The 57,671-nt window shown below is 43.6% G+C and carries 61 protein-coding genes (2 of these 61 cut by a window edge); 14 read left to right on the forward strand and 47 right to left on the reverse strand.

The annotated features are described in order from the left end of the window. From DXB58_RS09685 to DXB58_RS09710, 6 genes are all read right to left on the reverse strand, one after another. Nucleotides 1-2,041, reverse strand: the start of a protein-coding gene (locus DXB58_RS09685) for an N-6 DNA methylase (protein WP_004291462.1). The gene continues 3,776 nt to the left of window position 1, outside the view; the window shows 2,041 of its 5,817 coding nt (coding positions 1-2,041); its start codon is at nt 2,039-2,041; its stop codon lies beyond the left edge, outside the window. Further along, nucleotides 2,031-2,483 carry a DUF1896 domain-containing protein gene (locus DXB58_RS09690; RefSeq protein ID WP_004304266.1) on the reverse strand — a complete coding sequence of 151 codons (453 nt, stop codon included), beginning with the start codon at nt 2,481-2,483 and terminating at the stop codon, nt 2,031-2,033. Before DXB58_RS09690 ends, DXB58_RS09685 begins: the two co-directional genes overlap by 11 nt. A 162-nt stretch (nt 2,484-2,645) precedes the next feature. Next, nucleotides 2,646-4,733: a type IA DNA topoisomerase gene (gene topB / locus DXB58_RS09695; RefSeq protein WP_004291456.1), complete on the reverse strand. Its 2,088-nt coding sequence runs from the start codon at nt 4,731-4,733 to the stop codon at nt 2,646-2,648. A 60-nt stretch (nt 4,734-4,793) separates the two neighbouring features. Continuing rightward, entirely contained in the window at nt 4,794-6,365 is a 1,572-nt protein-coding gene (locus DXB58_RS09700) for a DUF3945 domain-containing protein (protein WP_004291455.1), read from the reverse strand. 20 nt (nt 6,366-6,385) lie between these two features. Then, complete coding sequence (locus DXB58_RS09705) at nt 6,386-6,736, reverse strand: helix-turn-helix domain-containing protein (protein WP_004291454.1); 351 nt, start codon at nt 6,734-6,736, stop codon at nt 6,386-6,388. A 3-nt stretch (nt 6,737-6,739) separates the two neighbouring features. After that, on the reverse strand, nt 6,740-7,102 hold the full coding sequence (locus DXB58_RS09710) for a helix-turn-helix domain-containing protein (RefSeq protein ID WP_004304264.1): 363 nt from the start codon (nt 7,100-7,102) through the stop codon (nt 6,740-6,742). A gap of 201 nt (nt 7,103-7,303) precedes the next feature. On the opposite strand from DXB58_RS09710, the gene DXB58_RS09720 reads away from it, so the two are divergent. After that, on the forward strand, nt 7,304-7,603 hold the full coding sequence (locus tag DXB58_RS09720) for a helix-turn-helix domain-containing protein (RefSeq protein ID WP_004291426.1): 300 nt from the start codon (nt 7,304-7,306) through the stop codon (nt 7,601-7,603). Nucleotides 7,604-7,634: 31 nt separating this feature from the next. Continuing rightward, nucleotides 7,635-7,940 carry a helix-turn-helix domain-containing protein gene (locus DXB58_RS09725; RefSeq protein WP_004291424.1) on the forward strand — a complete coding sequence of 102 codons (306 nt, stop codon included), beginning with the start codon at nt 7,635-7,637 and terminating at the stop codon, nt 7,938-7,940. Nucleotides 7,941-8,017: 77 nt separating this feature from the next. On the opposite strand, the gene DXB58_RS09730 is transcribed toward DXB58_RS09725, so the two are convergent. Then, nucleotides 8,018-8,380, reverse strand: coding sequence for a hypothetical protein (locus DXB58_RS09730; protein ID WP_004291423.1), 363 nt, complete (start codon nt 8,378-8,380; stop codon nt 8,018-8,020). 11 nt (nt 8,381-8,391) lie between these two features. Beyond that, nucleotides 8,392-9,627, reverse strand: a complete 1,236-nt coding sequence (locus DXB58_RS09735) for a site-specific integrase (protein WP_004291422.1) — start codon at nt 9,625-9,627, stop codon at nt 8,392-8,394. 352 nt (nt 9,628-9,979) lie between these two features. On the opposite strand from DXB58_RS09735, the gene DXB58_RS09745 reads away from it, so the two are divergent. The 4 genes from DXB58_RS09745 (at nt 9,980) to DXB58_RS09760 (ending at nt 14,545) form a co-directional block, all read left to right on the forward strand. Continuing rightward, entirely contained in the window at nt 9,980-11,620 is a 1,641-nt protein-coding gene (locus DXB58_RS09745) for a B12-binding domain-containing radical SAM protein (RefSeq protein ID WP_122136659.1), read from the forward strand. Nucleotides 11,621-11,731: 111 nt separating this feature from the next. After that, the gene (locus tag DXB58_RS09750) at nt 11,732-12,355 is read left to right on the forward strand and encodes a DUF4858 domain-containing protein (RefSeq protein ID WP_122136660.1); all 624 of its coding nucleotides are present in this window, start codon (nt 11,732-11,734) and stop codon (nt 12,353-12,355) included. Between the two features lie 100 nt (nt 12,356-12,455). Continuing rightward, a complete protein-coding gene (map, locus tag DXB58_RS09755; protein ID WP_004295607.1) occupies nt 12,456-13,310 on the forward strand; it encodes a type I methionyl aminopeptidase in 855 nt (284 codons plus the stop codon). After that, nucleotides 13,310-14,545, forward strand: a complete 1,236-nt coding sequence (locus tag DXB58_RS09760; RefSeq protein WP_122136661.1) for a DNA recombination protein RmuC — start codon at nt 13,310-13,312, stop codon at nt 14,543-14,545. Before map ends, DXB58_RS09760 begins: the two co-directional genes overlap by 1 nt. A 154-nt stretch (nt 14,546-14,699) precedes the next feature. Here the strand turns inward: DXB58_RS09760 and DXB58_RS09765 are convergent, their stop codons facing one another. From DXB58_RS09765 to DXB58_RS09780, 4 genes are all read right to left on the reverse strand, one after another. Beyond that, nucleotides 14,700-15,878: a hypothetical protein gene (locus DXB58_RS09765; RefSeq protein WP_008648161.1), complete on the reverse strand. Its 1,179-nt coding sequence runs from the start codon at nt 15,876-15,878 to the stop codon at nt 14,700-14,702. A gap of 139 nt (nt 15,879-16,017) precedes the next feature. Beyond that, complete coding sequence (gene lepA / locus DXB58_RS09770) at nt 16,018-17,799, reverse strand: translation elongation factor 4 (RefSeq protein WP_004325757.1); 1,782 nt, start codon at nt 17,797-17,799, stop codon at nt 16,018-16,020. 128 nt (nt 17,800-17,927) lie between these two features. Next, nucleotides 17,928-18,128, reverse strand: a complete 201-nt coding sequence (locus tag DXB58_RS09775) for a winged helix-turn-helix domain-containing protein (protein WP_120069922.1) — start codon at nt 18,126-18,128, stop codon at nt 17,928-17,930. A 153-nt stretch (nt 18,129-18,281) separates the two neighbouring features. Further along, nucleotides 18,282-18,740 carry a C-GCAxxG-C-C family protein gene (locus DXB58_RS09780; protein ID WP_004295601.1) on the reverse strand — a complete coding sequence of 153 codons (459 nt, stop codon included), beginning with the start codon at nt 18,738-18,740 and terminating at the stop codon, nt 18,282-18,284. A gap of 92 nt (nt 18,741-18,832) precedes the next feature. Between DXB58_RS09780 and DXB58_RS09785 the strand changes: the two genes are divergently transcribed. Next, nucleotides 18,833-19,099, forward strand: a complete 267-nt coding sequence (locus tag DXB58_RS09785) for a hypothetical protein (protein ID WP_004295600.1) — start codon at nt 18,833-18,835, stop codon at nt 19,097-19,099. Nucleotides 19,100-19,110: 11 nt separating this feature from the next. Further along, nucleotides 19,111-19,518 carry a secondary thiamine-phosphate synthase enzyme YjbQ gene (locus tag DXB58_RS09790; protein WP_004303566.1) on the forward strand — a complete coding sequence of 136 codons (408 nt, stop codon included), beginning with the start codon at nt 19,111-19,113 and terminating at the stop codon, nt 19,516-19,518. Here the strand turns inward: DXB58_RS09790 and DXB58_RS09795 are convergent. The 6 genes from DXB58_RS09795 to dnaB form a co-directional block, all read right to left on the reverse strand. Continuing rightward, nucleotides 19,513-20,274, reverse strand: a complete 762-nt coding sequence (locus DXB58_RS09795; RefSeq protein WP_004303567.1) for an exodeoxyribonuclease III — start codon at nt 20,272-20,274, stop codon at nt 19,513-19,515. The two genes, DXB58_RS09790 and DXB58_RS09795, sit on opposite strands and share 6 nt — an antisense overlap. A 29-nt stretch (nt 20,275-20,303) precedes the next feature. Beyond that, nucleotides 20,304-21,557 (reverse strand): Nramp family divalent metal transporter, encoded by a 1,254-nt coding sequence (locus tag DXB58_RS09800; protein ID WP_004295597.1) that lies wholly within the window; start codon nt 21,555-21,557, stop codon nt 20,304-20,306. 199 nt (nt 21,558-21,756) lie between these two features. Then, the gene (locus DXB58_RS09805; protein ID WP_004295596.1) at nt 21,757-22,002 is read right to left on the reverse strand and encodes a TIGR03905 family TSCPD domain-containing protein; all 246 of its coding nucleotides are present in this window, start codon (nt 22,000-22,002) and stop codon (nt 21,757-21,759) included. Nucleotides 22,003-22,011: 9 nt separating this feature from the next. Further along, the gene (locus DXB58_RS09810) at nt 22,012-22,752 is read right to left on the reverse strand and encodes a YebC/PmpR family DNA-binding transcriptional regulator (RefSeq protein ID WP_004317957.1); all 741 of its coding nucleotides are present in this window, start codon (nt 22,750-22,752) and stop codon (nt 22,012-22,014) included. Nucleotides 22,753-22,783: 31 nt separating this feature from the next. Continuing rightward, nucleotides 22,784-25,246 (reverse strand): phenylalanine--tRNA ligase subunit beta, encoded by a 2,463-nt coding sequence (pheT, locus tag DXB58_RS09815; RefSeq protein WP_118029673.1) that lies wholly within the window; start codon nt 25,244-25,246, stop codon nt 22,784-22,786. A 178-nt stretch (nt 25,247-25,424) separates the two neighbouring features. Next, a complete protein-coding gene (dnaB, locus tag DXB58_RS09820; RefSeq protein ID WP_004295592.1) occupies nt 25,425-26,984 on the reverse strand; it encodes a replicative DNA helicase in 1,560 nt (519 codons plus the stop codon). Nucleotides 26,985-27,222: 238 nt separating this feature from the next. On the opposite strand from dnaB, the gene ispE reads away from it, so the two are divergent. After that, nucleotides 27,223-28,053: a 4-(cytidine 5'-diphospho)-2-C-methyl-D-erythritol kinase gene (gene ispE / locus DXB58_RS09825; RefSeq protein WP_004317955.1), complete on the forward strand. Its 831-nt coding sequence runs from the start codon at nt 27,223-27,225 to the stop codon at nt 28,051-28,053. 32 nt (nt 28,054-28,085) lie between these two features. Here the strand turns inward: ispE and DXB58_RS09830 are convergent, their stop codons facing one another. The 11 genes from DXB58_RS09830 to DXB58_RS27920 form a co-directional block, all read right to left on the reverse strand. Beyond that, nucleotides 28,086-28,448, reverse strand: coding sequence for a type II toxin-antitoxin system HigA family antitoxin (locus tag DXB58_RS09830; RefSeq protein WP_122136662.1), 363 nt, complete (start codon nt 28,446-28,448; stop codon nt 28,086-28,088). A 10-nt stretch (nt 28,449-28,458) separates the two neighbouring features. Beyond that, the gene (locus tag DXB58_RS09835; protein WP_122136663.1) at nt 28,459-28,758 is read right to left on the reverse strand and encodes a type II toxin-antitoxin system HigB family toxin; all 300 of its coding nucleotides are present in this window, start codon (nt 28,756-28,758) and stop codon (nt 28,459-28,461) included. A gap of 323 nt (nt 28,759-29,081) precedes the next feature. Next, on the reverse strand, nt 29,082-30,116 hold the full coding sequence (galE, locus tag DXB58_RS09840) for a UDP-glucose 4-epimerase GalE (RefSeq protein WP_004295588.1): 1,035 nt from the start codon (nt 30,114-30,116) through the stop codon (nt 29,082-29,084). 224 nt (nt 30,117-30,340) lie between these two features. After that, the gene (gene rsxA, locus DXB58_RS09845) at nt 30,341-30,913 is read right to left on the reverse strand and encodes an electron transport complex subunit RsxA (RefSeq protein ID WP_004295587.1); all 573 of its coding nucleotides are present in this window, start codon (nt 30,911-30,913) and stop codon (nt 30,341-30,343) included. Nucleotides 30,914-30,935: 22 nt separating this feature from the next. Further along, the gene (gene rsxE, locus DXB58_RS09850; protein ID WP_004295586.1) at nt 30,936-31,520 is read right to left on the reverse strand and encodes an electron transport complex subunit RsxE; all 585 of its coding nucleotides are present in this window, start codon (nt 31,518-31,520) and stop codon (nt 30,936-30,938) included. Between the two features lie 14 nt (nt 31,521-31,534). After that, on the reverse strand, nt 31,535-32,281 hold the full coding sequence (locus DXB58_RS09855; protein ID WP_004309218.1) for an RnfABCDGE type electron transport complex subunit G: 747 nt from the start codon (nt 32,279-32,281) through the stop codon (nt 31,535-31,537). Next, the gene (locus DXB58_RS09860; RefSeq protein ID WP_122136664.1) at nt 32,278-33,270 is read right to left on the reverse strand and encodes an RnfABCDGE type electron transport complex subunit D; all 993 of its coding nucleotides are present in this window, start codon (nt 33,268-33,270) and stop codon (nt 32,278-32,280) included. The genes DXB58_RS09855 and DXB58_RS09860 overlap by 4 nt, the downstream gene beginning before the upstream one ends. Before the next feature lie 5 nt (nt 33,271-33,275). Next, the gene (gene rsxC, locus DXB58_RS09865) at nt 33,276-34,613 is read right to left on the reverse strand and encodes an electron transport complex subunit RsxC (RefSeq protein ID WP_004295583.1); all 1,338 of its coding nucleotides are present in this window, start codon (nt 34,611-34,613) and stop codon (nt 33,276-33,278) included. 24 nt (nt 34,614-34,637) lie between these two features. Then, nucleotides 34,638-35,591, reverse strand: coding sequence for a Fe-S cluster domain-containing protein (locus tag DXB58_RS09870; RefSeq protein ID WP_004295582.1), 954 nt, complete (start codon nt 35,589-35,591; stop codon nt 34,638-34,640). A 7-nt stretch (nt 35,592-35,598) separates the two neighbouring features. Continuing rightward, entirely contained in the window at nt 35,599-36,024 is a 426-nt protein-coding gene (locus tag DXB58_RS09875; protein ID WP_004295581.1) for a SoxR reducing system RseC family protein, read from the reverse strand. A gap of 371 nt (nt 36,025-36,395) precedes the next feature. Next, the gene (locus DXB58_RS27920) at nt 36,396-36,536 is read right to left on the reverse strand and encodes a hypothetical protein (RefSeq protein ID WP_004295577.1); all 141 of its coding nucleotides are present in this window, start codon (nt 36,534-36,536) and stop codon (nt 36,396-36,398) included. A gap of 170 nt (nt 36,537-36,706) precedes the next feature. Between DXB58_RS27920 and DXB58_RS09880 the strand changes: the two genes are divergently transcribed. Continuing rightward, on the forward strand, nt 36,707-37,330 hold the full coding sequence (locus DXB58_RS09880; protein WP_004303574.1) for a BT4734/BF3469 family protein: 624 nt from the start codon (nt 36,707-36,709) through the stop codon (nt 37,328-37,330). A gap of 38 nt (nt 37,331-37,368) precedes the next feature. Beyond that, nucleotides 37,369-39,210, forward strand: a complete 1,842-nt coding sequence (locus tag DXB58_RS09885; protein WP_122136665.1) for a DUF3987 domain-containing protein — start codon at nt 37,369-37,371, stop codon at nt 39,208-39,210. Between the two features lie 181 nt (nt 39,211-39,391). Here the strand turns inward: DXB58_RS09885 and DXB58_RS09890 are convergent, their stop codons facing one another. After that, nucleotides 39,392-39,610 carry a DUF4248 domain-containing protein gene (locus DXB58_RS09890; RefSeq protein WP_004295574.1) on the reverse strand — a complete coding sequence of 73 codons (219 nt, stop codon included), beginning with the start codon at nt 39,608-39,610 and terminating at the stop codon, nt 39,392-39,394. Between the two features lie 219 nt (nt 39,611-39,829). Here DXB58_RS09890 and DXB58_RS09895 point away from each other — a divergent pair, with 219 nt between their 5' ends. The 3 genes from DXB58_RS09895 to DXB58_RS09900 all read left to right on the forward strand — a co-directional run bounded on the left by DXB58_RS09895 (nt 39,830) and on the right by DXB58_RS09900 (nt 41,046). Further along, nucleotides 39,830-40,318, forward strand: a complete 489-nt coding sequence (locus tag DXB58_RS09895; RefSeq protein WP_004303576.1) for a DNA-binding protein — start codon at nt 39,830-39,832, stop codon at nt 40,316-40,318. Nucleotides 40,319-40,505: 187 nt separating this feature from the next. After that, a complete protein-coding gene (locus DXB58_RS27700; RefSeq protein ID WP_004317947.1) occupies nt 40,506-40,613 on the forward strand; it encodes a smalltalk protein in 108 nt (35 codons plus the stop codon). Nucleotides 40,614-40,617: 4 nt separating this feature from the next. Further along, nucleotides 40,618-41,046 (forward strand): N-acetylmuramoyl-L-alanine amidase, encoded by a 429-nt coding sequence (locus tag DXB58_RS09900; RefSeq protein ID WP_122136666.1) that lies wholly within the window; start codon nt 40,618-40,620, stop codon nt 41,044-41,046. A 284-nt stretch (nt 41,047-41,330) separates the two neighbouring features. Here the strand turns inward: DXB58_RS09900 and DXB58_RS09905 are convergent, their stop codons facing one another. From DXB58_RS09905 to DXB58_RS09985, 17 genes are all read right to left on the reverse strand, one after another. Next, nucleotides 41,331-41,768, reverse strand: a complete 438-nt coding sequence (locus DXB58_RS09905; protein WP_122136693.1) for a WbuC family cupin fold metalloprotein — start codon at nt 41,766-41,768, stop codon at nt 41,331-41,333. 100 nt (nt 41,769-41,868) lie between these two features. Further along, complete coding sequence (locus DXB58_RS09910) at nt 41,869-42,546, reverse strand: PIG-L deacetylase family protein (protein WP_118023961.1); 678 nt, start codon at nt 42,544-42,546, stop codon at nt 41,869-41,871. Nucleotides 42,547-42,632: 86 nt separating this feature from the next. Further along, nucleotides 42,633-43,295, reverse strand: a complete 663-nt coding sequence (locus tag DXB58_RS09915; protein ID WP_118029674.1) for a sugar transferase — start codon at nt 43,293-43,295, stop codon at nt 42,633-42,635. A 60-nt stretch (nt 43,296-43,355) separates the two neighbouring features. Continuing rightward, nucleotides 43,356-44,231, reverse strand: a complete 876-nt coding sequence (locus DXB58_RS09920) for an NAD-dependent epimerase/dehydratase family protein (protein WP_118029675.1) — start codon at nt 44,229-44,231, stop codon at nt 43,356-43,358. Nucleotides 44,232-44,235: 4 nt separating this feature from the next. Continuing rightward, the gene (locus DXB58_RS09925) at nt 44,236-44,844 is read right to left on the reverse strand and encodes a DapH/DapD/GlmU-related protein (RefSeq protein WP_118029676.1); all 609 of its coding nucleotides are present in this window, start codon (nt 44,842-44,844) and stop codon (nt 44,236-44,238) included. 10 nt (nt 44,845-44,854) lie between these two features. Continuing rightward, on the reverse strand, nt 44,855-46,030 hold the full coding sequence (locus tag DXB58_RS09930) for a glycosyltransferase family 4 protein (RefSeq protein ID WP_233527270.1): 1,176 nt from the start codon (nt 46,028-46,030) through the stop codon (nt 44,855-44,857). Nucleotides 46,031-46,091: 61 nt separating this feature from the next. Beyond that, nucleotides 46,092-47,072 (reverse strand): hypothetical protein, encoded by a 981-nt coding sequence (locus DXB58_RS09935; protein ID WP_118029678.1) that lies wholly within the window; start codon nt 47,070-47,072, stop codon nt 46,092-46,094. 454 nt (nt 47,073-47,526) lie between these two features. Next, nucleotides 47,527-48,333: a glycosyltransferase family 2 protein gene (locus DXB58_RS09940; protein WP_118029679.1), complete on the reverse strand. Its 807-nt coding sequence runs from the start codon at nt 48,331-48,333 to the stop codon at nt 47,527-47,529. Then, a complete protein-coding gene (locus DXB58_RS09945) occupies nt 48,330-49,001 on the reverse strand; it encodes a DUF1919 domain-containing protein (protein ID WP_118029680.1) in 672 nt (223 codons plus the stop codon). Before DXB58_RS09945 ends, DXB58_RS09940 begins: the two co-directional genes overlap by 4 nt. 6 nt (nt 49,002-49,007) lie before the next feature. Continuing rightward, nucleotides 49,008-50,189, reverse strand: a complete 1,182-nt coding sequence (locus DXB58_RS09950) for a glycosyltransferase family 4 protein (protein WP_118029681.1) — start codon at nt 50,187-50,189, stop codon at nt 49,008-49,010. A gap of 5 nt (nt 50,190-50,194) precedes the next feature. Continuing rightward, nucleotides 50,195-51,280 (reverse strand): acyltransferase, encoded by a 1,086-nt coding sequence (locus DXB58_RS09955; protein WP_122136667.1) that lies wholly within the window; start codon nt 51,278-51,280, stop codon nt 50,195-50,197. After that, complete coding sequence (locus tag DXB58_RS09960) at nt 51,280-52,401, reverse strand: EpsG family protein (RefSeq protein WP_118029683.1); 1,122 nt, start codon at nt 52,399-52,401, stop codon at nt 51,280-51,282. Before DXB58_RS09960 ends, DXB58_RS09955 begins: the two co-directional genes overlap by 1 nt. After that, a complete protein-coding gene (locus DXB58_RS09965) occupies nt 52,398-53,519 on the reverse strand; it encodes a glycosyltransferase (protein ID WP_118029684.1) in 1,122 nt (373 codons plus the stop codon). The genes DXB58_RS09960 and DXB58_RS09965 overlap by 4 nt, the downstream gene beginning before the upstream one ends. Before the next feature lie 4 nt (nt 53,520-53,523). Continuing rightward, on the reverse strand, nt 53,524-54,648 hold the full coding sequence (gene glf, locus DXB58_RS09970) for a UDP-galactopyranose mutase (RefSeq protein WP_122136668.1): 1,125 nt from the start codon (nt 54,646-54,648) through the stop codon (nt 53,524-53,526). Nucleotides 54,649-54,679: 31 nt separating this feature from the next. Continuing rightward, nucleotides 54,680-56,131 carry a flippase gene (locus tag DXB58_RS09975; protein ID WP_118029686.1) on the reverse strand — a complete coding sequence of 484 codons (1,452 nt, stop codon included), beginning with the start codon at nt 56,129-56,131 and terminating at the stop codon, nt 54,680-54,682. Between the two features lie 268 nt (nt 56,132-56,399). Then, nucleotides 56,400-57,587 carry a non-hydrolyzing UDP-N-acetylglucosamine 2-epimerase gene (gene wecB / locus DXB58_RS09980; RefSeq protein WP_118029687.1) on the reverse strand — a complete coding sequence of 396 codons (1,188 nt, stop codon included), beginning with the start codon at nt 57,585-57,587 and terminating at the stop codon, nt 56,400-56,402. 1 nt (nt 57,588) lies between these two features. After that, on the reverse strand, nt 57,589-57,671 hold the final stretch of the coding sequence (locus tag DXB58_RS09985; RefSeq protein ID WP_118029688.1) for an NAD-dependent epimerase/dehydratase family protein. 1,123 nt of this gene lie beyond the right edge of the window; only the last 83 of its 1,206 coding nucleotides appear in the window; the start codon falls outside the window, past its right edge; the stop codon is at nt 57,589-57,591.

The following is a 57,671-nucleotide window of genomic DNA, read 5'->3' on the forward strand; positions in this document are numbered from 1 at the left end:
CGTCACGCAGCGACACATACAACAACGCCTTTTCCTTCTGGTATCCTTTCAGGTCGAGCGGCTGGAATGTCGCCCCGTATGGCGTGATGTCTTTCAGGTAGCCGATGTTATGACGCCCCCGGTCAGCCACCAGCGACCCTTCGCGCAGGTGCATCTCCGGCGTGCGGTGGTAGGCACGCGGAGAAAGGTCCACGACTTCCTCCTTCGGCTTTTCCGCTTCGATGTCGGGGAAAAGGAAAGTCCCCACCGCTTCCGATGGGGTATCTGTAACGGCAGGTGCGGCGACTGCCTCCGGCTGTGTTTCCTCCTGTCGTGGCTGCTCACGGGAAGTTTCCGGCACGGCTTTCACTTCCGTCTTTTCCGCCACTTGTTTCTCGTTATGCTGCCTTGCCAGTTCCCGAAGTTCTTTCCTACGCTCCGGCGTCAAACCCATCATCATTTCATAGAAACCGTTGATGGGAGGATTGGTATCCCAGTCCAGTGTGGCATAGATGTCGTCCGGGTCGGCAGGCTTGGCGGTGTTCTCCGCTTTCACCTCCTTATTCTCCATTGCGGGTTTTGCAGTTGGAGCTGTCGGTGTAACCGTGACTTTCGGTTTGGGCGGAGTGGACTTTGCCGTAACTGCCTTTTTCACCGTCTTTTTCTTTTTGGAGGTTTTCGGTTGGCTGACCTCTTCCGTCATCCCCCAGAGGTCAAGCAGGGTGAGCTGCACGCCTGCGGAATATTGCGGGCGCGGTTCTATCTCCGGCTTTTCATCTGCGGGTTGCGGCTTTTCTGTCGGAGTTTCCACCGTCTGCGCCGAGGATACTGTTTCCAATTTTATGGCAGGACGCTCTACTTTATTTTGAACGGCAACTTTTTCTTCCGTTCCTGCCTGCCGGATTGAACCCGAATACAAGCGCATGGCAAGCCTGTAATGGAAATCCTCGTCGAGCATACGGCGCAAATCCCCGGCGATGCCTGCTGCCTTGCCCTCGTGCAGATAAACCATAGCGGGCTTCCCGTAGGGGTCTGTGTCAAGTTTCGCCATCGTATGCACGATGCGTTCCGGGTGGTGGATGAAATAGGCGTTGTCGGTCAGGGCGGTTTTCGTGTCCGTCTGTATCACGGTCATCAGCCGCTCGTCCTGCGACATTTCCTTCTTGCTGAGGTTCTTTTGCAGGACAATCAGGTCACTGCCCACCTCCGTGCCCGCGTTGTCCGTGAACAGGTTGTTGGGCAGGCGTATCGCGGATACCAGATTGGCCTGACTGAACAGCTCGTTACGCACGGAGGTCTTGGTGCTATTCAATACCCCTTGCGAGGTGATGAACGCCACGATACCGCCGTCACGCACGGCATCCAGTCCTTTGAGAAAGAAATAGTTGTGGATGGTTTTCTGGGCGGAGCGTCTGCCGAAAGAGTCGCTCCGCTGAAACTCCGCGTCGAACACGGCAATGTCACCGAACGGAATGTTGGACACCGCCAAGTCGAAATAATTGTTGAACGGTCTTTCGATTTTCTCAAAACCGCAGGTGCGCATTTTCTGGTCGGGATAGAGATGCCTCAAGATTGTACCCGTGAGCAGATCCTTCTCGAAAGCCATCACATCCGCATTGGGGCTGTGCCGCAGCATGGAATCCACGAACACGCCGACACCTGCCGACGGTTCGAGCATACGGGCGGGGCGGACGCTGTAATCTGCCAGCACGTCCGCGATGGTGTCGGTTATCTCTTTGGGGGTGTAGAAAGCGGTCAGCACGGACGCTTTCAGCGAATCCACAAACCGCTTGTACTCTGTTTCGTCCTTGCTGTTCTCACGGATAAGCCTGTGCAGCTCCACCGTCGGGGCGAACAGTTCGAGGTCGGATTTCGCCCACCGGACGGCATCCGTCAGTTCCTTTGCAGGGTTGAGGATACATTTCAGACCGCCGAAACCGCAGTACCTTTGAAGTATGGCACGCTCTTCGGTTGTCGCTGTCCTATTTTCCCTGTCAAGGATGAATGCCGTCCGTATCGCCTCGATGTTGTCCCGCAGTTTCTGTTTGCGGTTAAACGCCATATTCGTCTAAGTAAAGGACGGTTGCTCCCGTCAGCTCCGTGTAGAGCAGGTCGTAATCGGAAGACAGGGCGAAATTGTCATCCGAGAGGTCATAGACGGAGAACACGTTGCCGACAAGCGGCAGCAGTTTCAGGACAAAGGCTTCACGCTTCTCTTCCGGCACTTCATCGGCAAACTCGTTTTCCACGACTTCGCGGAGGATGGCGTAACGGGAATAATGCAGCCCGCGCAGCAGCGTGTCCATCGCCAGTTCCTGCGCACCATCGGCGGGATAGCCTTCAAGCCGTGCCCTCTCATACGTTTCGGCGGCACGGTCGGCCCGTTCCCGTATGAAAGCGGTGTCGTCAGCCTGTTCAAACTTGTTCGTGCGGAGATAGTCCAGCAGGTACAGACCGTAATAGGAAAAGTCGGTCTGACCCTCGTTTTTCTTCTTGTTGTTCATTACTTTGGATTTAGCGGATTGATAATTAACGGGATAATCGGTTGGAAAAAGGAAGAAAAAGGCACTCGGTATCCCTCCGAGTGCCACCACTAAATCCAAAGTATGAGTGTAATCCGGTATCGAAGAACAATTCATTACTCTGAACAAGTGGCAAAGTTAATACTATTTCTTCCGTCCTGAAAATTTCTTGTCCTTTTTAGCCTCCGGGAACACAAAAGTCGTGTTATATTCCCCGTCAAAGGCGACAACAGCATCGAAACTCTTGCCCTGTTTGCTCTTGAACCCTTTGAGCAGCTTGGTATGCCCTTCGGTGAGCAGGTCTTTGATTTCATCGTCGGACAGGGTGCGTCCCGCTTTCAGCCGGAACACGGGCAGTCCGCACTCCGTGTTGTCGCAGCGTACCACCTTGCCGTAGAACCGCATCCTGCCCGTGCCACACTTGGGACACGCGCAGCCGGAGTCACGGCTGCCGAAGAGCTTGTCGCACGAGATCAGTTCGGAGGTTATCTCACGTGTGTACGCCTCTATCTCCTTGCGGAAGGTGTCGTCGGACAGTTCCCCGCGCTCGATACGCGCCAGCTCCTTTTCCCATTCGCCCGTCATGGCAACATCGGCGATGCGCATCGTCTTGACGACGGAATTGAGGGCAAGTCCTTTTTCGGTGGGAACAAGCGACTTCTTGCAGCGTTCCATGTAACCGCGCTTGAAAAGCGTTTCGATGATGGAGGCGCGTGTGGCGGGAGTACCGATGCCACAGTCCTTCATCGCCTGCCGCAGTGCGTCGTCCTCAATTTCCTTGCCCGCCGTTTCCATTGCCGAGAGCAGGGTGGCTTCGGTATGCAGCGGCTTGGGTTTGGTCTTTCCTTCGGTAATGGACGAGCCTTTCGGTGTCAGCGTGTCGCCTTCCTGCCAGCCGGGGATGGTAATTTCCTCTTTTTCCTCGCCATAGACGGCACGCCATCCGGTTTGCTTCACGACGCTGCCTTTTACGGTAAACTCCACTCCGGCACATTCCGCCGTGACAGTGGTCACATCCTTGACGCATTTCTCAGAGAATGCCTCGACCATGCGCCCGGCAATCATCTGATAGATGGTATTGTCCTCTTTGGAGAGGAAGAGCGGTTTCTCACCCGTGACGAGCAGGGCATGGTGGTCTGTCACCTTGCCGTCGTCCACGCTGCGGCGTGTCGGGGCGGCTTTTGCCCGCACCTTGTCTTTCCATTCGGGCTGTGTGCCGATGAAAGCGAGCAGTTTGGGAATTTCGGCAAACACGTCTTCGGGGATGTAGCGGCTTCCCGTTCTCGGATAGGTTATCAACTTCTTTTCGTAGAGTTTCTGCGCGATTTCAAGCGTCTGTTCCGCCGTGAAGCCGTGCTTGGCGTTGGCTTCTTTCTGGAGCGTGGTCAGGTCGTAGAGCAAGGGAGTTTCCTCCGTCTTCTCCTTGCGCTCGGCTTTCGTGACAGTGGCGCAACCTGCCGCCTTTACCTTATTATATAGTTCCATCGCCGGTTCTTTCTCTTTCCATTTCTCGGAGGATGAGAATTTCACGACTTCGCCGTCGCAACCGTCCGTTGCGATATGGAGCTGCCAGAATGCTTCGGACGTAAAGCGGCGGTTCTCCCAGTAGCGTTCACATACCATAGCCAACGTTGGTGTCTGCACCCGCCCCACGGAATACGTGCCGTGTCCGGCGGCGATGGATAACGCCTGTGTGCCGTTGATGCCCACGAGCCAGTCGGATTCGCTCCGCGCTTTGGCGGCGAGGTAGAGGTTGTCGTATTTGCTGCCGTCTTCGAGTTTCCGCAGTCCCTCGCGGATAGCTTTGTCGGTGAGAGAGCTGATCCACAGGCGCACGAAAGGAGTGGTGCAACCCGTATAGTGGTAGAGGTAGCGGAAGATAAGCTCTCCCTCGCGTCCGGCATCGGTCGCCACGATGATATGTTCGCTTGTGTCGAACAGTCTTTTGATGACTTTTATCTGCGACACCACGCCGCTGTCGGGCTTGTAACCTTTCTCCGTCCTGACCTGACGGGGGACGAGCGTGAATGTGTCGGGAATAATCGGGAGGTTGTCACGGACAAATCCGCGCACGCCGTAGCCGTCGGGCATGGCAAGCTGAACGAGGTGTCCGAATGCCCATGTCACGGCATAACCGCCTCCCTCGAAATATCCTTCCTCTCTCTTTGTCGCGCCCACGATGCGGGCGATTTCACGTGCCACGGAGGGCTTTTCTGCAATGATTGTCTTCATGTCTTCTTCTTTTTTGTTGATACTTTGGATTTTATTTTGGATTCAGTGGCGGACACGGGATTACATTTTCATGCCCTTGCCCGTTTTCTTCTGCGGCTTCTCCTGCTGCTGTTGCTGGCGGGCGTCCTTCGGGTTGGTCTGACCTTTCTGCAACGGCTCTCTCAGATTCTTTGTAGCCTCGTTGGTCTTGCCATCGTTGTTCACCGCCACCTGCGTGCGGCTCTCGTTGGACGGAGCAACCTGCTGTGCATTGTCAGGGTTCGTGTCGTAGCGGTACGGGCGTCCCTTCTCCGGGTTGAACTTGATATACATCGTGGCATGGAAGCCCTGCTTGTCGGTCACGTTCTCCAGCTTCACGGCTTTACCCGCCACATAGTCGGCTTTCTGCTGGTCGGTGAAGCTCACGCCGCTCCATTTGCTGATGGGGCGGATGCTGCCGTCCTCGTTCGTCCACGTGTTGCGGCGTTGCTCCTTCTTGGTCTGTGCGGCATTTTCCCCGCCCTGCGCCTGACTTTTCGATGTGTCGCCTTTGGTTTCCTGTGTCTGTGCGGTACGGGGCGACTTGCCGGTTCCCGGCACGAACTCCACGCCGCGCTGCTCCACGTTCACTTGCAGGGTGGTGACGAACTTTCTGCCGTCGTTGCGCTCGATGAGCTTGTCGCGTACGGGCAGTCCGGCGCGGAGCATGTCCCGCTCCTGCGTGGTGATTTCCGTCTTGCCGATGCGCTCCGGGATGCGCACCCTGCTTGCCGGAATGTCCGTGATTTCATTCGTCTTGCGGTCGATGCTGATGTAGGAGGGGATGATCTCGCCCGTTTCCCTGTCCACAATGTCCACGACCCTACCGAGATTGCCCGTTTCGCGGAGGTTCTTCCGGTCATTGTCGGAGAATTTGTGTTCCTTGTACTCATCCAGCTTCTGCTCCTTGCGGATGAAGTGCGGCACGAGGCTGATGTTTCCCTCACCGTCCTTCTTGAAGGAGAGGCGGGCGTCCAGCTCGAATGATTCGCCGCCGAAGGTCGGTTTGACCTTTACCAAGTCGGACTTGCCATAGTTGAGCATCTTCGTAAGGTCGCCGGACTTTTCAAGGTTGTCCCGCTTTACGCCCCATCTGTCCTCCAGCTCCTGCCAGTTGATTTTACTCTCGTCGATGGGCTGGTAGCCACGTTTGCCCTGCATCTGTTCGGATTTGTCCTGTTGCTGTTCTTTCCGTTGTTCCATGTTCTCCTGTTTTTGAGGTTCTTGTTTCTCTGTCTGTTGTGCTGCCATCTCTTCCTGCACCTTCTTCTCATAGTCGGAGGTGTCCACCTTGTGAGGGGCGAGCAGCTCCTTGTTCGCTTCGGGGTCTTTCAGCAGTTGCTTCATCACCTCTAAGAGATTTTCAGCTTGGTCTGCCGCAATGCGGTAGAAACCGAAGCGGCTGGGTTCCTTGCACTGCCGGAAGAAGTTCTTGAAGAAGTTGTCCAGCACGTCGCCATGTCGGTCGAATTGCAGGAAACTCTGCGCGTTCTCCGCTTTTGCGGGGGTGCGCTTGGGTGTGCCGTCCGCGTTCAGCCCGGCTACCACGCTGATCTCGCCTGTCTTCTCGTCACGGACTACCAGCACGTCCTTTTCGTCTTTTTTCTTTGCCATCTGAAAAATGTTTTAATGGGTTATTTATGAAAGAAATTATGGATACGAGCCTTGTAGAAGGCTATATCTTCCTTTTTGAAGTCCTTGATATGGTTGGAAAGGAATGTCAGCACGTCCTCCTCGCTGTAATAGGTCTTCTTGCCCAGCGTCTTGTAGGGCAATGCGCCTACGCTGCGGTAGCGTTGGAGGGTGCGTTTGCTTATCTGGAGCAACATGCACAAATCCTGATTGTCGAAAAGGCGGATGCTTTCCGTGATAGTGGGCTGTTTCCCCTCAGCCTTCATCGCCAGCAGCAGTTCGTCCTGACGGTCGAGCCGTTCCATCAGCTTCTGCATCCAGCCCTCGAAGTTGTTTCGTGTGAGCAGTTCCATGACCTATGTCCTCCTTCCTTTTGGTTTGCCGCCCGTGCGCAGCGTGTGGTTGTGGAACAGGGTGTCTATTGTCCCTTCCTCGTTCCTTACTGTGTTGTCCTCCAATAGCCGCAGTATCTCGGAAAGGCGGTAGCGGCAGCTTCCGCGTACCACCACATACTCGATACGGTGGTCGGTGCGCATACGCTGCATGGTGCGCTTGCTCACGTTGAGCATCTTCGCCGCCTGTGCCGTGTCAAGCAGCTTGTCTTCGGTTTCCCGCTTCCGTTTCTTCTCGTCCCTTGCCTCGCGGATGTACCCTGCGATGTTCGCAATCTGCGCCATCATCTCCTTGTAGGCGGAACTTTCCATTGTTATCACTTTCATGTTCAGTCCTTTCTTTTTGTTTCTGCGACAAAATTCGGCAATAAACAAAAGGGGCTTTAACAACTCACTACGTGACTCACGTAAGATTTTTGCGGAAGATGGCTCCGTAACCCGGTCAAACGGCGCAACAGGCAGCCTTTCAGCGGAAAACGATACGTCTTGTATGCCGTTTCGTTACCTTTGCGGCAAACTCTAAATGACATGAATATGGAAATAGTATCTATCGAGAAAAAGACTTTCGAGATGATGGTGGCGGCATTCGGCGCACTCTCGGAGAAGGTCGCCGCCCTGAGGCGCAAAAGCGACACGGGGCGCATGGAAAGATGGCTCACGGGCGAGGAGGTCTGCGGGCAGTTGAGAATAAGCCCGCGCACGTTGCAGACGCTGCGTGACAGGCGGCTTATCGGCTACTCGCAGATAAACCGCAGGTTCTATTACAAGCCAGAGGAGGTGAAGCGGCTGATACCGCTTGTCGGCACGCTCTATCCGCACGGCAGATGATTTGATTTATTCACCCACTGAATCCGAAGTTATGATGAACGAGAACAACGATGTTTTTACGATGGAAGACGAGCCGATAGCCTCTGTGGTGCAGGATATGCGCAAAGGCTCGAAATGGCTGTCCGCATTTCTGGAAAGCTACCGTCCTCCGCTGGACGGGGAACGTTACCTGACGGACGGCGAGGTGTCGGAACTGCTCCGTGTGAGCCGGCGCACCTTGCAGGAATACCGCAACAACCGCGTGTTGCCCTTCATACTTTTGGGAGGGAAGGTGCTTTACCCGGAAACGGGGCTGCGCGGGGTACTGGAAGCGAACTACCGCAAGCCGCTGGAGTGAGGCGGTTTCATGAAAAAGTAAACGGGTGACACCTTTTGTGGTGCTACCCGTTTACTTGTCTTATGGGGTATGTGCAATCAGCAATACCCGGCTTTTCCGTTCTGTATGAACATCACGTATGTCTGCCGTTTCTCTTGTGAGAGTGCCTTTCCCACCAGCCATGTGCGGAACAGGTGGGTGTTGTAGGTATTCACCCTGAAAGCGACCGGGATGATGATTTCAAGGGCGTACACGTCCGCGTGCAGCCCGTTTTCAAGCTGCATGTAGCGGCACACCTCGTAGTCGTTCAGCACGTCCGACTTGCGGACGGCTCTGATGGCGGCGTTCACTGCCGGGACGGTCGTATGGAACAATCCGGCTATTTCGGTGGCGGTCATCCACACGTCGTTACCGGTTACGCTGACTGCCTTGTCCTCGATGATGATTGTGTCACGTTTCATGGCTTTTCTTTTTAGATGGTGCAACCTGCAAATTCCTCGACGCCGTTCAATCTTGCGGCAAGGTTCTCCATGTCCTGATTGAGCTTCTCTTTGGTTATCTTTGCGTAAATCTGCGTCGTCTTTATGCTCTTGTGTCCGAGCATGGAGCTGACCGTTTCGATGGGAACACCGTTGGAGAGGAATATCGTCGTGGCTGCCGTGTGGCGGCTCTGATGCCACGTGATATGCTTGGTGATGCCGCAACGCTTGGCGACGGCACGGATACCGGCAAGGCACGTGTTATAATGCGGAACGGGAAATATCCTGCCGTCCCCGCACAGTCCCCGGTATTTGCCGATTATGCGGTTGGCGATGTCGAGCAGGCGGATGTTGGACACCACGCCCGTTTTCTGGCGGTTGATGTTTATCCACTCGTGTTCGTCGAAGTAGGTGCGGATATTCTCTTCCGTAAGGTTGCGCATATCCGCGAACGACAGCCCCGTGAAGGCGCAGAACAGGTAGAGGTCGCGGTACAATTCCTGTTTGGCGTTTTTCAGTTTCCCCTCCATCAGCAGGCGGATCTCATCTTTGGTCAGGAAACTGCGTGTTGTTTCCTCCTTCTTGATTTCATACTCGCGGAACGGGTCGCGCGTCAGCCACTCGTTGTTGATGGCGATGAATACCATCGTCCGTAACGGGCAGACGTACAGCCACACGGTATTGGTGCAGCAGTGCTTGTCCGTGCGCAGGAACATCTCGAAGTCGGAGATGAAAGCCGGGGTAAGCTCTTTTAGGGCGATGTCCTTCACATGGTAGCGGATGTCGAGGAACTCTTGCATGTGCTTGTAAACGGTGCGGTACTTCAGCAGCGTGCCTTTGGCTTTCATGCCTGCCTCCACCTGCTTCTCGTAGTCCTCGTTGTGCTGGCGGAACACCTGCATCAGCGTGTGGTAGCGGTGTTCCAGTCCGAGAAAGGCGTTCTTCACCTTCTCCGCCGTGACGAAGTTGTCACGCTCCATGATTTCCTGATAATGCCTGTTGATGCGTACCCGCATCTTGTCAAGCATACGGTTCGTTTCGAGTGCCGCCGTGCTTCTGCCCGTGACACGTCCACCTTTGGTGTCCCACAGTTTCGGATCGACAGTCAGTTTGCAGCTGAACTGTGTCTGGCTGCCGTCCACCGTGATGCGTCCCATGACGGGAACTGTCCCGTCCTTTTTCACTACCTGACGCTTGAGGTAGTAGATTACTGAAAATGTACTCTTCATTGTCCTTAATTTTTGGGTTTCAAAATTAGTTGGTGAAGAGTCCGGTGTTGGTACGCAAAACGGGGAGGAACGGCGCAATCTTTTTCCGTAACCTGATTTTTCGCATGAGTTATGGATAACTCACTATTCCTTAGAGCCTTGTTTCGCTATTCGTACCCGTTTGTCGCATTTTCGGGCATGGTTACGAACAAGTAACGTAGCGGCGTCAGGATTTGGCTTCGGCAGGGATTGTAATGGCTTCACGGATTATCGCCACTTCAACCAAAACCCTTGTAACTCAATTCTATCACTATATCTTTCCGCATTTCACTTTTTTGTAGTAACTTTGCAAAGATAATATTAAATTTTCCACATGAAACTTCTTTGGCTTGATTTAAATAGTTCGTACGCTCATTCTTCGCTGGCATTGCCAGCCTTACATGCCCAGATAGCAAATAATACAGACATTGAATGGTGTACAGTCTCCGCCACTATCAATGAAAATACCGGTAGTGTTGTCAATCAAATCTACCGCCATCAACCGGACATCATTGCAGCTACCAACTGGCTATTTAATCACGAGCAACTCCTGCACATCGTTTCACGCGCAAAAGCGTTACTACCTCACTGCTGTGTTATACTCGGAGGTCCCGAGTTTTTAGGAGATAATGAAGCTTTCTTATATAAGAACAAATTTGTAAGCGGAGTGTTTCGCGGAGAAGGCGAAGAAGTATTTCCTTTATGGTTAAAAGTGTGGAATCAGCAAAGAAAAGAATGGAAATCAATCACAGGACTCTGCTATCTGGATGAATCGGAAAAATACCAGGACAACGGGCTCGCCCGTGTCATGAACTTTTCCGAATTAGTCCCTCCTGAAGAGAGCCGTTTCTTCAATTGGAGCAAGCCCTTTGTGCAATTAGAAACTACCCGCGGATGTTTTAACACCTGTGCCTTTTGTGTCAGTGGAGGTGAAAAACCGGTCCGCACCCTATCTCTTGAAGCAACCCGGAAACGTCTTGACGTGATACACCAACACGGAATCAAGAATGTGAGGGTACTGGACCGCACGTTCAATTACAATAACAAACGGGCAAAAGAGCTATTAAATCTATTCCGCGAATACCCGGATATCTGTTTTCATCTGGAAATTCATCCTGCACTCCTTTCCGATGAACTCAAACAGGAATTAGCCACCCTTCCTAAAGGACTGCTGCACCTGGAAGCCGGAATCCAAAGCCTTCGGGAAAACGTGCTTGAACAAAGCCGGAGAATAGGAAAACTCTCCGATGCTCTGGCCGGACTCAAGTATCTATGTTCACTTGAAAACATGGAAACTCATGCCGACTTAATAGCAGGGCTCCCACTCTACCATCTATCAGAAATTTTCGATGATGTCCGTACTTTAGCAGAGTATGGCGCAGGAGAAATCCAACTGGAATCCCTCAAATTACTTCCGGGCACCGAAATGAAAAGAAGAGCGGACGAATTAGGCATACAGTACTCTCCACTCCCTCCATACGAAGTTCTTCAAACTCGTGAAATCACCGTAGATGAACTACAGACAGCGCATTATCTGTCCCGTCTGTTAGACGGTTTTTATAATACCCCAACTTGGCGAAGCATCACACGGATACTCATTCTCGAAAACCCTCATTTTATACATGAGTTACTCGATCATTTAGTTCAAACAGATGTGATTGACACCCCTCTTAGCTTGGAAAAAAGAGGATTAATCCTCTATGACTTCTGCAAGAATCATTATCCCGACTACCTGACACAAGTCAGCATTGCATGGATAGAAGCAGGTATGTCATTAAAAAAAGATCCGGCAGAAAAAGTAAGAACAAAAAGACAGCTACCACCTGAAAGCTGGGAAATAGAATACGGAGCATATCGCGAGAATCTACGATTATGTTTCCTTCCCACCGATGAAGAAGGACATGGTTACTGGTTTGGTTTTGAATCGGAAATTCAGAAGATACAACCGGTTTTCAAAGCTAAAAAACTATCATAAATAAAAGAAAAGTATTCTCATATTATGTGAAATTATTACCAGTCACTAATCGTTTAGAGCAGCATTTCCTGTTTTCCACCGTCCATACAATAAACTTTACTAGCACAGTGTATGGACATTCGAAAATATCAAATCAATATTTTTTGCCTATTATTGTTTCCCTTAGCCGCAACAGGACAAGAATGGAACAAACAGGATTCATTGAGACTTCAGCAAATATTGGAATCCGGTCAGGAGATCAAGATAAATAGAAAGTTTATCGAAAAAGTAGAGCAAAACATGTACTCTCGAAAACCATTCGTAGATTTTGATCCCACACTACCGACTTTAAAATCTTCCATGATTTTTTCAAAACCTTCCATTCACACTTATCAGACATTCCTAAAACCGGGTTCCACCTTTTTACCCACTTACTCCTGGTTAAGAATAAACAAGAATCTTGTATTGCACAGTAAAAGTAACTTTGCAGAAAATTCCAGTTGCTTTCATATCCAAAGCCAAATAGAATATAATTTATCTCCCAAATGGTCTCTCAACATATATGGCGTACAAAACCTTGATACCCGAAAACACCGGGGCCTCCCTTCCGAAGTGGAACCCACCCAATTGGGTAGTAATGTTGTTCTCAAAATAAATAAAAACTGGAAAATTAAAACAGGGGTACAATACCAATACAATGTCCTCCGCAAAAGATGGGAATGGATACCTCAAATTAGTGTTTCATACGAATGGTAACCCGTGCCGACAATCAGGAATCGAAAAGTTTTAGAAAACAAGAAAGCATATTTTCCATTTATTCTCGTACCTTTGTCATACGATTAAATATGCTATAATAATGAAGAACTTTATCAAGGGATTCCGGTTTACCCCCTCTAATTATCCGGCAGAAGTAGAAGCAAAAATACAGAAATACAGAAAGCAAGGTTATAAACTTCCACCGCGCAAAGTACTCCGTACTCCCGAGCAACTGGAAGGTATCCGGGAAAGTGCCAAAATCAATACTGCACTGCTGGACTATATTTCAGAGAATATCCGGGAAGGCATGTCCACCGAAGAAATTGATGTACTAGTGTATGATTTCACTACCAGTCACGGTGCCATCCCTGCCCCACTCAACTACGAAGGATTTCCCAAAAGCGTTTGCACCAGCATCAACGATGTAGTGTGCCACGGAATACCCAATAAAAATGAGATTCTGAAAAGCGGAGATATTATCAATGTGGACGTTTCCACCATCTACAAAGGATATTTTTCCGATGCATCCCGTATGTTTATGATTGGAGACGTCAATCCCGATATGCAAAAGTTAGTACAGGTAACCAAAGAATGTATGGAAATAGGAATTGCTGCCGCACAACCCTGGAAACAGCTGGGTGATGTAGGCGCCGCCATCCAGGAACATGCAGAAAAGAACGGATTCAGCGTAGTCCGTGATCTCTGCGGACATGGTGTAGGGATGCAATTCCATGAAGAACCGGACGTAGAACATTTCGGACGCCGGGGCACAGGCATGATGATCGTTCCGGGCATGACCTTCACCATCGAACCCATGATTAATATGGGAACCTACGAAGTGTTTGTAGACGATGCCGACGGATGGACCGTCTGCACCGACGACGGACTGCCTTCCGCCCAATGGGAAAATATGATTCTGATAACTGAAACCGGAAACGAAATTCTGACATATTGATGGAACTGATTCTACTTATTGTTATTGCCGTGTTAGTGATAGTCCTACTTGTATTATCACTAACCAAAGGCAACAATCAAACTCAAGCAGAACAATTACAAATAGCCTTGCGTCAGCAAATGCAGGAAAACCGGGAAGAACTGAACCGCAGCATCCGGGAACTTCGCATGGAAATGACGCAAACGCTGAACCAGAATATGCAACAGCTCCAAGATGTTCTGCACAAGAATATGATGACCACCGGAGAACTGCAACGACAGAAATTCGACATGATGGCCCGCCAGCAGGAAGCATTACTGAAATCCACCGAGAAACGACTGGATGATATGCGCCTGATGGTAGAAGAAAAGCTCCAGAAAACCCTGAATGAACGTATCGGCCAATCATTCGAAATCGTCCGTTCACAACTTGAGAACGTACAAAAAGGACTGGGAGAAATGAAATCTCTCGCCCAAGATGTCGGCGGACTAAAAAAGGTATTGAGCAACGTAAAGATGAGAGGAACGTTCGGCGAAGTCCAACTGGGTGCACTCTTAGAACAAATGATGAGCCCCGAACAGTATGACGCCAATGTCAAAACAAAAAAGAGCGGAACCGAATTTGTGGAATTTGCCATCAAACTTCCGGGAAAAGATGATGCCAACAGCACCGTCTACCTCCCCATCGACGCCAAATTTCCGAAAGATGTATACGAACAATATTACGATGCATTCGAAGCGGGAGACACAGCATTGATGGAATCGTCCGGCAAGCAATTGGAAAATACAATCAAAAAGATGGCAAAAGACATCCATGATAAATATGTAGACCCGCCTTTTACCACAGATTTTGCCATCATGTTCCTACCATTTGAAAGCATATATGCCGAAGTAATCCGACGTACCAGTCTCATCGAAACACTCCAAAAAGAGTATAAGATTGTAGTTACGGGACCGACAACATTAGGCGCCATCCTCAACAGTCTTCAGATGGGATTCCGCACACTGGCTATCCAAAAACGTACCGGAGAAGTCTGGACCGTATTGGGAGCTGTCAAAACAGAATTCAGTAAATTCGGAGGATTACTTGAAAAAGTACAAAAGAACCTGCAAAGCGCCGGTGACCAACTCGAAGAAGTCATGGGAAAACGAACACGTGCCATCGAACGCAAACTGCGGCAAGTGGAACAGTTGCCACATGAAGAAAGCCAAAAGATTCTCCCTATTGACGTAGAGGACGATTTGACAGATTACTAACTGATATTATTTAGGCACGGATTACACGATAAACACGGAAAGAAAATAAACTTATCCGTGCAATTTGTATAATCCGTGCCTAAAAAATTAGAGAAAGTGTTTCGACACACCTCGACACTAAACAGAAAATGCTCTATAACATTTCCATATCACATCAATCCGCATAACTCCGCAAAGCCAAATTCTTCACCCAAAGAACGAAGATACCCGTCAGAATCAGATTCAATACCAGAGTAAGCACTGAAATAACCAATGCCGGACCACCCAAATTATACCCCAATGCAATGAAAATGATTCCGGCCCCTACCTCACCACGGGTAAACATACCGATGGAAAGAGCCAGTCGCTCACTTAATTTCCGGTCACGATAGAAGAACATCGGACAAAGCTTTCCTATATTCGACAATAAAGAGACAATCACCACATGAAACATAATCATTCCCCACGACATCATCTCCTGTGATCCCGTTACAGAATAAGAACCTGCATGAGTCTCCGCAAAGTTCACTCCGATAAAATGCGGCATGCTCATTCCCACCAGGAACATGAAGAAAAATGAAATCCCGGTAGATACCTTTCGTTCTACAGGTGTGTCATGTTCCTTATGTTTCATAATCATACCCAGAACAAATGCCGGCAACAGGACTTCAATATGAATACTTCCCTCGTCCCCATACAATTCTTTACTCCCCAGATACAGTATTTGAGTAGCCAGAAATATAATCACTGAATAAAAGAGGATAGCCTTCCAGTCCTGACGCCAATCATACTTATTCAATCTTTGCCAGCCAATCGACAACAACAAGAACACAATCACCACCACAATAATCAACTGCCAGCGCAGCCCGATCATCATAATCTGAAGAGGAATCATTAAAAGAATCGTATCCAAGTCATCGAAAATTGCCAATACCTGTATTTTCTTATAAATCCAACTGGACTTCAGTCCGATAGCCGCCAGCATCGTAAACAGAATACCGGCTGATGTAGGTGCAGCAAAACGGCTTAACAATAAATTCTCCTTCCATGCTTCCCAACTATTCCAAAACTCGGGCGGAAGCAAAATAAACACATAATAAATGGCAATCATAAACCATGGTAAAGCAGCCGTAGCCATGGCTATAAAATAATCTTGAGCGTAACTTTTCCACCGCGTTTTATCAAGGACGAACTCACGGCCTACATTAATCATTATAAAACTAAGACATACATAGAGTAGTACATTCGATATGGATTTAACAGCTCCATACCCATCTCCTGCCATCATCGGCAGGAATTGCGAAACCACGAGCCCCAACATCAGGAAGCCCGAAAAAGACAGAACTTTTCTCATATTTATAGTTGTTTGTTGCTAAAAAGTAATTGCCAAGGAAAGCTCTGCAGACAGAAGGCAATCACCTGGTGTATTAAAAACTAACCGCAAGTCAATTTGTTCAGAACATATCTCTGAAAAATTGCTTGCGGCAGTATTTTTAATCCAGCTTCAGTACGGCGAGGAAGGCTTTTTGCGGCACTTCCACGTTACCGATTTGTTTCATTCGTTTTTTACCTTTTTTCTGCTTTTCAAGCAGTTTACGTTTACGGCTCACGTCACCACCATAACACTTCGCTGTCACATCCTTACGAACAGCCTTAATCGTTTCACGGGAAATAATCTTAGCCCCGATAGCTGCCTGAATGGCAATATCAAACTGCTGGCGCGGAATAAGCTCTTTCAGCTTCTCACACATCCGGCGTCCCATATCGTAAGCATTGTCAATATGTGTCAAAGTAGAAAGTGCATCCACAGGCTCACCGTTCAACAAAATATCCAGCTTCACCAGCTTCGAAGTACGGAAACCATTCGGATGATAATCAAACGACGCATACCCTTTAGAAATACTCTTCAACTTATCATAAAAGTCAATCACAATTTCTCCCAAAGGCATATTGTAATAGATTTCCACCCGGTTACCGGAGATATATTCCTGTTTAATCAATTCACCGCGTTTACCCAGACAAAGCGTCATAATAGGACCGATATAATCGGTAGTGGTAATAATAGACGCCTTGATATACGGTTCCTCGATATGGTCAATCATCGTCGGGTCGGGCATACCACCGGGGTTGTGCACCTCCTTCATATTGCCCTGCTTATCATATATATGGTAGGACACGTTCGGTACCGTAGTAATCACATTCATATCAAACTCACGATCCAAGCGCTCCTGCACAATCTCCATGTGGAGCAATCCGAGGAAACCGCAACGGAAACCAAAACCCAAAGCCAATGAAGACTCCGGCTGGAAAGTCAACGACGCATCATTCAGCTGCAACTTTTCCAAAGACGCGCGAAGATCTTCGAAATCTTCCGCCTCAATCGGGTACACTCCGGCAAACACCATCGGCTTCACCTCCTCAAACCCGGCAATAGCCTTGTCACACGGACGGGCAATATGTGTAATGGTATCTCCCACCTTCACCTCTTTGGAAGTTTTGATACCGGAAATTATATATCCTACATCCCCCGTACGAAGTTCGTTACGAGGCACCATATCCATTTTCAACACCCCTATTTCATCGGCATCATACTCTTTTCCCGTATTGAAAAACTTCACCTTGTCGCCCTTGCGAATCGTGCCGTTTTCAATCTTGAAATAAGCTATAATTCCACGGAAAGAGTTGAATACAGAGTCGAAAATCAAAGCCTGCAACGGCGCCTCTTCATTCCCTTCGGGATGAGGAATACGTTCAATCACAGCAGCCAGTATCTCTTCCACTCCCATACCCGTTTTACCGGATGCACGGATTACCTCCTCGCGCTTGCAACCCAACAGTTCAACGATTTCGTCCTCCACTTCTTCGGGATTGGCGCTCGCCATATCGCATTTATTGATAACCGGAATAATCTCAAGGTCGTGTTCAATGGCCATATACAGATTCGAGATCGTCTGCGCCTGCACTCCCTGCGAAGCATCGACAATCAGCAATGCCCCTTCACATGCAGCGATAGAACGTGACACCTCATACGAAAAGTCCACGTGTCCCGGAGTATCAATCAGGTTAAGGACATACTTCTCCCCCTGATAAGTATATTCCATCTGGATCGCATGGCTCTTGATAGTGATCCCTCTTTCTTTTTCCAGATCCATATTATCAAGCATCTGCCCTGAAGTCACCTGAATGGTGTTAGTAAACTCCAACAGACGGTCGGCCAACGTTGACTTACCGTGGTCAATATGAGCAATAATGCAAAAGTTGCGAATATTCTTCATTCTGAATTCTTATTATTTTATCTTTTTGGTGTGCAAAGATACGTAAATGGTGGAATAAAAAAAAATGCGTTGATAACATTATGATTATGTACCAACGCATTTTTTTATTGCTTAAGTGAGTTACTCGCTTAGATCAATTTGATGAAGAGTTCACCTTCAACTTCTTCCACAGAGACTTTGTCTTCTCTCAATAACCAGCCAAGGCCGAGGAACAGATCTTTGTCAACCAATTTAGTTGCTTTTTTAAGCTGCTTGGCAGTCATTCCTTCTGTTTCGTTCAGTGTATTCCAGATAGTACCTGCAATTACACCAGCTTTTTCTTTCAACATTTGCTTTGCAATTTTAGTTAGACATGCTTAAAATCATCCGGTCAAAAAGACTTTCAGATTTTATTTCGGGGACAAAGATAGTTATTTTTATGTTATATAACACTTTATTGAGCACTTTTTTATCGTTTTTGTAATAAAAAAGCATTTTTTCTTTCATTTAGGATGCTTTTCGAGATATTCAGACCAAATTCTTGCCGCTTCTTCCACCATTTTAGCGCAAGGACGCTTGCTATAATATTGAGCAGTACGCTCTTCCGGAATCGTTGAAACGGGATCTTTTTTCTTTAATCCCAACAATTCGCCACAAATCAGCGAGCCGTTACGCTTCTTAAATTCAGCTGCCAGTTCTTGCACCACCGCATAATTGGCAGCTTTTCCTTCCCGGTCTGTCGCTTCCGTAGCGCCGGTTTCCAAGCCCGCCACCAAAAACATGCCGCAGGCAGCTCCACACGTTTCACGCATTCGTCCTATCCCCCCGCCAAAGGAAGCACCCATACGCAACGCCTGTTCCTGTGTAAATCCATACATATCCGCAAAGGCCGCTACTACCGACTGTGAACAGTTGTATCCGCTCTTAAAAAGCTCCACTGCTTTCTGTATTCTATCTTCCATAAACTATTTTGCATTTTTATTTCGCACAAAAATATAAAAAAGTATCTTTGCATCAGATAGGGCGTAAAGATTAAAATCAAAAAAAAGAAAATATGAACAAAACTATTTCATATAAAGAATCGACAGCCATTGCCATCCAAGCTATGATAAGCGCAGCCAGAAAGGATGAATATGCTGACAGGAAAAGAAAAAGTGGTTTTCCCCAAAACAGAAAGAAACGTGATGTCACTCTCAAAGATGTACGTGAATGGAACAAGAGAAGAAATTATAAAGAGGATGCAGGAATTGCCGTCAATGCAATGATGGCGTCAGCTATCAACGACCCCTATGTGGACCTGAATCCACCCTCCAAATTCTAAGAGATAAAACAATGGCTACAACATTCGATATTCAACTCCCTCATTACCCGCGTGGATTTCATTTAATCACGCGTGATATCATTTCACAACTACCAGCACTTCCCGAAAGTGGCCTGCTGGTAATCTTTATCAAACACACCTCTGCCGGACTAACTATCAACGAAAATGCAGACCCGGACGTACGGCATGACTTCCAGACATTCTTTAATAAACTGGTTCCCGACGGTGCCCCCTATTTCATCCATACCCTCGAAGGCCCCGACGATATGAGCGCCCATATAAAAGCCTCCCTGATAGGAAGTTCGGTCACTATCCCCATCAAGAATCACCGCCTGAACCTGGGAACATGGCAAGGTGTCTACCTCTGCGAATTTCGCGACGGAGGAGACACCCGTAAATTAAGTATTACTATCCTATAATATTTCCAACGCCATCGGACAATGATCGGAATGTACGGCCTCATTCAGGATATACGCACGTTTCAACAGCGGGCGTACCGGCTCACTAACCATGCAATAGTCAATTCTCCAACCCTTATTTTTGGCACGCGAATTAAAACGATAGCTCCACCAGGTATATTCCTGTTTTTCGGGACAAAGCGTACGGAAAGAATCAACATACCCCGCAGACAGGAAACGTGTCATCCACTCCCGCTCTTCAGGAAGGAAACCACTGTTTGTTGCATTCCGGACAGGATCATGAATGTCGATCGGCTCATGGCAGATATTATAATCGCCACAAAGAATCAAATTGGGACGGGACTTCTGCAACTCCATCACATACTTTTGAAAATCTTCCAGCCACACCATTTTAAAAGCCTGTCGTTCGTCCCCGCTCGTTCCCGAAGGGTGATAAACACTGACCACCGATAAGTCTCCGAAATCCGCCCGGATAAAACGTCCTTCATTATCATAAGCCTCCATTCCCATCCCATATTCCACATGGTCCGGTTCCTGCTTGGTAAGTATGGCCACTCCACTGTATCCTTTCTTCTGCGCCGAATACAAATAAGACTTGTAACCCAACGCTTCAAACACCTCTCCCGGATACTGGTCCGGTTGCAGTTTCGTCTCTTGCAGACAAAGAATATCAGGATTCTCCTGCGCCAGCCATTCCGGCAAACCTTTAGATACGGCGGCACGTAGTCCGTTCACATTATAAGTAATAATCTTCATCGATCTATATGTATTGATTTATATTCATTTTATGAAAACAAAAGCATGATATTCAGTACCGAAACAATAATGGCAATCGAATACAACACAAACGTGCTCCAACGACTGTTGACATAATCTCCCATCACCTTTCGGGAAGACGTCAGTCCCACCTGCAAAAATACCGTGAAAGGTAATTGAATACTAAGTATCATCTGCGAAATAATCAATCCTTTGAAAGGATCTCCAATAAAGAAAATCAGCAATAAGGCAATTCCCAGAGATAAAAGGACTCCTACCTGCGAATGGCTGTCTTTGATATGATACGATTCACCGAAAATACCCGCAAAGATGGAACCTGCCGCCATTCCGCTCGTAATGGTGGATGAAATACCCGCCATCAGCAATGCCAGTGCAAATACGATGGCAGCATTACTTCCCAACAAAGGTTCGAGCAATGACTTAGCCTGTTGCAGTTCCTCTACCTGAATACCGCTTTTAAAGAAAGTAGCGGCAGCCAGAAGAATCATGGCACTGTTAATCGCCCAGCCGACAATCATTGAGAAAAGAGTATCAAACAACTCATATTTCAAGACCTTCTTAATAGAAGCATCATCTTTCTTATTATATTCGTGACTCTGAATCACCTCCGAATGAAGAAACAGATTATGAGGCATCACTACCGCTCCCAACACACTCATGATAATCAGCATACTTCCTTTCGGAAAAGAAGGAGTCACCCACCCTGCTGTCGCAGCCGGCCAGTCTATTTCCACCAGAAACAGTTCGTAGATAAACGAAAGCCCGATAACGGAGACAAATGCAATGATGGAACGCTCTATCTTTTTATACGAATTAGTGAAAAGCATGATAGAGACAAAAAGCGTAGTCAACACAGCTCCCCATATAATAGGAATATCAAAGAGCATTTCCAACGCAATGGCACCTCCCAGAATTTCCGCTAAAGAAGTAGAAATCGACGCCAATACCGCCGTACCAAGAATAGGTCGCGACACCCATTTGGGAGTGTATTTAGTGGCCGCCTCCGAAAGGCAAAGCCCAGTAACGATCCCCAGATGGGCAACATTGTGCTGAAGTACAATCAGCATAATAGTGGACAATGTAACCACCCAAAGTAAGGAATAGCCAAATTCGGAACCGGCGGCGAAGTTAGAAGCCCAGTTTCCCGGATCAATAAATCCTACCGTAACCAGAAGCCCCGGACCAATATATTTAAAAACATCCAGTCCACCCAGATAGCGTTTATGATCTTTGCGTTTTAAGTCTTGAAAAATATTCTTCATTTTTGCATAATAGTTTTAACCTTACAAATATACTTATAAATAACGAGTGAAGGTCAATTTTAGTTCAAAATACCGACAAGTAAGTAAACAACACCCGGATACTCCCCCTCTATGGATTCCCGCAAAAAAAGACCCTCGACAAAATAAATTGCCGAAGGTCTTGAAAAATATCAAATTTTACAAAAATAAAAGAAGTCGATTAATATCCCATCTCATGTAATGCACGACACAATTGGTCAGGACATGAAGTCGGTCTGCCACCACAATGCACTCCTTCAAGTTTTGCAATAACATCCGCTACCTTCATTCCTCTCACAAGGCGGGAAATACCTTGAAGGTTACCATTACATCCTCCCCAGAAAGCAACTTCTTTCACCACTCCATCTTCCACATTCAGTTCGATGTTGGTGCTGCAAGTTCCCTGGGTTCTATACACATATTCCATAACCTTGTCTTATTCTTCCTCTCCCTCTTCCGGCTGCATATTGGTATAAACAGTCTGCACGTCGTCAAATTCTTCCAAACGTTCGATCATCTTATCCAATGTTTCGCGCTGTTCCGGAGTCACCTCTTTCATGTCGTTCGGGATATAAGTGAAGTCTCCACCGACATCTTCAAAGCCACACTCCTCCAGGTGTTTCTGAATAGCGGCATAGCTCTTGGGATTACCATAGATAGTGATTGTTCCTTCTTCATCATCCTCTTCGTATTCATCTTCCACATCATAATCGATCAGATCCAGAATCAGTTCTTCCATATCCAATCCGTCTTTCTTCTTGAAAGTGAATACACATTTGTGGTCGAACAGGAACGCGAGAGATCCCATTGTACCGAGATTACCGCCAAACTTATTAAATACCGAACGAACGTCAGCCACCGTACGGGTTGTGTTATCTGTCAGCGTATCCACAAATACAGCAATACCGTGAGGACCGTATCCTTCGTAAGTCATGCTCTTGTAGTCGCTCTGGTCTTTACCCATTGCGTTTTTGATAGCACGTTCAATATTATCCTTCGGCATATTTTCACGCTTACAAGTAGCGATCACCGAACGCAAAGTCGGGTTATTTTCAGGTTCCGGACCGCCTGCCTTTACAGCTATCGCGATTTGTTTACCCAGTCTTGTAAATGTTTTAGCCATGTGGCCCCATCTTTTCAGTTTAGCGGCCTTTCTATATTCAAATGCTCTTCCCATTGGTTTATATTTTTAGATTGAAATTTTAAGTTTATCTAAGTTTGGCACCCAGCTTATCTTCCAAGTTCTTCACCAGTTTCGACATGATCTTATCAATCATCTTATCATTCAAAGTCTGGCTCTCATCCTGAAGCAGGAAGCTCACCGCATACGACTTCTTGCCTGCTTCCAGATTCTTACCTTCGTACACATCGAAGAGTTCCACTTCTTTCAGCAGCTTCTTCTCTGTTTCGTAAGCAATCTTTTCGATTTCGGCAAACTGCACATTCTTGTCAAGCAACAATGCCAAGTCACGTTTCACAGCAGGGAACTTGGAGATTTCCTTGTAGCTGATCTTCACAGAACGGATAGCTTTCATCAGTTCCTTCCAGTTCAAGTCGGCAAAATACACTTCATTGTCGATATCAAATGCTTTCAACAGCTTCTTAGTCACGATACCGAAGGAAGCAAGACGCTTACCACCCTTCGTATTGATAGAAAGTGCGGCAGCAAAAATATCGTCCGTCAGATTACCGACAACCAGATTGTGCAAATCCAGTCCCAGACGCTTCAATATATTTTCTACATAAGCCTTCAATTCATATACCGAACTGTTCTCATCTGCATGTGCCCATGAATTGGAAACCTTCTTACCGGTTACCCACAAGCCCAAGTGATAATCTTCCGAGTAAGGAGCCAATACCTTCTCTTCATTCTTCTTGTCAGCATCGAAATGATAGCAATTACCGAATTCGAAGAACTTCAAATCAGCATTCTTACGATTTGCATTATGAGCAATACTTTCCAGTCCACCGAACAGCAAAGTCTGACGCATAGCGTTCAAATCCGCACTCAACGGATTCAATAACATCACTAGATGGTTGGACGGATAAGTCTCCATACCATCATAATAAGCAGCACGCGTCAATGAGTTGTTCAGGATCTCATTAAATCCGCAGCCCACCAATTGCTCTGCAATCAAGTTCTGCAATTTATTCGATTTATCATGTTCACCTTTGGTAGTCAGGCTGGAGTTCAGTGTAGTCGGGATTTCAACATTATTATATCCGTAGATACGAAGAATATCTTCAATCACGTCACAATCACGCTGCACGTCTACACGATAAGGAGGAACAGCTAATGTCAGCCCTTCCGCCGTTTCATTAGTGATCTTCATTTCCAGACTAGTCACAATGCTCTTGATTGTCTCTACCGGAATTACTTTTCCTACCAAAGAATGTACTTTCTCATAAGCCAGATCAACTATAAAATCGGGTGCAGGAGTAGTGAACACGTCTTTTATTTCAGAAGAAATCGTACCGCCAGCCAGTTCTTTAACCATCAAAGCAGCCAGTTTCAAGCAATATATCACACTGTTCGGATCGATACCGCGTTCGAAACGGAAAGAAGCATCCGTATTCAAGCCATGACGGCGGGCTGTCTTACGCACCCATGTAGGATGGAAATAAGCACTTTCAATGAATACATCTGTCGTAGCTTCCGTAGAACCGGAGTCCAGTCCGCCGAATACACCGGCAATACACATGGCCTCTTCCTTGTTACAAATCATCAGGTCGCGTTCGTTCAATTTACGTTCCACCTCATCCAGCGTAACGAACGGGGTTCCTTCCGGCATTGTCTTTACAATTACTTCATTGCCTTTTATCTTTCCGGCATCGAAGCAATGCAACGGCTGACCGAAAGCATGAACGATATAATTAGTAATATCCACTACATTATTAATAGGACGCACCCCGATCAGACGCAATTTGTTTTGCAGCCATTCCGGGCTTTCCTTCACAGTGACACCTTTCACCGTAACACCGGCATAATGCGGACAAGCTTCGCTGTTTTCCACCTTCACTTCAATATTCAAGTCATGGTTTTCCACTTTAAAGCCGTCTACCGACGGACGTTGCAAAGTAGCCTGTTTGCCGTTCTGAATCAGATAAGCATACAAGTCACGAGCCACCCCATAGTGAGAGCAAGCATCCGCACGGTTAGGCGTGATGTCCACTTCAAGCACATAGTCGCTCTTGATATTATAATAATCCTTGGCAAGCGTACCCGGAATAGCGTTTTCCGGCAATACGATAATACCTGCATGATCCGTACCGATACCGATTTCGTCTTCAGCACAAATCATACCAGTAGATTCCACCCCACGGATTTTTGATTTCTTGATGGTAAAACATTCGTCACCGTCATAAAGTTTTGTACCTAAAGTAGCTACCACCACTTTCTGTCCGGCAGCCACATTCGGGGCACCACAAACAATCTGTACCGGTTCACCGTCTCCCAGATTGACAGTAGTAATATGCAAATGGTCAGAATTAGGATGTTCCGTGCAGGTCAGCACTTCACCGATCACCAGTCCTTCCAAACCACCTTTAATGGTTTGCACTTCTTCTACACCACCTGTTTCCAAGCCAATAGACGTCAACGCAGCAGCCGTTTCATCGGGCGTCAGGTCGAAGTTGACATACTCTTTCAGCCAGTTATAAGAGATATTCATATATTTAATTTTTTATTGTTTCTCAAAAAGATTTGCAAAGTTAATAAGATTTTTCGGTTGACCGAGAAGGTTAGATAAAAAAGTTTATAGTTGATAGTTACCATGCGGAATAACATACAGATAGAAGAAATGTTGCGCAGAGCATTTTCACTATCAGTTATCAACTATCAACTATTAACTAAAATGGTAACGGTCCATCTCCCGGTGCTCCGAATGGATTCTCCGTCTGCGGTGCAAAATCAGGTGCGGGAGGAGGTATGGAACCAGCATTACCTGTATTCATTTTCGATCCTAACATAGCTCCTGCAGGCTCGCCCGGCATCGGGATCACCATATCGTCCTCCGGATTAGAGAAACGGGTAAACTCACCCTTAAAGCGGAGCAACACCTCGCCTACCGCACCGTTACGATGCTTGGCGATTACAATTTCCGCCATACCGCGCAAGTCATTACCACGATCATCCTGAAATATCTTATAGTATTCCGGACGGTGGATAAAGCACACCATATCGGCATCCTGCTCGATGGCTCCCGATTCACGAAGGTCACTCAACTGCGGTCGTTTACCGTCAATACCTTCACGACTTTCCACACCACGATTCAACTGTGACAGTGCGATAATCGGAATACTCAACTCCTTCGCCAATCCTTTCAACGAACGGGAAATGGTACTAACCTCTTCCTGACGGCTACCAAACGCCATCCCACTCGCATTCATCAACTGAAGGTAGTCAATGATGATGATTCGCACCCCATGTTCGCGTACCAGACGGCGCGCTTTGGTTCGAAGTTCAAACACAGACAGAGACGGCGTATCATCCACGTAAAGCGGTGCATCCATCAGATTCTTCAGTTTATAGTCCAGTTGTTGCCATTCATAATTTGCCAACTGCCCGCTTTTGATTTTCTCGCTCGGAATCTCGCAGACATTCGCAATCAAACGGTTCACCAACTGAACGTTACTCATTTCAAGAGAGAACAACGCCACCGGGTTCCGGTAATCCACCGCAATATTCTTAGCCATTGAAAGAACGAAAGCAGTCTTACCCATAGCAGGACGGGCAGCTATAATAATAAGGTCGGAATTCTGCCAACCCGAAGTCATCTTATCAAGTTTCGTGAAACCACTCTCCAGACCACTCAAACCATCGGTTCGAGCCGCAGCTTTCTGAATTAGTTTATAGGCTTCGTCAATCACCGGATTGATCTGCGTATAATCTTTTTTCATATTCTGCTGTGAGATCTCAAAAAGCTTACCTTCCGCTTCCTGCATCAAGTCGTCCACATCCAGCGTTTCATCGAACGCTTTACTCTGAATATTGCTCGTAAACGTTATCAGCTCACGCGCCAGCGATTTCTGTGCAATAATACGGGCATGGTATTCAATATGTGCGGATGAAGCCACCTTACTACTCAATTGAGTAATATAGAAGGGGCCTCCCACCTCTTCCAAGTCTCCGCGTTTACTAAGTTGTTCCTTTACAGTCAGAATATCCACCGGTTTCTGGTTCACCGCAAGATCGACGATAGCAGAATAAATCAACTGATGCCGGCGTTCGTAAAAAGATTCGGGACGAAGAATTTCACTCACCAATGAATAAGCGTCCTTTTCAATCATTAAAGCTCCCAAAACTGCTTCTTCCAGTTCAGGCGCCTGCGGCTGAATACGACCATAATCATTTACCGGTTGTATTTTAGTAGACTTTGAATTGCGGGTATTTCTTTTCTGTTCGGCCATCGAGATATTTACTATTTTACGATTTACTATTTATTATTTTACGACTGGACAGACTCTATTATCACATTTATCACGGAATTCTTCCAGTCGAGACGACAAAGATAGAATATAATCACGAAGAATGAATAAGGAAAAATGAAGATTTTAGTAACTTTGCTCCCGATTCACATTATCCAGCTATGATTAATTGTAATGTGAAGCACTGTAAATAGTAAATAGTAAAATAGTAAATAGAAATATGATTGCTTTTCCCAATATCAAAATAAACCTGGGACTTTCCATCACGGAAAAACGCCCGGACGGATACCACAATCTGGAAACAGTTTTCTATCCGGTGGCTCTGGAAGACGCACTGGAAATCCGTACCTCCCCTAACGCTGACCGAAAATTCACTCTCCACCAACATGGAATGGAAATAGCCGGTAACCCTGAAGACAATCTGGTAGTAAAAGCCTATTTATTGATGGATAAGGAATTTCATCTCCCTCCTATCGAAATCCACTTATACAAGCACATCCCTTCAGGAGCCGGACTGGGAGGAGGATCATCGGATGCCGCTTTCATGCTAAAGTTGCTCAACGATCATTATCAGCTGGGAGTATCCGAAGAACAATTGGAAGTATACGCTGCCACTTTGGGAGCAGACTGCGCTTTCTTTATCAAAAACAGACCGATATTTGCCGAGGGAATTGGAAACATCTTCTCCCCGGTCGAACTTTCATTAAACGGCTACCAAATCATGATTATAAAACCGAATGTTTTTGTTTCCACCCGGGAAGCCTTTTCAAACATTCATCCCCATCGTCCGAAATATCCGGTTAGGGAGGCAATCCAGCGTCCTGTACAAGAATGGAAGGATACGTTAATCAATGATTTCGAAGCAAGTGTATTCCCGCAACATCCCGTCATTGGAGAAATCAAAGAAGAACTCTATCATCAAGGAGCAATCTACGCATCCATGAGCGGCTCCGGCTCATCCGTATTCGGGCTGTTTGCTCCCGGATTCGTCTTACCGGAAATTGATTGGGGAACTGACGTATTCTGCTTCAAAGGTACATTAAACAAATAAATCTCACTAACAATTATGTTTTGACTATTTTTTCAAAATCCCAACATGGCAGCGGGGTGTATATTGAGTACCCGGCAAAGCAAGCGAGCTATTTTTAAAGTAGGTTCCGAGCGACCCGAAATATAATCATTCACGCGTGAAGGGCTAACCCCTATTTCACTGGCAAGCTGTTTTTGTGTCATCCCCTTTTCTTCAAGGGACAATTCTATCAATTCTGCTACGGTTGGTTTTTCTAGAGGAAAATGTTCCTTCTCATACGCAATCACTATATCAGACATAACAGAAAGCTCCACCATGCTCTTGTCATTTGCAGGAGTGCTGTCGTCCACCAAAGGCAGAAGTTCTTCGACTCTTGCCAATGCAAATTCGTATTGTTCTTTCGTTATTTTAGTCATATCTATTATATTATATAGTTGAACAATCTATTTTATCATACTCTTTATGAGTTCCCACCCAACGGACAAAAATGTATCCCACCGTAAATTTAACAACCACTACCAGCCAATAGTTGTTCCCTCTGATATTAAAAACATAGTGTTGATTGCCCACATAATCAGTCGATAGAAAATCCGCTTTTATATCAGACAAATTCCGCCATTCTGCTTTTTCCGCTATATCATACCAACGTTCTAAAGCAACACGTGAATCTTCACACCCTTTCGTCTCGTAGAAATCTTTCAATTTCTTATGTGATACTACTCTCATATCTTATTCATTTGATACAAAATTACAAAATAATTTTGGATAACAAAAGAATTAGTGCTAAATATTTTATAAAACAGAACATCCATGCTGGGCGTACCAAAAAACGGTACCACGACTCACGTCGTAGTACCGTCACAACACAAACACAAAATAAAACACGACAAAACTACTATGCAATCTTTCCTGTCTATGCCGGGGAGGCATAAGTACTATCTACGTATATTCGCATACTCATAAACAGCTTCAGGTCGATTAGCATCAATTAAACAAATCGCATGCACGATTTGTTTAAACTTTTATGTTATTTAAAACAAGTTTCTCTTTTATTGAATCCCTCTTTCACGGAGTTTCAGCTGCCAGTTCCATGCAGAGCGTAAAGTATCTTCTAAAGTTTCTACGGCTTTCCAACCCAACTCTTTATTAGCAAAATCCGGGTTAGCCCAAACTTTTTCAATGTCACCTGCACGACGTCCGACAATCTGATAATTCAATTTTACGCCAGTGGCTTTTTCAAAGCCATTTATTAATTCCAATACAGAAACACCACGTCCTGTACCAATATTAAATACTTCTACTTTTTCTTTTTGTTTCTTTTCCAAGATACGACGGATAGCAATCACGTGTGCTTTAGCCAAGTCAACGACATTGATAAAGTCACGGATACAAGAACCGTCCGGTGTATCATAATCGTCACCAAACACGCTAAGTTTCTCACGGATACCGATGGCTGTCTGGGTCAGATATGGAATCAGGTTTTGAGGAACCCCGTTAGGCAGTTCACCCAGCAATGCAGTAGGATGCGCGCCAATCGGGTTGAAATAGCGCAACATGATCGCATTGATCGGAGCACCTGAAGCTACCGTATCACGAATAATCTCTTCATTGATCTGTTTGGTATTTCCATAAGGTGATTCCGCTTTCTTAATCGGAGCCTTTTCCGTTACCGGCAGCTCGTCCGGCTGACCGTATACTGTACAAGAAGAAGAGAACACAATACCTTCTACTCCATGTTTTGGCATCAGTTCGAGAAGGTTAATCAAAGAAACCAGGTTATTACGGTAGTAAAGCAACGGTTTTTGTACCGACTCTCCTACTGCTTTGCTAGCTGCAAAGTGAATGATTGCCTTAATTCCTTTATATTTTGCAAATACTGCATCCAGACCGGCAAAGTCCAAACAGTCCAGCTTTTCAAAAACTGGGCGAATACCGGAAACTTTCTCTATATTGTCAACAACGTCGGCACTTGAATTTGATAAATTATCGATGATGATTACTTCATATCCACTGTTTTGTAGTTCTACAACAGTATGAGACCCAATGTATCCTGTCCCGCCTGTTACTAAAATTCTTTCTTTCATATACTTTATAAAAAATGGTTAGTTTCTCGGCTTATTATTGTTTGAGTTACAAATGTATGGAAATAAAATGGAATTGCAATAATCTGCCACAAATTTATTTGCTGAAAAGTAATTAAGGTACGATTTGGTAGCATTTAGGTATAAAAAAGAATTGGAAACTCTAACCTGTATGTCGCCACACAGCAGAGCTTCCAATCCCCTATTTAATCATCAACTGTAAATCCTTACACCACGCCGGAGAATCCCATGAATGCCATAGCAAGCAAACCGGCGGTAATCAAAGCAATCGGAGTTCCTTGCATTCCTTTCGGAATTTTCACAAGGCTCATCTGTTCGCGCAATCCGGCAAAAAGCACCAGTGCCAGACCGAAGCCGATAGCCGTAGAAAACGCGTACACAACACCTGTCAGCAGGTCATAGTCTTTCTGAATCACCAGGATAGCGACACCAAGAATACAACAGTTCGTTGTAATCAGCGGCAAGAACACACCCAAAGCCTGATACAGGGCCGGAGATACCTTTTTCAGGATGATTTCCACCATCTGCACCAATCCGGCAATCACCAGGATGAATGTAATCGTCTGCAAGTATCCCAGTCCGAAAACATCCAGTACAAACTTCTGAATCAGGAAAGTGACGATGGTAGCGATGGTCAACACGAAAGCAACCGCAGCGCTCATACCCATCGCAGTTTCCACCTTCTTGGATACGCCCAGGAACGGACAGATACCCAGGAACTGCGACAACACGATGTTGTTTACAAAGATTGCCGAAATAAATATCAATATATATTCCATATTCTTTTCTTATTTAATTGAATTAGGCTTTCTTGAAACTGTTAATCAACGCAATGAGGTATCCCAAAGCGATGAAAGCGCCCGGAGCCAATACAAACACCAACATTCCATATTCTTCCGGCATGATGGTCAAATCGAAGATTTTACCGGTTCCCAAAAACTCGCGGACAGCACCCAGCAAAGTCAGGGCGATGGTAAAGCCAAGCCCCATACCGATACCGTCGAACATAGAAGCAACTGCGTTATTCTTGGCAGCGAAGGCTTCGGCACGTCCCAGTACAATACAGTTCACTACAATCAACGGAATGAAAAGACCGAGTGTAGCATACAGTCCCGGCACGTAAGCCTGCATCACCATTTGAAGCAAGGTCACGAAGGATGCGATCACCACAATAAACGATGGGATACGCACCATGTCCGGAATCAGGTTCTTTATTAAAGAGATCACCACATTCGAGCAGATCAATACGAACATGGTAGCCAGTCCCATACCCATACCATTGATAGCCGATGATGTAGTACCCAATGTAGGACACATACCGAGCAGGAGTACAAACGTAGGATTCTCTTTGATAATCCCGTTCATCATTACTTTAAAGTTATTCATATCTGTCTCCTTTCTTATTTAGCACTGACTGAATCAGTTAGTTCAACTTTGATCGTAGCTCCCGTAGCAGCGTCAGCAGCATCTGCGTCCGCGCCTTTCGCTTTTTGAGAAGCACCGGTTACACCATTCACTTCCCCGCCTTCGGCCTTATAGGCCTGATAAGCAGCATTCACGGCATTCAAGAAAGCGCGTGAAGTAATGGTAGAAGCTGTGATGGCATCCACCGCTCCCCCATCTTTGCTGACGGTCAACGGAGCTTCACCCGGATTCATACCCAAAATAGATTTCGTACTCTCTTCGTGAGATACTGCCTTTTCTCCTTTCGCAGGATCATACGCTCCGAACCATTTGTCGGCTTTAGAGCCCAATCCCGGAGTTTCCGTGTGAGCCAACAGAGAGTAGTTATAGATTTTTCCTTCGGCATTAAAGCCTACCAGCACTTTCAGTTCACCGCCAAATCCCATTGATTTAGCTTCGACAGCGGTTCCTACAAGTTCTTCACCGTTCTTAGCCGGATAAACGATAAAGTCAACATTCTTCTTTCCGTCTTTCTCACTGAAGATCGTATCGCTTTCCGCTACCGGATTATTGGTAAATTCGGGAAGAACCTTTTTCAAGGCCTCGTTCAGTGTCTTCGCGTTCGCTTCGGCAATGGGGCCTTTTGTCAGTTCATTTACATAAGCCAGCAACGCAACGGAAATAGCAGTCACTCCCGTAAGTACCAGCAACATATTCTTTAAAGATGATTCTAACTTTTTCATTTCTTCTTCGCTACCTCCCCAAAGCGTTTTGGTTTACAATAGGTGTTAATCAGCGGAGTGAACGCATTCATAATCAGGATGGCGAACGACATACCTTCGGGATAGGCGCCGAACAGACGGATAACTACCGTCAGCAGACCGATACATACACCATAGATCAGCATCCCTTTCTTACTCATCGGAGAAGTCACATAGTCGGTTGCCATAAAAACAGCACCCAGCATCAGACCACCGGAAAGCAACTGCAATACCGGAGAAACGTATTTTTCCGGATCTGCCAGGTGCATGATGCCTGCAAAGACAAACACAGTAGCCAGGATAGACACAGGAATATGCCAGGTGATGATTTTCTTCCAGAGCATATAAACGAGTCCGATCAGCAGAGCCAGTGCACTCACTTCACCCAAGCATCCGCCATTCTGTCCGATCAGCAAGGTCAATGCGTCCGGAATCTGGCTTAAAGCGGCAGTGTCACCGTAAATGGCTTGCTTCATCAAGGCCAGCGGAGTGGCACCGGTGGTAGCATCCGTATAAGCGGTCAACTGTCCGACTACCGGCCAGCTGGTCATCTGCACCGGGAAAGAAAGCAGCAGGAATACGCGGCCTGCCAATGCCGGGTTGAAAGGATTGCAGCCTAATCCGCCGAAAGACATCTTACCTACACCGATAGCAAACAGTGCACCGAGGATGATAATCCAGATAGGCAGGTTAGACGGTAAATTAAATGCCAGCAACACACCTGTGATGATGGCAGAGCCGTCGCAGATGGTGGTGGCCGGTTTCTTCATTAAATATTTTCCGATCGCCCATTCGAAGAACAAACAAGCCGCAACGGAAGTAGCCGTGACAATCAGGGCACCCAGTCCGAAGAAATAGAGAGACACCAGAAAAGCCGGAATCAGTGCAATCAGCACGCCATACATATTTTTCTGTACGCTGTCTCCGCCATGAACGTGGGGCGATAGTGATACGATTAATTTATTTTCCATATTCGTTATTTTTTAGCTTGACGTGCACGAATCATAGCTCCCACTTTGCCTTTACCCAGACGACAATAGTCGAGCAGCGGACGGTTGGCAGGACAAGTGAACTGGCAAGAGCCGCACTCGATGCAATCCATGATTCTTTCTTTTTCCATTGTTTCAAAATCTCCGTTTTCGGACAAAGCTCCGAGCAAGTACGGTTCCAGTCCCATCGGACAGGCACTCACGCACTTCGCGCAACGGATACAGGTTTGAGCTTCACCACGTTTGGCTTCCTTCCGGTTCATAATCAGGATGCCGGAACTGCCCTTCGCAGTAGGAACCTCGATATTTACGAGCGCCTTACCCATCATCGGACCGCCACCGATCACCTTACCCGTATCTTCGGGCAGACCACCGCAAGCGTCAATCAACTGTTTCATCGGTGTACCGATACGGGCCAGGAAGTTGGACGGCTTCGCAACCGACTTTCCCGTCACGGTAATCACCCGTTCAAACAACGGTTTATTCTTCTGCACAGCTTCATAAACGGCAAACGCCGTTCCCACGTTCTGCACGACTGCTCCCGTAGAGATAGGCAACGCACCGCTCGCCACCTGACGTTTGGTGATCGCATCGATCAGCTGCTTTTCACCTCCTTGCGGATATTTCACCTTCAAGGGAACGACTTCGATGCCTGCATAGCTGGAAGCTACTTTAGTCATCAGTTCGATAGCATCGGGCTTATTATTTTCGATTCCGATAAATGCCTTGTTCACTTTCACTGCTTTCATCAGGATGGAAACACCTACCATGATTTCTTCCGCGTGTTCCAGCATCAGCTGATGGTCGGCAGTCAAATAAGGTTCACATTCTACGGCATTGATAATCACACATTCAGCTTTAAAAGAAGGAGGAGGACAAAGTTTCACCTGTGTAGGGAAACAAGCACCACCCAGACCAACGATTCCGGCATCGGCAATTTTCTTCACGATCTCTTCTGCCGGAAGTTCACATTCCTTCACCAGTGTGGCGCTACGGTCGATTGTTTCTTCCCATTCGTCGCCTTCCACATCGATAAAGATAGCAGGTTTCGCATAACCGCTGGCATCGACAATAGTATCAATCTTCGCCACTTTACCACTGACCGAAGAGTGAATTGCTGCCGAAACAAAGCCGGCAGGTTCAGCAATTTTAGTGCCTACCTTTACCACATCCCCTTTCGCTACAACCGGTTTTGCAGGCGCACCAATGTGCTGCCCCAGCAAAATAACAGCCTTTGCAGGAACTTCCGCTGTGATAATAGGTTGATGTGCCGACAATTTATTTTCGTGTGGATGAACTCCACCAATTGAAAATGTCTTTAACATACAGTTCTGTATTTTATTCTGTTATTATTCTGTTACTTTCGGAGCTTCTGTAGCCTTTTCAGCAGGAGTTTCCACTTTTGCCGCCGGTGCAGGAGTTTCCACCGCTTCTTTAGAAACAGCAGCCGGTTTTGGAGCAGCCGGAGCTTCTTCTTTCGGTTTCCTCGGCGGGAAATTCAATTCGATAATGGTATTCTGCGGACAGACTTCCACACATTTCCGGCAAGATTTACACTTGTGCGGATCGATGTAAGCCAAGTTGTTCTCCAACGTGATAGCTTCGAACGGACAAGTCTTCACGCATTTGCCACAGCCGATACAACTCACCGTACAAGCCTTGCGTGCCACAGCTCCCTTGTCTTTATTCACACAAGAGATATACACACGGCGTGATTTCTTTCCTTGCGGACGGATTTCGATGATCGCCTTCGGACAAGCCTTCACACAGGCACCGCAAGCGGTACATTTCGCTTCATCCACTTCCGGAAGTCCTGTTTCAGGATTCATGTGGATGGCATCGAACTGGCAGGCAGCCACACAGTCACCACACCCCAGACATCCGTAACTACAACCCGTTTCCCCACCATAGAGCGAAGCGGCAATAGCGCAACTCTTCGCACCGTCGTACTGATTAATACGCGGACGATTCATACACGTTCCGTTACATCTTACCACTGCTACCATCGGTTCAGCTTCTCCGGCTGCAAGCCCTAGGATATCAGCAATTTGTGCCATGACAGGCTGTCCGCCTACGGGGCAGAATTTACCATCCAGCGAACCGGCTTTGACGCAAGCGTCGGCAAAGCCGCTACAACCGGGATAGCCACATCCACCACAATTAGCCTGGGGAAGCACTTCTCCCACCTGGGCAATCCGCGGGTCTTCATACACGGCAAATTTCTTGGAAGCCACATAAAGAATAGCGGCCAGCACGAGCGCTATAGCTCCCAATGAAATCACTGCAATCAGAATCAAATTCATAATGTTTTTAGTTATTTATTGGTTTTATAGTAAATGAAAATTGTTGTTTGAGTCGCGTTTTGTTAAGCCATAAAACGAAATAATAAGGTATAAGGACAGCCAGAGAAAGAAGAGCCGCATACAGTTCATTCTCTACCAATGCCATCAAAAGAAACAACGAAAATATAAGAAGTACGAAAGGAAGTACGAAAGCCAACAATACCGCCATCATGCCCATCGACGTTTCGCCGACCACCATCACCTTCTCTCCCACCTGATAGGAAGAAGCTGCGGTATCTATGATATCTATGATTTTGTCCTTACTATCCGCCGAGGAACAATGCCCCTTTGCGCTACATGCCGCACAAGCCGATGTCTGGACAATCCTCACCGACAGATGAGAACCCTGTATGTTTTCCACAATACCTAGATGCTTTATAGTATTATTCGTCATTTTGCAAACTCCGCATTACAAATCGCGGCAAATTTAATCATTATTTGTGAACTACGAAGCATTCCTCAAACTTTTTCTACCTAATAAAATGTTATTTTTTGTGTTTTCGTTATCGCACACGGAAAAGGTATGGCTACCATTTGATATTTCCCAAGAATGACAAATAGACATCCTAAACAAAAAAATCCCGGCCTTTTTATTTATTCAGCCGGGATTTTCTATCAATTATTTCACGGATTACTCCACTATCCTCTTCTTGTAGTAGCGCAGATACATTCTCACCAACGTATTCAAAATCAGTTCAATCTCCTCTTCGTTGTAGGCATTCAAACAGAGATTCATTACTTTTATATAATCGTTCAATGGGAGATTTAGCCCTTTTTTATGCCATTCAAAACATCATGTCCCATACCCAGGGTCTCGCATACATACTCATTTTTCAATTTCGCACGTTTAAGCAACTCATTAATATAAGCTCCCAAATCACTGCAACAAACCGTTTTCTTTTTCATCTTTGTTTTTTGTTGTTAAATACACACTTTAATAATTAATTATTTTAACTTTTATCCTCACATATCAGGGTAGAGTCTATTTTGTTATTACTACCTTCATGCCGTGTTTTTGAAACACACTCATATTTTTTGCAAAAATAAACATTTTAACTTATAACAAAAAGAAAATGATGTCAAACAACTACAGAATGTCCTATTTTATGCCACCTATCGCTCCCATCAAAGACAAACAAGGCCGACTGATGACTCCTCCCACGCTTATCCCCTTCTGCGAAGTCTCCATCGAACAAGTTTTCCAAATGATTACTTGCAATGAGAATCTCAAAACCCTGACCGCACAAGTACGGAATGCCACAGATATACGAGCCGCCAAAGCATCATTGCTTCCGTATGTGACCCCTTGCGGCACATTCACCCGCCGTAGCTGTAAGGATTTCGTCTCCCCGTCTCATCTGGTGATAGTAGATGTGGACGGTCTCCACTCTTATCAGGAAGCAGTAGAAATGCGACGTATGCTCTATGACGATCCTCTCCTACAACCTGTACTCACCTTTATCAGCCCCAGCGGACTGGGTGTAAAGGCATTTGTTCCTTGCCATTATTCCTCCACGACAAATGATACAAAAAATATCACAGAAAACATGAGTTGGGCGATGCGGTACGTAGAGACGGCATACAATACGGTAACAGCGGTTTCTTCCGAAACGAAATCCAAAGTAGATTTCTCCGGCAAAGACCTCGTGAGATCCTGTTTCCTTAGTTACGACCCGGAAGCATTGTTCAGAACCAAGTAAACGAGAATAATTAAACATTATTTTATAAAAATCAAAACATGACCGATATTGAATCTTTATGCCGTCTCACCGAAGCAGTCGAAGCGGCAGGAGCGGACATTGCTCCCACCTATCTTGAATACGTACAATTGTCATTCGCCATCGCAACGGATTGCGGTGAAGCAGGACGTGACTTTTTCCATCGCCTGTGCCGGGTGTCTCCCAAGTATCAGCGCGAACATGCCGAACGGGTATTCTCCAACGCACTCCACACCCAACGTGGAGAAGTGCACTTGGGCACCGCTTTCCACCTGGCCGAAGCGACGGGAGTAAGCATCTGCATAGAAGAAATGCCCAAACATCCCACAGGTACAAAAGGTACAGCAGGTACAGCACGCAAATTTCCCACACACACGGGCGCGTGTAATAAGGTGGGAAATGACAATATCTCCGATGATAAAGAAGGGGAAGAAGAACTATTACCGGGCAGTGAACCGCAACATCAATTGCCCACTTTTCCGGAAAACGACTGGCCGGAATTTTTGCAACGTATCATAAAAGCCGGGAGCAGCCCAATACAACACGACATCATGTTATTGGGAGCGCTCACTGCCCTGGGTGCTTGTATGTCGCGCCACGTGCGATGCCTATATGGCGGCAAATACCATCACCCCAGCCTCCAATGTTTCGTAGTGGCTCCTTCGGCCTCCGGCAAAGGTATCCTTTCCTACATCCGCTTACTCGTGGAACCTATCCACGACGAGATCCGCAAAGAAGTGGCCATACAGATGAAAGCATACAAAAAAGAGAAAACCGAGTACGATGCAATGGGAAAAGAACGAACCAAAAAGGAGGCTCCACAAATGCCCCCTAACAGGATGTTCCTCATTTCGGGCAACAACACCGGTACGGGTATCCTACAAAACATCATGGACTCCGACGGAACCGGACTTATCTGCGAAGCGGAAGCGGACACTCTTTCCACCGCCATCGGATCGGACCACGGTCATTGGAGCGACACCCTACGCAAAGCGTTCGACCACGACCGCTTGTCCTACAACCGCCGCACCGACCAGGAATACCGGGAAGTGAAGAAAAGCTATCTTTCCGTTCTGATTTCGGGTACGCCGTCGCAGGTGCAAACTTTCATTCCGACGGCAGAAGACGGATCATACTCCCGCCAATTATATTATTACATGTGCGGAATCAGTAAATGGATCAGCCAATTTATGGACAACGAGATAGATTGGGAGGAGATATTCACCGCTATGGGACTGGAATGGAAAGAAAAGTTGAGCGTGATAAAAGCGCACGGCATTCATACCCTGCAACTCACAGATGAACAAAAAGAAGAAATCGACACCGTCTTTTCCGACTTGTTTGAACGCTCCAGTGTAGCTAATGGAAGGGAAATGTATAGTTTTGTGGCACGTCTGGCCGTCAATCTATGCAGAATCATGTCGGAAGTAGCTGTATTGCGTGCCCTCGAAAGCCCGCAGCCCTACGACTTCAAGACCTCTCCCACCTCTCCTTTCACACCGGACAAGGAGATTCCTGCGGACAACCGCAAAGATGACATCATCACTCGTTGGGATGTATCCATTTCACAGGAAGACTTTCATGCTGTGCTTAGTCTTGCGGCACCTCTCTACTGTCATGCCACGCATATTCTATCGTTCCTCCCCAATACAGAAATCAGCCACCGTCCTAATGCCGATCGTGATTATCTCTTCCAGAAACTGGGTGATGAATTTACTCGTACACAGTTACTGGAAGAAGCAGTTGCCATGGGAATTAAGGAAAACACAGCCCTCACTTGGCTGAAGCGTCTCACCAAACACGGAAAATTAATCAGTATGGACGGTAAAGGGTTGTATGCGCGTGCGTGTGTGTATGAGTGAACCGGAAAAAGTGTACCTACTGTACCCGTTTTATTTACGGATGCAGTAGTCATTTCAATTACCACATCCGTTTTGACTGAAACAATCGTTTGTCCTGCATAAAGCATCGCTTTAGGAGGTGTAAAGCTAAGCTTTATACATCGTAAAGCGGTGCTTTATACACCATAAAGCGACGCTTTATTTAAGGCTCTCCTAAAGCATCCACAATAACTCTCACCTCCAACGGTGTGAATGAGCGTCGCTTTGATTCGTAGCCTAAGTCGTACAGGCGTTGCAGAAGTCCGGGGCACAAAGAGATCCATTTCTTCATCTTTCGATAGGCAGCGATGTCAGTTAGTTGCGGAGAATAGAGTTGCGCCAGTTCCATGCGCCCGTAAGCACGTATTTTAAATTCACTCATGATGGATATATTTCTGATTTACTGTTACAAAAATAACAAAAAACGACTATATAACCAACGTTTTTCCATTGAATAACCGACTATAATGACAAATAACCGACCGCTACCAGACACAACCGTGCACAGCTGATTTCCGGGAGATCCGGAGTAGTATTTTTGTATCGTCGAAAGGGAAAAGAATCCCCGGACAATATGTTTAACCCTTTAATTTATTGTTTTATGATTCGTTACAAAATTTATCAGAACCAGCAGAAGAAAGGCTTGAATGCGGGTAAGTGGTTCGCCCGTGCAGTAAGCGACGAGACGTTTGATTTGGCAAAGCTTGCCGAACATATGTCGAAGCACAATTCACCGTATTCCGGTGGTGTCATCAAAGGTGTGCTTTCGGATATGGTAGATTGCATCAAGGAATTGTTGCTAGACGGCAAGTGTGTGAAAATTGATGATCTTGCCATTTTTGGTGTGGGTATTCGCAGTAAGGCAGCCGATACGCTGGAAGAGTTTTCGTTGGAAAAGAATATTAGCGGCATGCGTCTGAAAGCCCGTGCCACCGGTAATCTGTCGACCAATAATCTGAAACTCGATAGCCAGTTGAAGCAGCAGGCGGAATATCAGAAACCGACAACTGCCGGAGGAGGTTCTGATTCGGGTGACAACCCTGATCCGAAACCGGATGGAGGTGGTGAAGCGCCTGACCCGGCTGCCTAAAAGATTCACCACTGACTACACAGATTTCCACAGATTATATTGAATTGGTAGTTGCTAAAGTAGTCGATTATTTATCTGTGTGAGTCTGTGTAGATCTGTGGTAAACCTATGGTAAACCTACAGTAAATCTGTGGTAAATCTGTGGTAAAAGAAAACTATTATTAATTTATTTAAAACCTGTTATTGTATGAGTAAATCATCATCTCCCCGCTCTGTATGGAGCTTAGTCCTCAAAATCATTATCACTGTAGCCACCGCCATCGGAGGTGTGTTCGGAATACAAAGTTGCATGTAATCCCATGCGGACTATTACATTAATTATCATTCATTGCAGTGCCACGCCGGAAGGAAAGTCCCTTTCGGCGGAGGCTTGCCGACAGGATCATATCTTGCACCGTGGTTTCCGTGATATTGGCTATCATTTCTACATCACTCGTGATGGGGAGATTCACCGGGGACGCGCTTTAGAAAAGATTGGAGCACACTGCCGTAATCATAACACCCATTCGATAGGTGTTTGTTATGAGGGAGGACTGGATGCGAACGGGAAACCGAAAGATACGCGTACACTGGAGCAAAAAGGAGCTTTGCTTGCCTTGTTGAGGGAGTTGAAAAGACAGTTTCCGAAAGCACTGGTCGTGGGACACCGGGACTTGAATCCGATGAAAGGATGTCCGTGCTTTGATGCGGTGAAAGAGTATTCTCAAGTAATTTCTTGTCAAAAGTAGCTCCTTTTAGATTTCCACCACGGCTTATTGTATAAAAAAATATCAACGATCTTCACAGACAGTTGGTATTTTTGGAAATCATATTAGTGTTAACACTAATATGAAGAGCGAGATTAGGACAATACCACTATATTGCTCCTAATCTACTAAATGTAGGGATTTATGTTTGTCACATGAATCTAGGGACCTACATTTTTCCATCTCATTGTAAATATTCAATTATAACATAACGTATTAAAAAGCACTTTCAGTACTTCCTATTCATTTCATCTGTTTTTCATCGTTTAACGAGCATAAGCTCCATCTTTAGCCTCAAAGATAACAGATGGTTCAATCACTTCCACAGTATGCCATGCACCCTTAGGTATCTGACAACCATACTTGGTTTCTGTAGGATTGAGATGGATACGCTGTACTTCTCGATACTCAACCTTACGAGCTACATCTTGTACATTCACCCCCTTCTGAAAATCATCCGTATCCTTCTCATACGAAACTACTTCCTCATAAATTACTTCATCCAACTTACCACACAGGCAGATTACTGTTTCGGTAGTATCTTCATGTCGATGAATGGGCACAACTGTACCCGGAAGTAACGCGTTAAGCATTCGCTGACTGGTATCTGCAGGTGAGGTACGCAAATCGAAGTTCTGACGTAAACGTGGATTCTCTTTAGCTTCTGCAAAGAGAGCTTCAAGTAATTGTTTATTTATTTCCATACTATACATTCAATTATTGAGCATCTTCTTTACCCTTCCAGGAACAAAGAGGTAAGAACAAAACGCCCATAGACCTCTCATAAACTCCATAAACCACACATTAATATCTTCTCAGTACAACTTGAAATGCTTCAGCATACTTACATCCCCACTGACTGCCTCGCATTGCCGCTAATCCCTCAATATATTCATTGCTACGAGGATGAGGGTAAGGCCGCATAACACCACGGTACATTGCCAATGCCTTGCACTTGGCTTCCACACCTTCCATACCCACCTCAACATAACAGTTAGGACGAAACAAGTTCATGGCATCATTAATAGCCCATTCACTACATGAAGGCACTTCCATATACCAAAATTCTTTCACTGGCTTCACACTTGGCTGACGTTGGAACAAACGGATAGCTTCCTGGCAAGCCATTGAAGTCTGCAAATGATCATTGTTGGTATCAGCTGGATGATGAGTAATAATAATATCTGGTTCACTTTCACGAATAGCACTCTCAATGAACTGTACCAACTTCAAATGAGGCACTGTGTTCATCTCAATATTCGGGAACGTTGCTTCATACTTTTTACTTACACCGATAAAGTTTGTAGCTGCATCCGTATCGTCTTCCAATTCAGCATCAGAAGGACGGAACGCACGAGCCTTTGCCTCTGTACACATTATTGCCACATTGACTTCATCACCTCCATGTGACCATTTCCACATAGATGCACCTGCCCCCAGGACTTCGTCATCGGGATGTGCTACTACTAATAAATATTTCATTGCATTTGTTTTTATTTTATTTTCTTCTGCTTACACTAAACTCTAACACCATTGATCATCATTCATCTGATCGGTACTGTATTCGTTCATTTATCCATTGTCATCTTTGCATCCTCAACAAACTCATTCAACATCCAAGTGCATTCTTTACCACACACTGCATAGAGTATGCAAACGACAGTATATACTATCATCTTTAAATCGTAGAATATGCCAGCCTTTTGGACATACGTATATTCTAATTCACGACGTGTAGGATATACCTTTTCCATATACTCTTTCTCATCTGTGATCTGATCACCATAGATAAAGTCATAAAGTGCTGCCGGTCCGCTCAATCCTACCGGCACTTTTGCCGCCTCATTCCATTTTCCATAACGAAACATACCAAATTGGTCTTGTGCTACCGGACGTGGCCCAATTATTGACATAGTGCCATTTAAAATATTCAACAACTGCGGTAATTCGTCAATCTTCACTTTGCGAATAAAATGACCGAACGGAAATATACGATCCTCGTCGGGTCTTAAAGAAGCCTCTGTAGCAGCTTTTACCACTCGCATAGAACGAAATTTATACATTTTGAATGGTTTGTTATTCTTGCCAATACGATGAGCTGTATAGAATACCGGTCCCCAGTCGGAAATCAAAATTCCGATAATGCCGACTATCCATAAAGGTGATGTACCAATGATGCCTATCAAGGCACAGATAAAATCAAATATCCGCTTGATTACTTTGTAAAACATTGTCTTTATCTTCAATTATGATTCTATTCAATATATAAGCCATTCCAGCATTGCTCATACTCATTTCATACTTTTTCTAGGTTCAATACCTTCAAAAGAATCTTTTAAATCTTTCACATGATAATCAAAATCATATTTACTCATCTCCATGTCATATGTACTATTTGAGAACATTTTTCCCAAAGCACGCACATGGTTTCCAAACAACAAAATCAACCAATTGAATATCGAAGTAATCCAAATCTTATGATTGTACTTTTCCGCAAAATAGCGAACGATTTCTACTGTATCAGCATATTCCTTATTTTGAGGATAGAATGTTCCTTGACATTCATGCAAAATGGCCTGACGTATAAATTCGCATAGACTATCTACAAAAAGCATACTCCTCTTGTTGTGCCAAGCAGGGAATACAGGAGCTTTTACACCCAACCAGGCCAATCTAGGAAAATTACCTTTGCATCCCGGCCCATAAATCATAGGAGGACGAAGAATACACACTTTAAACGTTGGGCAATCAAGTTCTCGTATGCCTTTCTCGCCCTGTAGCTTTGAGTCTCCATAAAAACCATTAGGTGCTGGCACCGTATCCTTATGAATTTTCTTACCATCCAATGTTTTTACCTCTTTATACACAATCATACTACTCATGTGTATAAATTGCTTCACACCTGCTATTTTTGCAGTTCTGGCAATATCAATCACCATATCGCGGTTTATAGCGTAGTACAAAGGTCCTTCACCTTTTGCAGCTTTAACATGAGCAATACCTGCTACATTATAAACAACATCATATTTACTGAAGTCAGCATTCTTCCAGTTATCATTGATTGTGTCTACTGCATCCACTTGAAATTCTTCTGGATATTGTTGTAACCATTTCTCCACTTTCGTGCCTACATAGCTACCAGCACCTGTTATCAAAACTTTTTTCATTATCCTATTCTTGGAACGTCGTTATATTAGAACTCTCTCGCAACGCAAACTCTTTTACTACCTTTGCCGGTGATCCAATAGCAACTGTGTAGGCTGGAACATCTTTCAATACCATAGAACGAGCACCGATAACAGCTCCGTCACCAATATTCACTCCAGGCATAATCATACTTTCCATTCCTATCATAACCCCTTTACCTATATGAATTTCCCCTAACCGATACCCACATTTTGCCGCATTATCACCTACATGATAATTCTTCAAGTTTCGTTGATGACATAACAATCTACACCCTGCCGTAACATGTGCATAGTCACCTATATAAATTAGGTTGGCATGATTTAAATCTACTCGTACATAATCACCGATAAAAACATTCTTACCTATATGACATCCTATTCTTCTCAATAACCAAGGTCTGAGTTTACGCGGACATATGGGTGCGAGTATCGGCCAATCCATCATTTTTTCCAGCCGTTTGCGATATATATTGCCAAAAGTCTGTTTTATAACTCGTCGTAGGCTTACTTGCCCGTATTCTTCTTCCGAATAATTGAATCCAAGAGCACGAAGCATCTTATATGTAGCACTTAACTTCTTTTGTTCTTCCATTATTAATTATTTATTTAACTCCGATTATCTTTTCAAGATTGTCTATACACATATCTATACGATAGTTCTTTTCATAATAGTTACGTCCATTTTGCCCCATCCGCTCAAATGCAACTTTATCAGCCAAAACCTTCTCACGGATAACTTTTATCAAAGCTTCTGAATTACCTGCAGGTACTGCATATCCACAATGAGCTTCTTCTATGATGTCTACTCCCCCATAACCGATCATTGCTAACACAGGACGACCTGCAGACATGTAGCTTTGCAGACGTGCAGGCACCACAGCTTCTAAATGAGCGAAACCTGCTCTGAGTGTTACTAGCATAGCATCCGCCTCTCTCATAAACGCAGGCATTGCCTTGAACGGGAATTGACCTAAACAAACCGCCTTATCCTCCATACCATTTTCTTTAATGAAGTTCTCAAGCCATTCCTTGCGTGAGCCACCACCAACAAACACCCACTTCACTTCTGAAATATCTTTTAGTCCCAACATTACTTCTGTCACAGCCTCTAGATTCTGAGACCTACCAAGGTTTCCTGTAATCATTATCCTAAATCCATCAAACAACTGTGGTATGTCATAGACTTGTGGCATCTTCAGGATATCATCACTCCAATTCGGAAAATAGATAATTTTATCAGCAAAATCACCTTTTGCTGCAATCGGTTCATAAAACCGTCTACTTGTAATAAGAATCTTATCCGTCTGCCTGTATATGCCCCGTACCAATTTATCTATAAATCCAAGCAACCTTTTATTCTTCACGCCGCCACCCGACATCATCGCATCAGGCCACAAGTCCATAATCCAATAGTAAAAAGGTGTCTTTCTCAACTTTCTAAGCAGCAAAGCCGGGTAAGCCTGGAAAATGGGCGAAGGTTCATGCCCGATAATGCAGTCATATTTTTTTCTCCATGCAAAGAAGAACAGCACCCACAAGCAACCGCTTATCACATATGAAAAATAATTTATTGGTAATCGCCAACCGCCTCTACCTCTGGGAGTCTGAAAGCAACGGTAAACATTTACTTTTCCTTTCCGATTGTCATCAGAACAATCAATCACTTCACACCGCTTGCTAAACAAGCCATATCCTTTAAAATATTTCCCTTCCGGATAATTGGGAATGCCTACTAAGGCATCTACATGATGTCCACGTCTTGCCAATTCAAACGCCAAATCATTACTCTTAAATACTTCTGGGTAGAAGTATTGCGTCACTAACAATATTCTCATTATTTTATATCTCTATGTACGAAGATTCGTTATCAAGCCCTTTCAATGCTCTTCCTGAAAACCACAGTTTACCATTATGATAGGCATTCTGCGGAAACTCAAATGTACTGAACTGAAATATTGCCGGCCAACAATCCTTTTTTGCTTTTATCACTTCTTGCCAATGCTGTCCATCTTTCGTTACCCAAATATGCGAGAAACGATCTTTGTTCACCTTTGACGGTTCAATAGTAGTTGCAAGATAAGCCACGTCTCCTGTTTGTCCTCCTTTAATAGCAGAGCCTTGGATTTTAGCAAGAGAGATTATCTCAAATGTATCTCGGTTTATCCTACGTATCTCATTCTCCAAATACTGCGAATCAGTGGCATATACTATAAAATCTTTGTAGAAGAACAGTTGGCAACTTCTGTATTCCTGCCCACCTCTCAGCACTTGATAAAATGTCTGAAATTCATCATCCGTATAACCAATTATACATTCATTTTCCCTATCGCCAGTCAGTACCCATACACGCTGAGTATACTTGTCATAAAACAATCCATGCACATGATTAATGTTTCCTTTTGGAAAGGTATAAACCACCTGCCATGATTCACCATTATCCACAGATACATATATGTTTACAGCCTCCTTTTCTATGTTTTGAAAATATTCTCCAAAGAATATATGTCCATTAGGTAACACACATAAATTCAAAGGTTTCGAACCACGAAGAATAGTAAAAACCTTTTTAAAATTACCACCAACAGGTAAACTTTTAAACAAACCTTTCTTTGCAATAGCCATTATGCCACCATCATGCAATTCAAACACTCCTGTGATCTCTGCGCGAAAAAAACGACGGGTAAATTTAAATTGTGATAACAAAGCATATTTTTTGTCGTTTATAAATCCTATTTTTTCTGTTTGCTTAAAAAGATTATAACCTTTTGAATGAATTTCAAAATCGTTTCCAACAAGCAAAACTTTTCCTTTAGTTTCCATTTCGTGTCTCCTTCTGTCTATTTTTAAACCATTCCGTTCGCATATCACACTTCCTATTTGGAGCAGGATTTACTTCTTACACTTTTACCATTATAAGAATCAGTACACAGTTCTTTCTCTGATTCAACACTTTTCTTCGTCGGCATCCTTTAATCCGGAGTAATAGGCTCTTGCAGAATACATCACATTCAAACATTTTTCAAAACTTACGCCTTCCTTTTGAGTAATACATCTGAACCCTGGTTTAAATTCTTTGTCCTCTTCATCAAACTATAAATCGTCATACAAATTCAACATGATAGAGGCTGCACCATTGTTTGTACAGAGCCAAAAAGGAAATTCACATCCTTAAAATTGAAAAATTCTCATACTTTGTATTTACGACAATTCTATACTTTATCAAAATCATTGCTTCCTTGCAGAAAATCAGTTGGTTATTTTCGTTTATGCATTCTCATTTGCCACCCTTTCTTTGATAATACTTAAACATTAATGATTTTGGTATCAAATTCGTAAGTGCCGGCTTCAACACATATATATAACACCATAACGGTAGATGGTTACGACGATAAGCATCCCAACGAATCCACATAAGGTCTATTACCCGTTTCCAATTGCGTGTCCGAGACATCATGCGTTCATCCATAGTATAATTATATAGATACTCCTGCATATTGTACAGTTTCATTCCTACACCCAAGACTTTCATAACAAGATGATAGTCTTGACTTCGCATCGTATGCTTATTGACAGTATAAAAACCCACTTTTTCCAGCTGATCTTTACGCATCATCCATGAAGGATGCATATATAAGCCACCTTTCACTTGATCCAAGGCTGTTGGTAATTCTTTTATTGGATTTTTTACTTCGTGTCCATCAGAGAAAATATTATTCCAACAAGTACCAACGATTGCATATTCTGGATGCTCACATACGAAAGGATACTGCAACTCAAATCGGTTCAATGCAGACGTATCATCTGCATCTTGTCGAGCCAAAATATTTGATTGGGCTATTTCAATGCATCGATTTAGAGAGTAAGCCAATCCTTTGCTTTCTTCATTACGAAGGATTACGATACGTTTGTCCTGCATTTGATACTCTTTTAAAAGAATAAATGTATCATCCGTGCTTCCATCATCACAAATAATAAATTCAAAATCTCTAAATGTTTGATTGAGTATAGAAGGTATACAGGTATGCAAATCCCTACCTCCATTCCTCACACTCATTATTACAGTTATTTTTGGCATATTCATTGATACTTTTTGTAGTTACTTTTTTGCAATAGCCAACGAGTCAGGTTTATATAACGTCTGAAGTGTGTCGTATCATCAAGAACACCATCCGCATTTTCAAATTCTTTGAAGATTATTTGTGATTTCAGTCCGTAATCTTTATGCGTAAAAACTATTTTTTTATTTGTAGGCAGTTGGTCGAATGCTTTAAGATATTCTTCCTTGCATTCATTTTGCTCAGACATTTTAAAGAAGATATTGTTCCAATATATACGCGCCTTACGCCTTCTCCATTTTTCAGAGGCTTCTTCAGATGTCTTATAGTGTAGGAATATCACTTCAATGTCATCAAACACTCCAATGGGGCATATAATATTTTTTCCTCCACGTTGTTCAAGGATTTTTCTATAACGAGATTCTTTGAATGTAATAAACTTAGGGGTTATTGAGAGATAATATTTTAGATTATATATAAACTTAATATAATCTTTACTGAACATATATAGTCCAATTGTAGGTGAATTGTAACCTATCGAATACCAGCGATATAAATGTCCTCCCCAACAGTTATTAGATATAATAGTGAACTTATCTTTATCTGCTTTTTCTAGGACTTTTCTACGGAGTGGTCCCAAATAGGGATTTGTCTCTTCACGAAACTTAATTTGAATTGATTGTAATAACGACATAAGATATTAACTATTGTAAATTGTGTCTAGATATTTTAAATAAGAATCAACAAATACCTTATCTGTAAAATTCTGCTCATAAATATTCTTATTTAGTTTACCGAGAGTACTTCTCGTCTCTAATGACATTGTTGATATTTTATTTATAATATTTACAGCATCTTCAATCGTATCATATAAGAATATGCCAGATTCTTCAAATCGCTCAAAATATTTATTACCACCAGTTCTACTAGCAACAACGATTTTACCCAAAGAAAGGACTTCAAGCATTACTATATCAAAGTAAGTTTCAAAGTTCGGCAACACAAAAATATCAGATGCAGCAATATAAGAATGAGCATCGTTAGTCCAACCGACTTCTATCCATTGTGGATGTTTATATCTAGTCAAAGGTGCTTCCTTTCCTCCGACTATAATCCACATATTACTGTTTTGATTCAATATACATTCGCCTATACGTTTCAATTTATCATATCCCTTCACGCAATTATGTCGCCCCATATATGAAATCACAAATGCATCTTCAGAGATAGACAATTCTTCTCGTACAGCCTGTTGTTTACGCTTAGGAATAGAGGCAGGAATGCCTGTTGGAATATAAACAAATTTCTTTATATTTTTCGCCTTTATTTCTTTATACGCAGACCAATTATTATAATAGGGTTCCTCTGCCTCCTTACATGGGAAATGTATGATATCCGCATGACAAAAAGCATATTCATCCATTTCTATCAATCTTTTGTACAACTTAGAAAAAACAATTTTCTCAAATTTTGTCAAATAATTATCCCAAATCTCTTTTGACAAAGGTTCTGGAGAATGAGAAGTTAACATCACTATTCCTTTATAGCTCTCAAGCGACTGTTTTGCTTCCATAATATCTATTGTTTTATGAAAATGAACTATATCATATTCTGACAAGTCAACTTTACTAACCCCTCCAATAGTCAAAAGTTTCGAATATCGCTTATACCGTGCATATATACGATATATTGGTTGAAGAAGGGTATACAATAATGGGAGTTTTGTAATTTTTTCCCTGTGTGTGTTTTCTTTAGAAACTGGCAGAAAATGAATTTTGTCATTATTACGCAATTTCAGCTGTTGATAAATATAGTAACCAACAGCATATGGTCCACCTTTAGGGGCTAAAAGGTTCTCTTCTAAATAAATCAGTACTTTCATAATTATTATCGTCCTCCAAGTATTTTATAAAGTGGATATGACATTTCTCGAATAAGTTTTCCAATAACAACACATATACAAATTGTAATCATTGGACTTAAAATATAATCTATGAGAGCTACCCATTCTGAATGGGGCAATTTGATATAGAAAGCCTTTTGTACACATTCCAACAAGAATGGATGAATAGCAAAGATAAAAAATGAATAATCGAATATATTTATATTTGATTTATGCTTATCAGAAAAACTTGAAATAAAAAAAAGGATTGAACATATCGAAATGATATTAAAGAGAAAATTCAGACTGTATAAATACCAATCTTTATATTCCGCATGATTGATACTCCAAATAACCTGAGAGACAATGAAGCACAACAAGGCTATGATTTTTGCTTTCTTCCTGTCCAATTTAGATGGCGGAATTATCTCGTATATCGACAAAAAGCCCCCAAAAATGAAATACGCTAACATATCTGGATAGATTCCGATCATCATTGTATTCTCTGATAGATTTGGAAGTTCCAGATAACCAATGCTATATACAACAGCCAATATTAATATTGTTAACAATGATACATACATATTTTTTAGTATTAAGAGCAAACACGGACCGAGGAAGAAAACATAAAGTATCAATTGGTAAACGAACCACATTATGTAATTTTGTTTATAAAAAAACAAAGCACCCACCAGAGACTTACAGTCAAATTCTACGACAGCTGTTGAATTTAATGTATCAGCAATCATAGGTACATGTGTTATGATGTAGAACAAGAGAAAATATATAGCATTCCAAATAATAAAGGGAACACATAAAGAAGATACTCTTCTCTTCAATTTTTCCTTTAAGTTTGCAAAAGTCAAGGTTCTAAAGTAGAGATAACCACTTATTGCAAAAAAGAGAGGCACAGCTATATGTGCAAGGTTCTGAGAAACAATATCTTCTATCCATAATGTGGACGAATGGATACCTAAGTTATAGATAAGCCCATAGTTTTGGGCATTATATGAATGAATGTAAACAATAAGACATGTTAATACGAATTTCAACGGCGATAGCCATGAAAGAAAAATTTTATCTTTATTCATTATCTATCAAAAATAGAGTAATAAGGGAGAAAATCTTCCCACTGATAATTAAATATGAGATTAATAGACCAGACGTAATATACAACAATAGCGAGTGTAACAAACACGCGCGTAAACTGTGATGACAACTTAGGTGCATATGACATCAAAATAGGTCCTGCAAAAACAAAATAGTAATGTATGCGGGAAAAAACGGGCGACATAATACCAATAATCTTAGCAATAATGAGCAATATTACTACCCACGTTAAGACTACATTATTTTCTCCTAGTTGATTCAAATTCTTTCTAAAAAACAATGCATACAATAGTATTGGAAAAAGAAATATTATTTCGCGAAGATTCTTGATCGTGTCACTTTCTTCATACATCGAATAACCATCGCGTAAGGCACTTAACGTGGTAAATGCACCTCCTACAAGCTGATCATAATAACTAAAAAACAATACGGTACCAATAATTATTAAACAATTTTTCCATGAAAAAAAATAATCGTTATCGGAATGCAAGAAATATAACACGAAAAAGACAAGTGCCGTGTAGTGAAAACATACGGCAAACAACCAAATTAGCAAGAACTTCAGGAACTTCCTTTCCTTAATTGAGCCTATTGTGGTAGTAAGAATAGCTACTGCTATGAATTGCCGAATGACAGTAAAAGACATAAAGTACATGTTTACTGCTATATATCCCATAATGCAAAGAACATAACTATTAGAATACTTATATATGCTTCTCCACATAAAGCAACCCGTAAGCATCGCTGTCACAAAGAGCAAAACCTGATAATCATCAAACCATGTTTTGCATAAATAACATAATAGAGCATAACCTGGTTCATAATATGTAAAGACGTTGGACAATTGCGTCATAGCGTTGAATTGATTTAAATAATTGTCATTATCCAATCCAACATTTAAGCGGAATGCCGATGGAAGCCACATAGCAAAGCACGAAATAGCCATCAAGATTTTAGCTTGTCTCGAATTGTCATTTATCGAAGTATCTATATCATTATTTCTAATTAATTCAACTCTTTTTTGGGCAAAATAGGCAAACAATAAAGATACCAATATGCTACAAATAATTATAGATAAACCTGTTGTATTTATAGGAATCATAACGAATTCAAATACAGCATTTCTACTTGTTTGGCAATAGATCCAATCTCATATTTCTTAGATGAGAACTTCTCAAATAGCATTTGAGAATCGAAGACTTGCAAACTATTCAATTCGTATATTGACGTTACCCATTTACTAACACTCTCAGTAAGAGACAATGTCAAGACCTTAGATGCTCCCACTACACCTTCTTGCGTAATTGTATCAGAAATAACACATGGGAGACCAACAGCTTGTGCTTCCATAAGTGAGACCGGTAGACCTTCGAAAAAAGAAGGAAGACAAAATACATCCATTGCATTATATAACATATCTACATCCTTCCTACTTCCTGTCAATAAAAATTTATCCATAAGACATTGTTTCTTTATGCTATCCTCAATATTTCTCTTTTCCTCACCATCACCAACAAGAAGAAATTTTAATTTATTCATACCAGTCCTATCCTCTATGGCAAGTCGAAGAAAAAAGTGGATATTCTTAACTGATGCAAATCTTGCAATATCACCTACAACAATATCATCATCAGCAAAACCCAATTGTCGTCTTATTGCAGATTTCTTATTTGAATCGTATGGATAAAACACATTCAGATCAACTGCATTATTTATAATAATAAAAGGCTTGCTCCCATAAATATATTGACCTGCCATTCGTCCACAAGCAAGACGTTGATAAGACTTATTTTGAATATACTTCTTTAATATGTATTCCAAACACTTATGGAGTGGTATGTGATTAAGAGCAGGATCTTGAGTGTTATGTACATGATAAAACACTTTAACGCCTTCTTTTCTTACAGCCATAGCAGTTACTGCACCCATATGAATAGAATGTATATGTGCATACATATATGGACCATTTTCACGAATAATCCTACGTATGCTTGTAACATATTGTCCAATCCCCTTTTCTCGCATTTGGGGAATATAAAATATCCTCCCCCCCATGGACTCTATTTCGTCATCGAGAGGTCCACGCGAATTTCTTGGGACACAAAAGTCAAACTGAATCTTTGTCTTATCAATATTTCTATACAAATTCATTACTACTGATCCCACACCTCCAAAGAGCATTGCGCCTGGGAACTGTAATATACGAATCGGTTTTCTCATAATATTAAATAATTGATAGTTTTAAAACTTGCTCTATTACAGGAGCCATATCAAAATACTTATACAGACCGAGACGACCTCCGAAGATAACATCTTCCTCCTTTTCTGCCAGCTTACGATATTCCTCTGCAAGGGCATTGTTGCGATCATCATTTACAGGATAGTAAGGTTCCATTCCTTCCTCGTACTCTGTAGAATATTCCTCTGAAACAACAGTCTTAGGACAATCATAGACCTCCTTTCCAAACATCTCGAAATGCTTATGCTCAATAATGCGAGTATAGGGCTTATTATGGCTGGGGTAGTTCACCACAGCATTGCCCTGATAATTAGGGATATCTTCCACACGAGTCTTAAAACTGACGGTACGCCAATCAAGCTTACCCAACTTATAATCAAAATACTCATCTAAAGCCCCCGTGTAAACGAGCCTATCTGCATACTTCCTCCAATTCTGATATTCCGAATGAAAAAAGTCCACACCTGTCTTGCAATCAATACCTTCAAGCAGTCCTTCTATCAACTTGTTGTAGCCTCCAACAGGAATACCTTGATACTTATCATTAAAATAATTATTGTCGAACATCATACGTACGGGCAATCGCTTTATGATAAATGAGGGAAGCTCCTTACAATTTCGTCCCCATTGCTTTTCGGTATATTCCTTAATGAGTTTCTCGAATATATCCTTACCTACAAGCGTCAGTGCCTGTTCTTCCAGATTCTGCGGTTCTCTGCCATCAAGAGCAGCTACAGCCTCAGCCTTTTGTTCATCAATCTTTGACTGCGCCTCTTTGGGAGTGGTCACGCCCCACATTTGATAAAATGTGTTCATATTGAAAGGTAAGTTGTAAAGTTCTCCCTTATAGTTTGCAACAGGACAGTTGATGTAGCGATTGAACTCCACGATAGAGTTCACAAAATTCCACACGTCCCTGTTATTGGTGTGGAATATGTGCGCACCATACTTATGTACATTTATACCCTCGATGTTCTCGCAATATACATTGCCACCGAACTGTGGGCGTTTATCAATTACGAGCACCTTCTTGCCTGCTTGTTTGGCTCTGTATGCGAATGTGGCCCCGTAAAGTCCAGAACCAACAATCAGATAATTGTAACGCATCATATATATATTATTTCTATTGTCACAAATGTTATTATTTTGAATGAGATAATTTATTCGAAACGATAATTACAGCTTCATTATGAAGAAGTTTACCTAAAAAAGCATAGGTCAATAAACCCGTGATTGTAATTATTATAACTTCAAAATAGAGGTTCATATTTAGCATTTTCAAAAGAATCATAATACCCAACATAGCCACCGCCGGTACTGCAATACTACACACAGTATTTGACGAATACTTTAACGGAACGTATTTGGAAACATAATGCAATTGATAAAGCGAAACGGCAGCCTCTGCTGTCACAGAAGCAAGGGCAGCACCATTGTGTCCCATAGGTCCAATTAAGATGAGATTTAGGGTAATGTTTACAAGCGCAGCAATAATAGTCGAATATAATACGATCTTTTCTTTTCCTAAGGAAATAAGTATCTGGTATCCCATAAAATTACTGATAGCAACTGTAATAACGGATAATGACAGAATCTGCATTGAAGTCACTGATGGAAGATATGCAGATCCAAATAATACTAATACAAAATTTGGTGCCAAGACTGCAAGAATAATCGCGGCAGGAACGGACATTGACATAAGTAATCGAAGTCCCATTATTGAAAGATTATTAAAATCATCAATTCGTTTCTGTCCAATATAATAATTTAATCTAGGAAGAAAAACAGCACAAACTGCAGCTATCATAGTCCGCGTAATCTCTACAGCTTTTGCAGAATTAGAGAAATAGGCAACAATCTCGTCTCCCTTAAAAACACTTAGAAAAGTGGTTGCACACAATGTGTATACTTCAATAGCAATAGAAGCTGCAAGCAAAATTAATATAGGTCTTACATGTCTTTGAATGCACAATTCTCTAAATGTAATATCTACATATTTGTGCATATGGGCTATATTAAAGACAAAATTTGCTACAAGGCTCAATGCTGTTATCAGTGCATATATAATATAATCTGATGTATCATGAACAAAGATAAAAACGGAAGCTAATGCAACTAGCTTAACAAATAAGCTTCTGAACATTATGTAACGATACTCCTCAAAACCCTGATATAACCAGTCAATATTAAAAATATTCGCAAATAACTGTATACCTACAACAAATGATACTGCTAACTTAGAGCAAAAGAAGTCAACTGAAAACAACATCATTACATAGAATATCGAACAAAGCAAAGTGCTTATTGCATTAATAATAAAGAGTTCTGAGAATACTTTACTACATTCTTTCTTGTTATCACGAAATTCTGCAATTTTCTTGACACCATAAATTGGTAGACCCAGCGATGCTAAAATCACGAAATATGCAATGATATTTTGTGCTGAAGCTACCTTACCCACACCTGTTGGTAGTAATACACGAGAAACGTACATTATAGAAACCAAAGGAAATAGTACATTCAGACATTTATATACTACATTGTAAAAAGCATTTTTAACTAATGATTTTTCCGTCATATGTTTTCTTTTCATCAATCTGAACTTCTATACATTTTTTTACGGGTATCTTTAAAACACTATAAAATATTTTGTAAGGTACTTTGTTATTTACCCAAAATGATTGGAGCGATTCTCCACGAGGCATAACTTCGATTTGGTACTTGAATAAAATCTTTCGAAATCTTCACTGTTATACATAAGAATTTAGTTTGCAGTGAAAATGTACCTTTTAAAAGAGAGCCCTAATTTGAGTACTTACCTATTAACTTCTCTACACCTTAAACATTTTAATTTACTCATCTCACTTCCTCCATACCATTTTATTCACAATCCCCACATAACTCTGAATTATCTTCACCACTTTTGTTGATACATTCTCATCTGCATAATCAGGAACAGGGATACCATACTGACCATTTTGGCAGAGTCCAACCGCTGTTTCTACAGCTTGAAGCAGTGATTTTTCGTCAATACCTGCAATAATAAAATCACCTTTATCAATTGCTTCAGGACGCTCCGTTGATGTACGAATACAAATAGCTGGGAATGGATGGCCTACACTAGTGAAAAAACTCGACTCTTCAGGCAACGTTCCCGAATCACTAACTACAGCAAAGGCATTCATCTGAAGACAATTGTAATCATGGAAGCCAAGAGGCTCATTTTGGATTACTCGTGGGTCAAGTTTGAAACCGCTTGCTGCAAGTCGATTACGCGAGCGAGGATGACAACTGTAGAGAATCGGCATATCATACTTCTCTGCCATTTTATTGATAGCTGTAAAAAGCGAAAGGAAATTTTTCTCTGTATCTATATTCTCTTCGCGATGTGCTGAAAGCAGAATGTACTTTCCTTTCTCCAAACCGAGACGCTGGTGTACATCACTGGCTTCTATTTCGGCAAGATTGTTATGGAGCACTTCCGCCATAGGAGATCCCGTAACATAGGTACGTTCTTTGGGCAAACCGCAATCGACAAGGTATCTTCTAGCGTGCTCTGAATACGCCATATTTACATCACTGATGATATCAACAATACGACGGTTGGTCTCTTCTGGGAGGCATTCATCCTTACAGCGGTTACCCGCCTCCATGTGGAAGATAGGAATGTGAAGACGTTTAGCACCAATTATACTCAAACATGAGTTGGTATCACCAAGTACAAGAACTCCGTCCGGCTTTGTCTGAGCAAAGAGTTTATATGAACAGTTGATGATATTGCCACATGTAGCTCCCAAATCATCACCTACGGCATCCATATATACTTCAGGCTCTGCCAACTTCAAATCTTTGAAAAAGATGCCATTGAGGTTGTAATCGTAATTCTGACCGGTATGAGCAAGAATCACATCGAAATACTGACGACATTTGGTGATGACAGCCGCCAAACGGATAATCTCGGGACGAGTGCCGACAACGATTATCAGCTTTAATTTACCATTATCCTTAAATTTTATATCTGAATAATCGAATTTAGGTTGTTTTTCCATATTATTTTTCTACTTTATCAAAATATGTATCCGGCTTATTAGGATTGAATACCTCATTGCAGTACATCACTGTCACCAGATCTT

Source organism: Bacteroides sp. OM05-10AA, assembly GCF_003439055.1.
GTDB classification, from domain to species: Bacteria; Bacteroidota; Bacteroidia; order Bacteroidales; family Bacteroidaceae; genus Bacteroides; species Bacteroides intestinigallinarum.

Excerpts from the sequence above, each read along its gene's own strand:
- ispE (WP_004317955.1), top strand. The coding sequence starts at position 27,223 with ATGATTGCTTTTCCCAATATCAAAATAAACCTGGGACTTTCCATCACG.
- rsxC (WP_004295583.1), bottom strand. The coding sequence starts at position 34,613 with ATGTTAAAGACATTTTCAATTGGTGGAGTTCATCCACACGAAAATAAA.
- DXB58_RS09915 (WP_118029674.1), bottom strand. The coding sequence starts at position 43,295 with ATGTTTTACAAAGTAATCAAGCGGATATTTGATTTTATCTGTGCCTTG.
- glf (WP_122136668.1), bottom strand. The coding sequence starts at position 54,648 with ATGATGCGTTACAATTATCTGATTGTTGGTTCTGGACTTTACGGGGCC.
- DXB58_RS27920 (WP_004295577.1), bottom strand. The coding sequence starts at position 36,536 with ATGAAAAAGAAAACGGTTTGTTGCAGTGATTTGGGAGCTTATATTAAT.
- DXB58_RS09910 (WP_118023961.1), bottom strand. The coding sequence starts at position 42,546 with ATGAAATATTTATTAGTAGTAGCACATCCCGATGACGAAGTCCTGGGG.
- DXB58_RS09895 (WP_004303576.1), top strand. The coding sequence starts at position 39,830 with ATGATTCGTTACAAAATTTATCAGAACCAGCAGAAGAAAGGCTTGAAT.
- DXB58_RS09730 (WP_004291423.1), bottom strand. The coding sequence starts at position 8,380 with ATGAAACGTGACACAATCATCATCGAGGACAAGGCAGTCAGCGTAACC.
- DXB58_RS09905 (WP_122136693.1), bottom strand. The coding sequence starts at position 41,768 with ATGGAAATAAATAAACAATTACTTGAAGCTCTCTTTGCAGAAGCTAAA.
- DXB58_RS09875 (WP_004295581.1), bottom strand. The coding sequence starts at position 36,024 with ATGACGAATAATACTATAAAGCATCTAGGTATTGTGGAAAACATACAG.
- DXB58_RS09690 (WP_004304266.1), bottom strand. The coding sequence starts at position 2,483 with ATGAACAACAAGAAGAAAAACGAGGGTCAGACCGACTTTTCCTATTAC.
- DXB58_RS09750 (WP_122136660.1), top strand. The coding sequence starts at position 11,732 with ATGGACATTCGAAAATATCAAATCAATATTTTTTGCCTATTATTGTTT.
- DXB58_RS09975 (WP_118029686.1), bottom strand. The coding sequence starts at position 56,131 with ATGAAAAGAAAACATATGACGGAAAAATCATTAGTTAAAAATGCTTTT.
- lepA (WP_004325757.1), bottom strand. The coding sequence starts at position 17,799 with ATGAAGAATATTCGCAACTTTTGCATTATTGCTCATATTGACCACGGT.
- wecB (WP_118029687.1), bottom strand. The coding sequence starts at position 57,587 with ATGGAAAAACAACCTAAATTCGATTATTCAGATATAAAATTTAAGGAT.
- DXB58_RS09810 (WP_004317957.1), bottom strand. The coding sequence starts at position 22,752 with ATGGGAAGAGCATTTGAATATAGAAAGGCCGCTAAACTGAAAAGATGG.
- DXB58_RS09780 (WP_004295601.1), bottom strand. The coding sequence starts at position 18,740 with ATGGAAGATAGAATACAGAAAGCAGTGGAGCTTTTTAAGAGCGGATAC.
- DXB58_RS09870 (WP_004295582.1), bottom strand. The coding sequence starts at position 35,591 with ATGAATTTGATTCTGATTGCAGTGATTTCATTGGGAGCTATAGCGCTC.
- DXB58_RS27700 (WP_004317947.1), top strand. The coding sequence starts at position 40,506 with ATGAGTAAATCATCATCTCCCCGCTCTGTATGGAGCTTAGTCCTCAAA.
- DXB58_RS09880 (WP_004303574.1), top strand. The coding sequence starts at position 36,707 with ATGTCAAACAACTACAGAATGTCCTATTTTATGCCACCTATCGCTCCC.
- DXB58_RS09855 (WP_004309218.1), bottom strand. The coding sequence starts at position 32,281 with ATGAAAAAGTTAGAATCATCTTTAAAGAATATGTTGCTGGTACTTACG.
- DXB58_RS09920 (WP_118029675.1), bottom strand. The coding sequence starts at position 44,231 with ATGAAAAAAGTTTTGATAACAGGTGCTGGTAGCTATGTAGGCACGAAA.
- DXB58_RS09935 (WP_118029678.1), bottom strand. The coding sequence starts at position 47,072 with ATGGAAACTAAAGGAAAAGTTTTGCTTGTTGGAAACGATTTTGAAATT.
- DXB58_RS09705 (WP_004291454.1), bottom strand. The coding sequence starts at position 6,736 with ATGGAACTGCTCACACGAAACAACTTCGAGGGCTGGATGCAGAAGCTG.
- DXB58_RS09760 (WP_122136661.1), top strand. The coding sequence starts at position 13,310 with ATGGAACTGATTCTACTTATTGTTATTGCCGTGTTAGTGATAGTCCTA.
- DXB58_RS09800 (WP_004295597.1), bottom strand. The coding sequence starts at position 21,557 with ATGAAGAATATTTTTCAAGACTTAAAACGCAAAGATCATAAACGCTAT.
- pheT (WP_118029673.1), bottom strand. The coding sequence starts at position 25,246 with ATGAATATCTCTTATAACTGGCTGAAAGAGTATGTCAACTTCGACCTG.
- map (WP_004295607.1), top strand. The coding sequence starts at position 12,456 with ATGAAGAACTTTATCAAGGGATTCCGGTTTACCCCCTCTAATTATCCG.
- rsxE (WP_004295586.1), bottom strand. The coding sequence starts at position 31,520 with ATGAATAACTTTAAAGTAATGATGAACGGGATTATCAAAGAGAATCCT.
- DXB58_RS09860 (WP_122136664.1), bottom strand. The coding sequence starts at position 33,270 with ATGGAAAATAAATTAATCGTATCACTATCGCCCCACGTTCATGGCGGA.
- dnaB (WP_004295592.1), bottom strand. The coding sequence starts at position 26,984 with ATGGCCGAACAGAAAAGAAATACCCGCAATTCAAAGTCTACTAAAATA.
- DXB58_RS09745 (WP_122136659.1), top strand. The coding sequence starts at position 9,980 with ATGAAACTTCTTTGGCTTGATTTAAATAGTTCGTACGCTCATTCTTCG.
- rsxA (WP_004295587.1), bottom strand. The coding sequence starts at position 30,913 with ATGGAATATATATTGATATTTATTTCGGCAATCTTTGTAAACAACATC.
- DXB58_RS09700 (WP_004291455.1), bottom strand. The coding sequence starts at position 6,365 with ATGGCAAAGAAAAAAGACGAAAAGGACGTGCTGGTAGTCCGTGACGAG.
- DXB58_RS09790 (WP_004303566.1), top strand. The coding sequence starts at position 19,111 with ATGGCTACAACATTCGATATTCAACTCCCTCATTACCCGCGTGGATTT.
- DXB58_RS09735 (WP_004291422.1), bottom strand. The coding sequence starts at position 9,627 with ATGAAGAGTACATTTTCAGTAATCTACTACCTCAAGCGTCAGGTAGTG.
- DXB58_RS09775 (WP_120069922.1), bottom strand. The coding sequence starts at position 18,128 with ATGTTGAAAGAAAAAGCTGGTGTAATTGCAGGTACTATCTGGAATACA.
- DXB58_RS09945 (WP_118029680.1), bottom strand. The coding sequence starts at position 49,001 with ATGTCGTTATTACAATCAATTCAAATTAAGTTTCGTGAAGAGACAAAT.
- DXB58_RS09765 (WP_008648161.1), bottom strand. The coding sequence starts at position 15,878 with ATGAGAAAAGTTCTGTCTTTTTCGGGCTTCCTGATGTTGGGGCTCGTG.
- DXB58_RS09960 (WP_118029683.1), bottom strand. The coding sequence starts at position 52,401 with ATGATTCCTATAAATACAACAGGTTTATCTATAATTATTTGTAGCATA.
- DXB58_RS09830 (WP_122136662.1), bottom strand. The coding sequence starts at position 28,448 with ATGACTAAAATAACGAAAGAACAATACGAATTTGCATTGGCAAGAGTC.
- DXB58_RS09785 (WP_004295600.1), top strand. The coding sequence starts at position 18,833 with ATGAACAAAACTATTTCATATAAAGAATCGACAGCCATTGCCATCCAA.
- topB (WP_004291456.1), bottom strand. The coding sequence starts at position 4,733 with ATGAAGACAATCATTGCAGAAAAGCCCTCCGTGGCACGTGAAATCGCC.
- galE (WP_004295588.1), bottom strand. The coding sequence starts at position 30,116 with ATGAAAGAAAGAATTTTAGTAACAGGCGGGACAGGATACATTGGGTCT.
- DXB58_RS09835 (WP_122136663.1), bottom strand. The coding sequence starts at position 28,758 with ATGAGAGTAGTATCACATAAGAAATTGAAAGATTTCTACGAGACGAAA.
- DXB58_RS09805 (WP_004295596.1), bottom strand. The coding sequence starts at position 22,002 with ATGGAATATGTGTATAGAACCCAGGGAACTTGCAGCACCAACATCGAA.
- DXB58_RS09720 (WP_004291426.1), top strand. The coding sequence starts at position 7,304 with ATGAATATGGAAATAGTATCTATCGAGAAAAAGACTTTCGAGATGATG.
- DXB58_RS09925 (WP_118029676.1), bottom strand. The coding sequence starts at position 44,844 with ATGGAAGAACAAAAGAAGTTAAGTGCTACATATAAGATGCTTCGTGCT.
- DXB58_RS09940 (WP_118029679.1), bottom strand. The coding sequence starts at position 48,333 with ATGAATATGCCAAAAATAACTGTAATAATGAGTGTGAGGAATGGAGGT.
- DXB58_RS09890 (WP_004295574.1), bottom strand. The coding sequence starts at position 39,610 with ATGAGTGAATTTAAAATACGTGCTTACGGGCGCATGGAACTGGCGCAA.
- DXB58_RS09955 (WP_122136667.1), bottom strand. The coding sequence starts at position 51,280 with ATGAATAAAGATAAAATTTTTCTTTCATGGCTATCGCCGTTGAAATTC.
- DXB58_RS09885 (WP_122136665.1), top strand. The coding sequence starts at position 37,369 with ATGACCGATATTGAATCTTTATGCCGTCTCACCGAAGCAGTCGAAGCG.
- DXB58_RS09725 (WP_004291424.1), top strand. The coding sequence starts at position 7,635 with ATGATGAACGAGAACAACGATGTTTTTACGATGGAAGACGAGCCGATA.
- DXB58_RS09710 (WP_004304264.1), bottom strand. The coding sequence starts at position 7,102 with ATGAAAGTGATAACAATGGAAAGTTCCGCCTACAAGGAGATGATGGCG.
- DXB58_RS09795 (WP_004303567.1), bottom strand. The coding sequence starts at position 20,274 with ATGAAGATTATTACTTATAATGTGAACGGACTACGTGCCGCCGTATCT.
- DXB58_RS09950 (WP_118029681.1), bottom strand. The coding sequence starts at position 50,189 with ATGAAAGTACTGATTTATTTAGAAGAGAACCTTTTAGCCCCTAAAGGT.
- DXB58_RS09900 (WP_122136666.1), top strand. The coding sequence starts at position 40,618 with ATGCGGACTATTACATTAATTATCATTCATTGCAGTGCCACGCCGGAA.
- DXB58_RS09965 (WP_118029684.1), bottom strand. The coding sequence starts at position 53,519 with ATGAGAAAACCGATTCGTATATTACAGTTCCCAGGCGCAATGCTCTTT.